Origin of the sequence: Bradyrhizobium ottawaense, from assembly GCF_002278135.3 — a bacterium.
In the GTDB taxonomy this organism is placed as follows: domain Bacteria; phylum Pseudomonadota; class Alphaproteobacteria; order Rhizobiales; family Xanthobacteraceae; genus Bradyrhizobium; species Bradyrhizobium ottawaense.
Map to the genome: position 1 here is coordinate 1,451,243 of NZ_CP029425.2, position 57,020 is coordinate 1,508,262.

Consider the following 57,020-nt stretch of genomic DNA (forward strand, 5'->3'; position numbering starts at 1 on the left):
ATTATGTCGGCATGGATTTCGTCGATCCGCCCGTCGATTTCGCCGGCGTCGCCAAGGCGCTCGGCTGCGAGGCGATCAAGGTCAGCGATCCCAGAGAGCTGAAGGCGACACTGGCGTCGGCGTTCAATCGGCCGGGGACGAAGTTGATCGAGGTGATGGTCGACGGGAAGGTGTAGATCCGCTGTCGTCCCGGCGAACGCCCTAGGGCATGCACATATCTCTGAGGCTCCATCCTGCTGCGACGGCGTTGAAGTATTCGAGGCCGTTTTTGAAGGTGATCGGGCCCGGCGGCTTGGACGATGGGTAGCCATCCCACCCGCCGAGACGGCCGATGATCCAGGCGGCCCAAGCGAGACTATCGGGCGGATGTGGGTTCTTTAGTCGCTTGCTCGCGGCTTCGAGTTGCCGGTTGAGGGCTGTGAGCGCGCCAATTTGGCCGTTGTCGAAGGCCGCGAGAATGGGCTGGCGACCACCATTGCGGGCCTGCAGAAGCTGGATGGTGATGACGGCCGCCTTGGCGGCGATCGCAACCAGCTTGAGAAGCCGATCGGCGGATCCGATCTGACTGTCTTCGAGCTTGAGGCCTTGTGTCTTCAGGATGCGGAAGAACTGCTCGATGATCCAGCGCTGCTTGTACCATTGGACGATGCGCCAGGCGTCCTCGATGCTGGTGACCTCGTGAGAGGTGAGAAGCCGCCAGTGCAGCGGCTCTATGCCGGTTTCGGCGTTAATCTCGCGCACATCGACCACCGCCAGCGGCAAGCTTTTCGGCAGATGGTGCAAGAACTTATTCTGCGGGCGGGCGAGCTCGATTGCGCCAAAGCGAAGTTCGAGGTGGGCCAGGCGAGCCGGCCGCGCGGCGCGCGCAGGCAGTTGGATCATACGCTGGTCCACCGCGGCCATGGCATCGCTGGCCTCATACAGGCTGCTGCGGTCGGCAAGCTTGCGATCATGCATGCTGCGCGCGATGACGTGGAAATGTTGCTTGGCCGAGCTGGCATAAAGGGCAAAAATATCGCTCTCGCGGTCACCCAGCACCGTCACCGCCGCGGCCTTGGTGAGCAGCGGCCTTGCCGCCACGGCAGTCGATATCCAGCGTTGCGATTCCTTGTCCGATAATTCCCGATCATCATGCGAGGTCGTGCGGCGACCTGCGCGCGTCCATATCTGCCCGCTCAAAAGCCCAAGACAGCTGCCGTCGTCGGCGTCCACAGCCAGCAGCGGGTGCAGCAGCACGCCGTGGTTATTGCCTTTGCCGATTTCTCCGAGCCCGCGCCGGCGTTGCGGCGTGGTGTTGAAGTGGATCTCGCTGGTGTCCTGGATGGCCAGCACGTGGCGGCCTTCCACGGCAGGGCCCGTGCTATTGCTCCAGCTTTCGATGATCCGATCCACCGTCACCTTGTCATGGCCAAGAAAGCGGTTGAACCGCACTTCCAGCGCGCGGTTCCCCCTGGAGAGCTGCCGAAGGCAGACAGTTTTGCCCGCAACCATGCGTTCAGCGAGCGCCGCCCCCCTTTATCGAGACGACGATCCCCGAACCGGCCCAGCGTCCAGTCAATCCGTGACAACATCGCAGCACCCCCGTCCAAACCATGGAGTGCCGCAATAGGAATCACATAGATCTCCGATTCTGGAACCCCCAGGGCGAACCCGAGTCAATCCGCCGCACCAGATATGTGCATGCCCTAGGGCGAACGCCGGGACCCATACCGCGTGATCTATCGATCGCGGCTGCTCCCAATCCCGAACGACCAATCTTCGCCAAAACTACTCCCTGGGGTTATGGGTCCCGGCGTTCGCCGGGACGACACGGCGGGTGTGGCAACTACCCCTTCCTCCCCACCCGATATCCCGCCGCCGGATGCGGCGCATCCAGCCTTGCGCGGCCGTTGCCGAACAGTTTTTCCCGCAGCGTGCCCTTTGCGTATTCCGACTTGTACCGTCCGCGCCGCGTCAGCTCCGGCACCAGCATGTCGGCAATGTCCTCGAAGTCGCCGGGCGAGACCGCAAACGCGACGTTGAGGCCGTCGACGTCGGTCTTCTCGAACCAATCCTCGATCTTGTCCGCGACCATCTCCGGCGTGCCGACCACGACAGGGCCGGCGCCGCCGATGCCGACATGCTCGATGACGTCGCGCACGGTCCAGACGCGGTCCGGGTCGCCCCGGGTGACGTTGTCGAGCGCGCTGCGACCGGCGTCGTTCTGGACGTGACGCACTTGCTGGTCGAGCTCGTAGCCGGAGAAGTCGATGCCGGTCCATCCCGACATCAACGCCAGCGCGCCTTCCGGATTGATATGCGACCGGTAGTCGGCATATTTCGCCGCAGCTTCCGCTTCCGTGTTGCCGAGGATGATTGTCATCATGTTGAACATCAGGATCTCAGCCGGATTGCGGCCGACCGCGGCGGCCTCCTGGCGGATCGCCGACACGCGCGGCCCGATGATCTTGGCCGACGGTCCCGACATGAACACGCATTCGGCGTGACGTGCCGCGAATTGCCGGCCGCGCGGCGAGGTGCCGGCCTGGTAGAGCACGGGCGTCCGCTGGGGCGACGGCTCGCTGAGGTGAATGGTGTTGTTGATGCGATAGTTTGCGCCCTCATGGTTGACGCGATGGACTTTGGCGGGATCGGTGAAGATGCCGCGCTTGCGGTCGCGCAGCACGGCGTCGTCTTCCCAGCTCCCTTCCCATAATTTGTAGACCACCTCCATGTATTCGTCCGCGATGTCGTAGCGGTCGTCATGCCCGGTCTGCTTGTCCTTGCCGGCGCCACGCGCGGCACTGTCGAGATAGCCGGTGACGACGTTCCAGCCGATCCGCCCTTCAGTGAGATGATCGAGCGTCGACATCCGCCGCGCGAACGGGTAGGGCGGCTCGAACGACAGATTGCTGGTGACGCCGAAGCCGAGATTTTGCGTTACCGCGGCCATCGCCGAGAGCAGCAGCAGCGGCTCGTTCGACGGCGTCTGCGCAGCGTTGCGCAAGGCCGCGTCAGGGCTGTTGCCGTAGACGTCGTAGACGCCGAGCACGTCGGCGAGGAACAATCCGTCGAAACGGCCACGCTCCAGCGTCCTGGCAAGATCGATCCAGTAGGGCAGGCGGTTATACTCGGCGGTGCGGTCGCGCGGATGGGTCCACAGGCCTGGCGACTGGTGCGCGACGCAATTCATCGCAAAGGCATTGAGCCTGATCTGCTTGGCCATGATCGTTCCCCGGCGCTCTATACTGAGCGCTCTTCGAATGGTAGATGTGCACCCGAACTTGGCGAAGTTCTTGCATATAACCTGCGCTTGGCAAGGCCAAAATCAGCGGGCTGCCGCCTTTGGCAAGCCAATCTCAAGAGAGCAAGAACGAAATCCCAAGAGAACTACAAGAGAAGTACAAGAGCTATCCAAGTCCCTGCCACTTTCGAAGGCCACCCTGTCTCGGGTAGGGTCCTTCGCCTCGAAGTCCGAAAAGAAAATCATGACCAGAGCCGACGCCATCGCCCGCGCCCGTGAGGATTTCAAATCCGGTGCGTTCCTCGCTGAACTCGACCGCCGCGTCGCCTTCAAGACCGAAAGCCAAAATCCCGCGCGCGGCCCCGAGCTGCGCGCCTATCTGGAACAGGAGATGGTGCCGGCCTTCGCGGCGCTCGATTTCACCAGCCGCATCGTCGAGTCCCCGAGTGGCAAGTCGCCGTTCCTGTTCGCCGAGCATCACGAAAGCGCCTCCGCGCCGACCGTGCTGATCTACGGCCATGGCGACGTCGTCGACGGCATGGAGGGCGAGTGGCGCGAGGGCCGCGATCCCTGGCGCACGACGGTTGCCGGCACGCGGCTCTATGGCCGCGGCACCGCTGACAACAAGGGCCAGCACAGCATCAACATGGCGGCACTCCGCGCGGTGCGCGACGCCCGTGGCGGCAAGCTCGGCTTCAACGCCAAGTTCATCGTCGAGATGGGCGAGGAGATCGGCTCGCCCGATCTTGGCAAGGTCTGCGACCTCAATCGCGATGCGCTCAAGGCCGACCTGTTCATGGCCTCCGACGGGCCCCGTTTGTCCGCCGACCGCCCGACGCTGTTCCTGGGATGCCGCGGCGGCATCCGCATTCATCTGGATGTGAACCTGCGCGATGGCGGCCACCATTCCGGCAATTGGGGCGGCGTGCTCGCCAACCCCGCGACCATCCTGGTCAACGCGATCTCGACGCTGGTCGACGGCCATGGCCGCCTGCAGCTCGACGCGCTGAAGCCGCCGCGCCTCAGCAACCAGATCCGCAGCTATCTCGCCGACGTGCAGGTGGTGCCGACCGAGGACGAGCCGGCGCTTGCCGAGAACTGGGGCGAGGAGGGGCTGTCGGCCGCCGAGCGGCTTTACGCCTGGAACACGCTGGAAGTGCTGGCGATGTCATCGGGCAATATCGAGAAGCCGGCCAACGCCATTCCGGGCCATGCCAACGCCGTGCTGCAACTGCGTTTCGTGGTCGGCACCGAGGTCGGCGGCCTGATCGAGGCGGTCCGCGCGCATCTTGTCCAAAAGGGCTTTCCGATGGTCGAGGTGCGGGCGGCGCAGAGCTTTGCTGCGTCGCGGACCGATTTCGACAGCCCCTGGATCAAATGGGCGGCGGATTCGGTGAAAGAGACCACGGGGAAACCGCCGGCGGTGCTGCCGAACTTCGGCGGCTCGCTGCCCAACGACGTATTCTCTGAGATCCTGGGTCTGCCGACGATCTGGGTCCCGCACTCCTATCCCGGCTGCTCCCAGCATGCGCCCAATGAGCACATCCTGCTGCCATTGACGGAAGAAGCCTTGACGGTGATGGCCGGCCTGTTCTGGGATCTCGGGGAATTGCCCAAGCCGCTGACCTGAGCCCATTAACCTCTGCCGCAAGCCAGCCGAAAGTCACATTCTAATCCGGCCCAATCTGTGCTTGCATCCGGGCCGCATCATCCTGAAAGGGGACCAAAAAAGTGAAACATTTCCGTAGCATTGGGCTCGCGCTCGCCGCGACCTTCGCCGTCAGCCAGGCCGGGGCCCAGGAGCTGACAGGCACGCTGAAGAACATCAAGGACACCGGCGCCATCACGCTGGGCTTCCGCGACTCCTCGATCCCCTTCTCCTATCTCGACGACAATCAGAAGCCCGTCGGATTCGCGATGGACATCTGCTACAAGATCGTCGACGCCGTGAAGAAGGAGCTCAAGCTCGACAAGCTCGAGGTCAAGCTCAATCCGGTGACGTCGGCGACCCGTATCCCGCTGATGGCCAACGGCACCATCGACCTCGAATGCGGCTCGACCACCAACAATGCCGAGCGCCAGAAGCAGGTCGCCTTCACCAACACCCACTTCCTGACCGCCAGCCGCTACGTCTTCAAGAAGTCGAGCGGCCTGAAGTCGATCGACGACCTCAAGGGCAAGACGGTGGTCTCGACCGCGGGAACCACCAACATCAAGCAGCTCACCGAGGCCAACGTCGCGAAAAGCCTCGGCGCAAACATCATCCCCGCCAAGGACCACGCCGAAGCCTTCCTGATGGTCGAGACCGACCGCGCGGTCGCCTTCGTCATGGACGACATCCTGCTCGCGAGCCTCGTCGCCGGCTCGAAGTCGCCGGATGACTACGCCGTCTCCAAGGACGCGTTCTCCAAGCCCGAACCCTACGGCATCATGCTGCGCAAGGACGACGCCGCCTTCAAGAAGGTGGTCGATGCGGCGACCGCTGCGCTCTATACGTCAGGCGAGGCCCAGAAGATCTACGACAAATGGTTCACGGCCAAGATCCCGCCGAAGGGCCTCAACCTCAATACGCCGATCTCGGCCGAGCTGAAGAACGAGTTCGCGAAGCCTTCGGACTCGCCGAACCCGGACGACTATAAGTAAGATAACCTCGATCTTTCGATCGGGATCATGTCCGGCCACTCTTGACACAGGGGTGGCCGGACATTTGCATAGGCGGCCAGGATATCTCTGACTGGCGCGTTCGCGCGGGGGACACGTGAACTATAACTGGAACTGGGGAATCTTTTTCCAGCCGAACCCGATGGGGACGGGCACCTATCTCGACATGCTGCTGTCGGGCCTGGTGCTGACCCTGAAGACCGCGGCGTTGGCCTGGGTCATCGCGCTGATCACCGGCTCGCTCGTCGGCGTCATGCGCACGCTGCCGTCGAAGGGTGCGAACTGGTTCGGCTTCGCTTATGTCGAATTCTTCCGCAACATGCCGCTGCTGGTGCAGCTGTTCCTGTGGTTCTTCGTGCTGCCGGAACTGCTGCCGAAAGGCGCCGGCACCTGGCTGAAGCAGCTGCCGAACGCGCCGTTCTGGACGGCGGCGATCGGCGTTGGTTTCTTCATGTCGGCGCGCGTCGCCGTGCAATTGCAGGCCGGCATCGGCTCACTGCCGCGCGGGCAGAAGATGGCGGCGACCGCGCTGGGTCTGACCACCGCGCAGGGTTATCGCTATGTGCTGCTGCCGATGGCGTTCCGTATCATCCTGCCGCCGCTGACGTCGGAGTTCCTCAACACCATCAAGAACACGGCGGTCGCTATCACCATCGGCCTGCTCGAGTTGACTGGACAGGCGCGCTCGATGCAGGAGTTCTCGTTCCAGGTGTTCGAGGCCTTCACCGCCGCGACGCTTCTCTACCTCCTCGTCAACGCCGTCGTCGTGACCGCGATGCGCTTCCTCGAGCGCTGGGTCGCAATCCCCGGCTACATCACGGGGAAATAGCGCCATGTTCGGCAATCTCGATTTCGACGTCATCCGCCGCGCGCTGCCCTATTTGTTCTACGAGGGCATGACGTTCACCCTGACGCTGACGGGGCTCGCAGCTCTCGGCGGCCTGGTCTTCGGCACGGCGCTCGCGCTGATGCGGTTGTCCGGCTTCAAGATCCTCGGCCGCATCGCCGGCGTCTATGTCGACTTCATGCGCTCGCTGCCGCTGGTGCTGGTCATCTTCTGGTTCTACTTCCTGGTGCCCTATATCGGGCAATGGCTGACCGGCGCCTCGCGCCCCATCAGCGTCGGCGCGTTCGCATCCTCGCTCATCACCTTCATCATGTTCGAGGCGGCGTACTTCTCCGAGATCATGCGCGCCGGTATCCAGTCGATCTCGCGCGGCCAGCCGGCCGCGGCCAGCGCGCTGGGGCTGACCTACGCCCAGACCATGCGCTACGTCGTGTTGCCGCAAGCCTTCCGCAACATGCTGCCGGTCCTGATCACGCAGACCATCGTGCTGTTCCAGGACACCTCGCTGGTCTACGTCCTCTCGATCACGGACTTCCTGGGAGCGGCGAGCAAGGTCGCGCAGCGCGACGGGCGCCTCGTCGAAATGTACCTGTTCGCAGCTGTCGTCTACTTCACCATTTCCTGTATCGCGTCCTTCGGCGTCCGTCGCCTCCAGGCGCGCATCGCCATCATTCGATAGAGCGTGTCGGTCATGATCGAAATCAGCCACGTCAACAAATGGTACACTCCGAGCTTCCAGGTGCTGACCGATTGCACCACCAACGTCACCAAGGGCGAGGTGGTCGTGGTCTGCGGCCCCTCGGGCTCGGGCAAGTCGACGCTGATCAAATGCGTCAATGCGCTGGAGCCGTTCCAGAGCGGCGACATCAGCGTCGACGGCACCAAGGTCAACGATCCCAAGACCAATCTGCCCAAGCTGCGCTCGCGCGTCGGCATGGTGTTCCAGCACTTCGAGCTGTTCCCGCATCTCAAGATCATCGACAATCTCTGCCTCGCGCAGCAGAAGGTGCTGGGCAGGTCGTCTGACAAGGCGGTGACGAAGGGCATGATGCTGCTGGATCGCGTCGGCCTGAAGGAACAGGCGCAGAAATTTCCCGCGCAGCTTTCCGGCGGCCAGCAGCAGCGCGTGGCGATCGCGCGCGCGCTCGCCATGGACCCGATCGTGATGCTGTTCGACGAGCCGACCTCGGCACTCGATCCCGAAATGGTCAGTGAAGTGCTCGACGTCATGGTCGATCTCGCCCATGAGGGCATGACCATGATGGTCGTCACCCACGAGATGGGGTTTGCCCGCAAGGTGGCGAATCGCGTGATCTTCATGGACCGCGGCGAGATCGTCGAGGACGCGGCGAAGGACGATTTCTTCGGCCAGCCGCGCAGCGACCGCGCGCAGAAGTTCTTGTCGAAGATCTTGTCGCATTAGCCGGTCGTCATCCCGGGGCGCGCGTAGCGCGAGCCCGGGATCCATACCCCGATGGTGGTTATGGATTCCGGGCTCATTCGCTGCGCGAATGCCCCGGAATGACGGATGAAGGGTTTATCGGGCGCGCCAAATCTCCTATACCGAGAGCCAAATCCCCCTTTCTCCCCAGGAGACCTGCCTTGGACCCGATCGCCTACGTCAACGGCTCATTCGTCCCGCTCTCGGACGCCAAGATCTCGGTCCTCGATCGCGGTTTTCTGTTCGCCGACGGCATCTATGAGGTCTCGGCCGTGCTCGACGGCAAGCTGGTCGACAACGCCTCGCATCTGGCGCGGCTGGAGCGCTCGGTCGGCGAGATCAGCTTGAGGCTGCCGGAGACGCTCGAACGCATCACCGAGCTGCAGAAGGAACTGATCGCGCGCAACAAGGTCACAAGCGGCCTCGTCTATCTCCAGGTGACGCGCGGCGCCGACAAGGGCCGCGACTTCCCCTTCCCCAAGGGCGACGTCAAGTCGAGCCTGGTGATGTTCACCTCGGAAAAGGACATCATCAACGCCGCCTCCGCAAAGACCGGCATCAATGTCATCACGGTGCCGGATATCCGCTGGGAGCGGCGCGACATCAAGAGCGTGGCCCTGCTGGCGCAGGTCTTGGCAAAGCAGGCGGCGGCCGAAGCCGGCGCCGGCGAAGCCTGGATGCTGGAAGACGGATACGTCACCGAGGGCGGCTCATCCTCGGCGTTCATCCTGACCAAGGACGACGTCATCGTGACCCGCAAGAACTCCAACGCGATCCTGCCGGGCTGCACCCGCAAGGCCGTGGTGGCGCTCGCCGAGGAACGTCAGCTTCGCGTCGAGGAGCGCTCGTTCACGGTGGCCGAGGCGCTGGCTGCAAAGGAAGCTTTTGCCACCTCGGCGTCACTGTTTGTCCAGCCCGTGGTTGCGATCGACGGCAAGAGGATCGGCGACGGCAAGCCCGGCCCGATGGCGACGAGATTGCGCGAAATCTACGTGGAGTTCGCCAAGGCGACGGCGGTCTGAGCCGCGTACCGCTGCCGTAGGGTGGGCAAAGGCGCACTTGCGCCGTGCCCACGTCTCTCTCGCTCTAGCTGACAGAAGGTGGGCACGCTTCCGCCTTCGCTCTACGAGCTACGGCGGACAAGTCGCTTTGCCCACCCTACGAGACCTGCCTCGGGGCGCGCCCCTTCACGCCGCCGACGCCTTCACCTTCACCGGATGAACCGCGCGGAACGCGATCGCGATCCTGTTCCAGGCGTTGATGGCGCCGATCAGCATGGTCAGGTTCACCGTCTCTTCCTCGGAGAACTGCGCGCGGACCTGCCCGTAGACGTCATCAGGCGCATGCGTCTGCGCGATCAGCGTGACCGATTCCGTCCAGGCCAGCGCGGCGCGCTCGCGATCCGTGTAGAGCGGGGATTCGCGCCAGGCATCGAGCAGGTAGATGCGCTGCTCGGTCTCGCCGCGCTTGCGCGCGTCCTCGGTGTGCATGTTGATGCAAAAGGCGCAGCCGTTGATCTGTGACGCCCGGATCTTGACGAGCTCGATCAGCGATTTCTCGAGCCCCGTGGACTGGATCTGCGTCTCCAGCGCCATCAGCGCTTTGATCGTGTCCGGCGCGGCCTGATAGTAGTTCATGCGGGGTTTCATGGTCGTTCTCCTTGCGGCTGGGTTGAGTCAGTGGGCACCACCGGCTGAGGTCTGGCCGGGCTTCTTCAGGAACAGGACCGCGGCGAGCGCGACGATCAGCGCCATGCCGAGCAGATAAAACGTGTCGCTGAAGGCGAAGATATAGGCCTGCTTCTGCACGATATGGCCAATCGCGACATAGGCGCGATGCGCCGCATCCGCACGGTCGAGGATGCCATGATTGACGAAATATTGCGTGAGCTGTTCCAGCCGTGTGCGGGTGGCCTGCTCGAACACCGAGACCGACTGCATCAGCACGTTGGAGTGATACTGCTCGCGCTTGGTCAGCACGGTCTGGAGCAGTGCGATGCCGACGGCGCCGCCGAGATTGCGCATCATGTTGAACAGGCCCGAGGCCGAGCCCGCGTTCTCCGGCTCGATGCCTGATGTGGCGACCGCCGACAGCGGCGCCATCACCAGCGCCTGGCCGATGGCGCGGACGATGTTGGGCCACAGCAGCTGGTCGGCGGCGTAATCATTGGTCATATAGATGTTCATGAAGTTGGAAGCCGCGAACAGCACGAAGCCGATGCCGATGATGATCCGCGCATCGAACTTCTGCATCAGGCGCGGCACCAGCGGAATCAGCAGGAGTTGCGGCAATCCAGTCCATGCCAGCACCATGCCGATCTGCTCGGAATTGTAGCCCTGGATGCGCGACAGATATTGCGGCAGGATGAAGACCGAGCCGTACAGCGCGATGCCGAGCAGGAAATTCGCGAGCATGCCGAAGCCGAAATTGCGGCGGACGAGCAGGCGCAGGTTGAGGAGCGGCTTCTTCACCGTGAGCTCGATGATCAGGAAGGCGGTCAGCGCGACGGCCGCGATCACTGACAGCCTGACGATGAAGGTCGAGCCGAACCAGTCGTCCTTGTTGCCTTCCTCCAGCACGGTCTGGAGCGCCGATAGCCCGATCGCCATGGTGACGATGCCGGCCCAGTCGCCGTCGCGCAGCAGCGCCAGCTTCATCGGCTTGGGCTCGAGAGCGTACCAGAGCATGCCGACCATCACCGCGCCGGGGACGAGGTTGACGTAGAAGATGTACTCCCAGCCGAAATTCTCGGTGAGATAGCCGCCGATGGTCGGGCCGATCGCCGGCGCGAACGTCGCCGACAGCGCGAACAGCGCAAGGCCGACCGGCTGTTTTGCGCGCGGCAGCAGCGTGATGATCAGCGTGAACGCCATGGGAATCAGGACACCGCCGGTAAATCCCTGCACGGCGCGCAGCACGATCATCTGCGGCAAATATCCTGCGCCAGTGCGCAAGCCGCCGAGAGAACCAGGAACAGGACCGCGTTGGTCAGAAGGTAAATCCGGATCGAGAACACCTGCGCCAGCCAGCCGGAGAGCGGGATCACCACGATTTCGGCGATCAGGTAGGAGGTCGAGATCCAGCCGCCGTCGTCGATGCCGGCGCCGATCGCGCCCTGGATGTCGGCGAGCGAGGCGTTGACGATCTGGATGTTCAGCACCGCCATGAAGGCGCCGAGCGTCGCGCCGATCACCGCGACCCAGGTTTTTGCGGATACGGCCGGCGTGGTCGGAGCTGCGGGGGCGGTGAGATTGGCGGCGGCGTCGACGGTCGGTTGCAGCGTGCTCATGGAAGCCTCGTCTCGGGTACGGAGACAGGATGCGTTCGGCGAATGGTTTCGATCATCGATGAAGTTGTGGAAGGATCGTCCGGCAGGATTTGATAATCCCGCCGACGCCTTCCGGCTTCAGCCGCCGTTCGGGCGGGACGTGTTGTCGGCGAGGCGCTTCGCCGTCTCGCGCTCGGCCAGCACCGCCTGCTTGGTGTCGACCGTCGGCACCGCCGACATGCCGGGGCGCAGCAGGCCGGTGAGGCTGTGGTCGTCGAGCACGATCTTCACCGGGACCCGCTGCACGATCTTGGTGAAATTGCCGGTGGCGTTGTCGGGCGGCAGCAGCGCGAATTCGAGCCCGCTTGCCGGCGACAGGCTGTCGACATGGCCGTGCAGGGTTCGATTGCGAAAACTGTCGACATGCAACTCGACCGGCTGACCCGGCCGCACATGCGTGAGCTGGGTCTCCTTGAAGTTGGCGACCACGTACACCGCATCGAGCGGCACCACCGCCATCAATTGCGTGCCGGCTTGCACGTACTGGCCGACGCGCAGCGAGCGGGCGCCGACGGTGCCCTCGACCGGCGCGGTGATCTCGGTATAGGACAGGTTCAAGGCCGCCTGCTGCGCGACAGCGCGGGCCCGTTCGAGCTGGGCCGCCGCCTGGGCGCGCTGGGTGGTGAGCACGTCGATCTTGCGCTGCGCGGCCAGCAGGCCGAATTTCGCGTGCTGCAATTGCGCGCTGCTCGCGCGTAGCGCCGCGTCGGTCTGCTGCGCGCGCTGGATCGTGCCGGAGCCGGTCTTCATGAGGTCGTCGTAACGGGCGCGCTCTTCCTGCGCGAATTTCAGGTTGGCGTCGGCAGCGGTGACATCCGCCGTGCTCTGCTCGATGATCGGCTGTTGCAGTTCGAGCTGGGCATCGATGTTGCGCACCGAGGCTTCGCCCGCGGCGACGTCGGCTTTGGCCTGGTCGAGCGCCGCCTTGAAGTCACGATCGTCGATCTTGGCCAGCGCCTGGCCGGCCTTCACCTTTTCGTTGTCACTGACCAGCACCTTGGCGATGTAGCCGGAGATTTTTGGCGCGATGATCGTGGAGTCGGCCTTCACATAGGCGTCGTCGGTTGTCTCGAGGTAGCGGCCGTTGGTCCAGTAGTCGTGCCCGTAATAGACAGCGGTTGCCGTGCCCGCGAGGAGCGCGAGCGCCAGCGCCGCGCGCCGCACCCTGTTCCGGAGCGGGATAGTCGGCGGCGGCTTGGTGCTATCGGGGGTGATTTCAGTTGCCTGCTGAAAAATCTCGGCGCGGGGCATCTCGGACATGGACGTCTCCTATCGGCGTACCGAGACTATTGGTCTTTCTGGGCCGGGTGATAATCGGCGAAATGCTGGAAGGATTATCCATCGGGGCTGGATAATCCGGCTGGTTGTAATGTCTAGCGGGCCAGACCCGCGCCTGCCCCAGAGCGATTGCCGCGCCCGTCGAGCGATTTGCGCTAACGTATGCGTCCTGCTGGACCCGAGCCTCCAAGCCGGACGAACTCCAAGTTTTTGATAGATAATCGGGGTGAATTCATTGCGATTATCCATCAAAGGCGGATAATCCGCTGCCATGGATCGATTGACCAGCCTCGAAGTCTTCAGCCGGGTCGTAGAGACCGGCGGCTTCTCTGCAGCCGCCCGCAAGCTCAACATGTCGACCACCATGGTGAGCAATCACGTTCAGGCGCTGGAAGACCGGCTCGGGGTGAGGCTGCTTCAGCGGACCACGCGCAAGGTCAACCTCACCGAGATCGGCAAGGCCTATTACGACCGCTGCGTCCAGATCCTCGCCGACATCGAACAGGCCGACGATATCGCCGGCGAATTGCAGTCGGTGCCCCGCGGCACGCTGCGCATCCACGTCGCCACGCATATGGTGCAGTTCGTCGCGCCTGTGGTGGCAAAGCTTCTGTCGACCTATTCGGAGCTCAAGATCGATCTGCGCATGGGCGAAGGTGACGTCGATCTCATCGAGGAAGGCTACGACGTCGCCTTGCGCATGACCTCGCCGCCGGATTCAAGCCTGATCGTCCGCAGCCTCGCCACCTGGCGTCACGTGCTGTGCTGCTCGCACGATTATCTCGAGAAGCACGGCCGGGTGCAGAAGCTCGACGAGCTCGCCGCGCATAATTGTGGCCGGCACCTGAACTATCCGTTTGGCGATGAATGGCGCTTCCTGGATCGCAAAGGCGCACCGGCCTCCGTACGCATCTCGGGCAGCTTCGTCACCAATAGCGGGGAAGCGCTGCGCAAGGTCGCACTGGAGGGGGCCGCAATCTGTCTGATGGCGGGATTTCTCATTCAGGACGACCTCGAAGCCGGTCGCCTCGTGCGCCTCTTGCCGGAATATCGGACGATCGAGCTGTCCATGAACGCGGTCTATCCGCATCGTCATCATCTGTCGGCGAAGGTCAGGACCTTCATCGACCTGCTCGCGCACCACAGCGCCGAGCAGCAAAAGCTGATCAATCCGTATTCATGAGCGACGTCGGCAGTGCCGTAGGGTGGGCAAAGGCGCAACGCGCCGTGCCCACCATCTCCATGAATTCGAAAAGAGGTGGGCACGCTTCGCTTTGCCCACCCTACGATTCCATCAGCGTGGCGGCGGCAATCGTCTGAACGCGTTGTCCAGAACCATGCCGATTGGGAGCAGCCGGCGTCAACCGGTGGCGTGCATCCTCGCCGGCGACGGTGTGTCGAGTTCGGTGAGCAGTCGCTCGACGTCGGCCTTCACCTTCCCGATCGCGGCGTCCTTGACCGGGCCGTAGCCGCGGATTTCCATCGGCGCTGTTGCGATTGCGACGAGACCTGGCAGATGCGCCGCATCGAGCCCGCCGAGCATCCGCTCGATCAAGCCTTCGTACCAGGCGATCAGTTCGCGCTCGGTGCGCCTTTCCCAGGTGTAGCCGAATGGATCGAACGGCGTGCCGCGTAGTCCCTTCAAGCGCGCGAGCATGGCCAGCGGCATCTGGATCCATTGGCCGAAGGCGCGCTTGCGCGGACGCCCACGTGCGTCGCGCCGCGACGGCAGGAAGGGCGGGGCGAGGTGATATTGGACTCTGAAGCCATCCTCGAATTCGCGCTTCAGCTCATCGAGGAATCCGCCCTGCATGTGCAGGCGCGCCACCTCATACTCGTCCTTGTAGGCCATCAGCTTGAACAGGGCCCGGGCGACGGCCTCGGTCAGGGCCTCGCTGTTCAGGACAGCTTCGGCGCGGCGGACCCTTGCGACGGTCGCCCGGTAGCGCGCCGCATGGGCGTCGTCCTGATAGGCGGTGAGGAAATCGGCGCGACGCTCGATCATCTGGTCGAGCGTCTCGGCCCTGGGCGCATCGTCCACCCTCGGCAAGAAGTCCGAATCGGCGGCCGCAATCCGGCCCCAGGCAAAGGCCTGCTTGTTGCGTTCGACGGCGACGCCGTTGAGCTCGATTGCGCGCAGCAGCGCTTGCAGCGAAATCGGCACCAGTCCGCGCTGCCAGGCAAAGCCCAGCATGATGATGTTGGCATAGACGGCATCGCCAAGCAGCCGTTCCGCCAGTGCGTTGGCGTTGATGGTACTGAGATCGCTCTCGCCGATGACTTGGCCAATGGCACGCAGGCGCGCGGGGGAGGCGAGATCGGCGTCGCGAAAGCGGACCACGTCACCGGTCGGCATCTCCGCGGTGTTGACCGCGGCGCGCGTGCCGCGGTGGTAGGTGCCTGAGGCTTTTGGCGAGGAGCTCACCACGAGGTCGCAGCCGATCAGCGCATCGGCTGCGCCCTGGTCGATACGGACCTGATGCAGAGCCGCGGGGCTCGCGGCGAGGCGGATGTAGCTCAGCACGGGCCCGAACTTCTGCGCAAAGCCGGTGAAGTCCAGCACCGAGACGCCGCGGCGTTCGAGGTGCGCGGCCATGCCGATCAGCGCGCCGACAGTAATCACGCCGGTGCCGCCGACGCCGGTGATGAGCAGATCGTAGGGACGGTCGAGCGTTGCCGTCGCGGGCAACGGAAGTGTGGCGGCCCGACCAACCGCGTCGATCTGGCTCGCGCCCTTCTTCCGGCGCGTCGCGCCTTCGACGGTCACAAAACTCGGGCAGAAACCGTTGAGGCAGGAAAAATCCTTGTTGCAGGCTGACAGATTGATCTGGCGCTTGCGGCCGAACGGCGTCTCCTTCGGCTCGACGCTGAGGCAGTTGGATTCCACCGAGCAGTCGCCGCAGCCCTCGCAGACGAGATCGTTGATATAGGCGAAACGCTTGGGGTCGGCCATCTGCCCGCGCTTGCGCCGGCGTCGCTTCTCCGTGGCGCAGGTCTGTTGATAGATCAGGACCGAGACGCCGGAGATATTGCGCAGCTCGCGCTGCACGGCATCCATCTCCTCGCGCGGATGAAGGGTGACGCCGGCCGGCAGGTCGGCAGGCGAGAACTGTGCGGGATCATCCGACACCAGCGCGATGCGCGCCACACCTTCGGCGCGGACGCTGTGGGCAATGGCATGAACGCTGATGGGACCGTCGACCGGCTGGCCGCCGGTCATTGCGACGGCATCGTTGAACAGGATCTTGTAGGTGATATTGGCCTTGGCGGCGATCGCCTGCCGGATCGCCATCGAGCCGGAGTGGTAATAGGTGCCTTCGCCGAGGTTCTGAAAGATGTGCTTGTGGCCAGTGAAGCGTGACGAAGCCGCCCAGTTAACGCCTTCACCGCCCATCTGGATCAGCGACGAGGTCTCGCGGTCCATCCAGCTTGCCATGAAGTGACAACCGATGCCGGCCAGCGCCTTGGAGCCTTCAGGTACCTTTGTTGATGTGTTGTGCGGGCAACCCGAGCAGAAATACGGCGTGCGCGTTGCGCCAGCGACGTTGATGGTGCGTGCGGCCTCTGGCATCAGGGCGGCCGCGCGTGCGGCGAGATTGAGGCCTGGAAACATCGGATCGAGCCGGCGCGCCAGCACGCCTGCGAGCGCGCGAGGCGACAATTCGCCGATCCAGGAGATCAGCCTTGCCCCGGTTTCATCGTGCTTGCCGACCATGCGCTCCGGCTTGCTGCCAGGATAGTCGTAAAAATATTCCTTGAACTGGCTCTCGATGATGCCGCGCTTCTCCTCGACCACGAGGATCTCGCGCTTGCCTTTCACGAAGTCCATGGCGTCATGCAGCGCCAGCGGCCAGACCATGCCGACCTTGTAGACGTCGATGCCGATGCTGCGGCAGGCGGCCTCATTGAGCCCCATTAGCCGCAGCGCCTCCATCAGGTCGAGATGGGCCTTGCCCGTGGTGACGATGCCGTAGGTGGCGCTGGGGATGTCGTAGATGTGACGGTCGATCGGATTGGCCTTGGCGAAGGCGTAGACCGCGTGCTTCTTCGCCTCCAGCCGCTCCTCGATCTGCGGGCCCGGCAAATCGGGCCAGCGGTAGTGCAATCCATCAGGCGGCGGCGTGAAGTCGGGCGTGCGGAAGTGGCGGGGCGGCTGTAGCGCGACGGACGCACCCGACTCGACGATCTCCGAGATCGCCTTGAAGCCGACCCACATGCCGGAGAAGCGACTCAGCGCATAGCCATATTCGCCGAACGCGAGGTATTCGCTGACGCTCGCGGGATGCAGCGTCGGCATGAACCAGCTCATGAAGGCGACGTCGGACTGGTGCGGCATCGAGGAGGAGACGCAGCCATGGTCGTCGCCGGCGACCACCAGCACGCCGCCATGCGGCGAGGAGCCGTAGGCGTTGCCGTGCTTCAGCGCATCGCCGGAGCGATCGACGCCCGGGCCCTTGCCGTACCAGAGGCCGAACACGCCATCGACCTCGCGATCTCCTTGCGTCTCGACCTGCTGCGAGCCGAGCACCGCGGTCGCGGCGAGGTCCTCGTTGACGGCGGGGAGGAATTCGACACGGTCCCGCTTCAACCGCTCCTGGATGCGCCAGAGCTCGAGGTCGATGCCGCCGAGCGGCGAGCCGCGATAGCCCGAGATGAAGCCGGCCGTGTTGAGGCCGCTGGCCCGATCGCGCCTGACTTGATCGAGCGCGATGCGGACGATGGCCTGTGTGCCCGTGAGGAAGACGCGGCCGTGTTCGCGATCGTAGCGATCGGAGAGTTCGTAGGGGTCGAGTGACGGAAAGGCGTCCATGCGGACCTCCCGCGGCATCCTTGCCGAATGAGCGGAGGGTAGGCCCTGATGGTTGGTAGGTCTTACCTATCTTTCCCAGCTGCAACCAGATTCTGGTAAGTTATCCCGAACTAGGCTATCATGCGGTAGAATAAACCGAATTGGGTCGATCGATGATCGAAGACCAGGACGCGCGGATTCTCGCTCATCTCCAGAAGGATGGCCGTGCCACCAACCAGCAACTGGCGGACGAGGTCGGCATGTCCACGTCGGCCTGCTGGCGCCGGGTGCGCGCGCTGGAGGAGGCCGGCATCATCCAGGGTTACGCGGCGCTGGTCGCGCGCGAGCTGGCGGGCTTTGCGATGTCGGCCATTCTCCACGTCTCGCTGGAACGGCACGACGCGAAGTTCGTCGACGAGTTCGTCGCGCGGGTAACCAAACGCCGCGAGGTGCTGGAGTGCTTTGCGACCACGGGCGATGCCGATTATCATTTGCGCGTCGTCGTGCAGGACATGGCCGCCTACAACAGATTCCTCGACGAGTTCATGTTCCGCATTCCCGGCATCCGCTATGTCCGCAGCAACGTGGTGTTGAAGGAGATCAAGTCGAGCGTGGCGCTGCCGTTTTGACATGCGGGAGGTGCCGGAGGGTGGGCAAAGGCGCATAGCGCCGTGCCCACGATCCCTCCATGATCGAGAGAGGTGGTGGGCACGCTTCCGCCGTCGCTCTTCGAGCTATGGCGGACGAGTCGCTTTGCCCACCCTACGGCACCGGTGCTACGGGGCTGCTATTGCCCCTCCCGCACAAACCTGTTCCGCAACGTCCCGACACCGGTGATGTCGATCTCCACGACGTCGCCGTGCTTGATGTCGGGCGAGGCACCGTCCGTGCCCATCCAGATCACGTCGCCGGGCCACAAGGTAAAATACTTGGTCAGTTCGACCAGGAACGGCACCACGCCAAAGATCATGTCGCCGGTAGCGAAGCGGTTGGTCTCCTTGCCGTTGACCCGGACGATCGTTTCCATCTGTTCGAGATCGGCCTCGGTCTCGATCCACGGCCCCATCGGCTTGAACGTGTCGGCGTTCTTCGAGCGCCACAGGCTGCGGTCGGCCTTCTGCCAGCTGCGCTCGCTGACGTCGTTGCCGATGGTGTAGCCGAACACGCAATCCATCGCGGTGTCTTCGGTGAGATGTTTCACTTTCTTGCCGATGACGACGACGAGCTCGCCCTCGTAATGGATTTTCTCCGTCGCGAAAGACGGGATCACGACCTCCTCGTCATGTGCGATCAGCGCGTTCTGCGCGCGATAACCGATCTCGGGGCGATCAGGCACGGCCGGCACTTCGCCACGCTTGTCGGCGGCCTCCTTCAGATGCTTCAGATAGTTGAGGCCGACGCAATAAAAGGTGCGCGGGATCAGCGGCAGCTCGATCTTGACCTGCGGCAGCGAATGCGTGCGCGAGGTGCGCTGCCATTCACCGAAGGGATCGCCGTCGACTGTGATGACCTTGTCGCCCTCGATGATTCCCCACGATGTCTTGCCTGTCTCAGTGAACTTCAGCCAGCGCATGTTGTGTACCCGCCATCATTCCGCGGCATCGCGCGGCGGCACCTTCCAGGCGCCGGCGGCGGGCCGCTTCAGCCCGAGATTTTCGCGCAGCGTCTTGCCGCGATAGTCTTTCTGGAACAGGCCCCGGCGTTGCAGCTCCGGGACGACATGCTGCACGAAATCGGCGTAGGAGCCGGGCACATAGGTCGCCGCGATGACAAAGCCGTCGCAGCCGCGCTCGACGAACATTTCCTCGAGCCTGTCCGCGATCTCCTTGGGGCCGCCGACCATGGCGTCCTGCACCTGGCCGCGGCCGGAGAAGGTGACGAAGTCGCGCGCGCTCGGATTGCTCTTGCCGGAATTCTTCAGCACGCCGTCGCGGATGCCCAGAATGCCCTGCATGCTCTTCAGCTCGTCAGTGGTCAGCGGCTCATCGAGATCCTTGGAGGCGAAGTCGTAGTTGAGTGCTTCGGCAAGCAGCGACAGCGCGTCGATCTGGAGCGGCAGCTTGTTGATCAGCGCCATCTTGTCCTCGGCCTCGGCCTTGGTCGCCGCGCAGACCGGCGTCGTCAGATTGCAGAGGAACATCTGGTCGGGATCGCGGCCGGCCTTGGCGGCCTCGTTGCGCACGGCTGCGTAGCCGTCCTTGGCGCCCTGAAGATTGCGCGCGGCGGTGAAGATCACCTCGCCCCATCGCCCGGCAAAGCGCTGGCCACGGCCGGATGCGCCGGCCTGGATGATCACGGGGTGGCCCTGCTGCGAGCGCGGCACGGTGAACGGCCCGCGTGACCTGAACGCCGCGCCCTTGTGGTCGAGCCGCTTCACCTTGGTCGGATCGGCAAAGCGGCCGGTCTTCTTGTCCATGATCAGCGCGCCGTCTTCCCATGTGTCCCAATGGCCAAGCACCACCTCCATGAATTCGTCGGCCTTGTCGTAGCGGGAATCATGTTCGGGATGGGAGTCGCGCCCCATGTTGAGGGCCTCGCCGTCATTGAGCGAGGTCACGACGTTCCAGCCGGCGCGTCCGCCCGACATGAGGTCGAGCGTTGCGAAGCGGCGGGCGACGTCGAACGGCTCGTAATAGGTGGTCGAGCAGGTTGCTCCCAGCCCGAGCCTCTCAGTGACCATGCCCATCGTGGTCAGCACGATCAGCGGATCCATCTTCACGCAGCGGATGCCGTATTCGACGGTATGGGCGTGGTCGTTGCCGTAGCGGTCCGGCATCGCCAGGCGGTCGTCGAAGAAGGCCATGTGGAACTTGCCGGCTTCGAGAATCCTGCCGATCTCCTGATAGTAGTCCGCCGACATCGAATCGTCGCGCGAATCCGGATGCCGCCAGGAGCTCGGCAGGTTGGTGCAGTTCTGCGCCTGGAGGAAGCCGACCAGGACCATCTGTCGATTCATGCTGCTGTTCTCCTGATGCCGTCAGGCCAGATCGAGGACGGTGTCGAGCCGGTATTCCCGCGCCAGCGCGCGCAGCTTTTCCCAGGTGGCATCCTCGATCTCGATGCCGTCGCGCAGACGCTGCTGCTCGCGCAGGCCCTCGATCTCGCCGGGATAGTAGACGCCTTTGCTGCCCTCGGACGGCGGCGTCGATTTCAGATAGCGCGCGAACTCGGCGACCTCGCGTTTGAACTCCTGCAGCGGGCGGAATGCGGCGACATTGAACACCGCCATGAAGCATCCGTCATTGTGCCGCCCCGTAGGCTCGACGCCGAAGCCGAGGCCGGTGAGCAGGCCGCACAGCACCTCGACCATGGCGGCGAGGCCGCTGCCTTTGTAGCCCTCGGTGCCGCCGAGCGGCAGCAGCGCGCCGCCCTTGCGGTATTGGGTCGGATCGGTGGTGTGCCGTCCCTCGGCATCGATGATCCAGCCCGTCGGAATCTCCTCGCCGCGGGCGACCGCGAGCTGGATCTTGCCGGCTGCGACAGCTGAAGTCGCCATATCCAGATAGAACGGCGCATCGAGATCGGACGGCACCGCGATCGAGATCGGGTTGGTTCCGAGCCGCGCCTCCTTGCCTCCAAACGGGGCGACGTGCTTCGGCGAGCGGCCGGAATCCGCCGTGGCAATCCCGATCATGCCTGCGCGCATCGCCATCAAGGGGTAGGCGGCGAGGCGGCCGACATGGCTTTGCCGGAACACGGTGCAGGCAGCGACATTCGCCGTCCTTGCCTTCTCGATCGTCAGCGCCATCGCCTTGGCGTTGACGTGGAAACCAAAGCCCCAATGGCCGTCGATCACGGTCGTGGTCGGCGATTCCTGGATGACGGTCCATTTGGCGCCGGGAACGATGTGGCCGGCCTTGATGCGGTCGATATAGGTGGGAACGGCGATCACGCCGTGGGAATCATGGCCGGCGAGATTGGCGTTGACGCAGCCGATCGCGACGGCGTCGGCTTCTTCCTCGGAGGCTCCGGCGGCGCGGAGCAGGGCAGCGCTGACGCGCGTGAGGCGATCGGCCGTGACGATCGGCATGGCGTTTCCCCGGGGTCTTTGCCCTTGGCGGGCACTGATTGTTGGGGGCCATCGTCTCAAAGCGCGGCTGTGATATCAATCTCCCGTAAACCAATACAGGGCTGCAAATTCGTAAAGAGATCGCGCCTCCTGCTGAGGATTCGTCCCGTGCGGCGGTATTTTCGATAGTTTACCCCGGGTCGTTCGCAGCTCGTTCACTTTGATCGATTGTTTGCAGCGCGCAATAACGACCACTTAGGCGATGGCCCCTCATAAAGGCACCCGGGAGAAATAGGCAGAAATGCCCGGGAGCTGAGATCGTGCCGACGACACTCGCGCGCACCTTTGCGGCGTTGAGCGCCATCAACGAAGCGATGCTCTATGCGAAGTCGCCGGACGAGCTGTACCAGAAGGTCTGCGACGCCGGGTTTTCGAGCGGGGATTTCTTGGCTGTCGCCGTGTTTCTGGTCGGACCGGACGACCGGCGACTCCATTTTGCGGCCGGCTGTGGCGACGACGTTGCGCGGCTGCGCTCGATCGAGATCACGACGGTTGCCGGCACACCCGAAGGCTCGGGCGTCGGCGGCGAGGCATTTCGAGATCAGAAGCTGTGCGTCAGCAACGATTATCTGAACGACCCCCGTTCGCTGGCGTGGCGCGCGGGTGCCGCTTCGGCCGCCATTGGCGCGGCTGCGGCGCTGCCGCTGCTCTGCAACGGCAAGAGTGTCGGCGTGCTCTACGTGACCCGCCGCGAAGCCGGCTCGCTGAACGAGCAGATGGTGTCGCTGTTCGGGCGCATGTCGGCCAACATTTCCTATGTGCTGGACAATTTCGCGCGCGAAACCGCGCGGCAGACCAGCGAACGGGCGACGCGGCGGCTCAACCGCATGTTCGGCGCCATCAGCGCCACCAACGAAGCCATCCTGCGCGCCAAAACCGAGCAGGAGCTCTATCAGCTCGTGTGTGACGCCTCCGTTCACGGGGGCAAATCGCTGGCGACGATCGTGTTGCTCCGCGAAACGGATTCGCATTGGATGAGTCCGGTCGCGTCCACCGGCCAGAACCTCGCACTGATCACCCAGGCGCGCTATTCGATCGATCCGGAGAATCCCTACGGCAAGGGAATATCCGGCGAGGTGTTCCGGACGCAGAAGGCCATCGTCGAGGACGATCTCGCCAGCCGCACCAGAGGCTCGCCGTGGGAGCAGGCCAACGTCAACACTGGCGTTGCCGCCTGCGTGGTCGCGCCGCTGATCAGGCACGGTGAAAGTGTCGGCGTGCTCTTGTTCTTCATCAGCCGCTCCTGGGCCAAGGACGAGGAGATCGTCGCGCTCCTGCTGCGTATGGCGGAGAACGTCTCGTTCGCGATCGATAATTTTGGCCGCGAGTCCGAGAAGGCCAAAATCGCCGCCGAAGAGGAACGGCTCGCACGCATGTATGCGGCGCTAAGCGCCACCAACGAGGCGATCCTGCGGGCGCGGTCGCGCGCCGATCTGTTCGACCTCGTTTGCGAGGCGACGGCGAAGGGCGCCAAGTTCACTTCGGCCAACATCGCACTGGTCGACCCTCACGCCGGGCTGCTGCGCGTCGTCGCCTGTTACGGACCTAACGCCGATCAGGTTCGCAACTTCAAATTCTCGATCTCCGAGGAGGTGCCGGAAGGGCGCGGATTGACCGGCATCGCGTTCCGCACGCGCCAGCCCGCCGTCAGCAACGACGTGCTCGCCGACGAGCGCATCGCGCCGTGGCACGCCAGCGCCCGCCGCAACGGGATCGCGTCCTCCGCGGCGTTGCCGCTCTTCAACGGCGACCGTGTCGAAGGCGTGTTCCTGTTCAACTCTCCGGAGTGCGGCACGTTCACACCCGAATTCGTCGAATTGCTGCGCAAGCTCCAGGCCAACGTCGCCTTCGCACTGGAAGGCTTCGATCGCGCCGAGGAGAAGGCGCAGGTGGACAAGCAGCGCAATCGCCTGAGCGGAATGTTCGAAGCGCTCAGCGCAACCAATGAAGCGATCATGCGCGCCAAGACGCGCGAGGACCTGTTCGAGGCCGCGTGCCAGGCAGCTATTCTCGGCGACGTGTTCGCGTCGGCAACGATCGGGATCATCGACGCGGAAAACGAGCTCGTTCGCGTCGTCGCGGTGAAGGGGCGACTGCAGCAGCAAATGGTTGGACGGACCTGCAGCATTTCCGTCGACCATCCCGAAGGCGAGGGGATCATCGGCACCTCGCTCCGGACCCGCCGGCCCAGCGTCATGAACGACTATCTGAACGAGCCGCGGTCGGCATACTGGCGGGCGAAGGCGATCGAGGACGGAACGCGGGCCGCCGCCAGCTTCCCGCTTCTAAAGGCGGGCCAGGAGCCGATCGGCATCCTGCTTTTCCTCGCGCCCGAGGAGGACACATTCACGCCCGATCTGGTCGAACTGCTCGGGCGCCTTGCCGAGAACGTCTCCTTCGCGCTCGACAATTTCGACCGCGCCGAGGAGAAGGTCCGGACCGATGCCCAGAAGGAGCGCCTGACGCGCATGTTCGCGGCTCTGAGCGCGACCAACGAAGCGATCATGCGGGCGAAGTCGCGCGCCGAGCTGTTCGAGCTCGTCTGCCTTGCCGCATCGAACGGCGCCAAGTTCACCTCGACCACGATCGCGCTGGCCAGGGCCGACAGCGACCAGCTGGAGATCGTGGCGAGCGCCGGGCCATCTTCCGACACCACGCGCAACGTTCGCCTCTCCATCGACCCCGAGCGTCCCGAAGGACGCGGGATGAGCGGCACGGCGTTCCGCACGCGCCAGCCCTGCATCAGCAACGATTATCTCAACGACGATCGCGTCAGCGCATTCCACGCCGTTGTCCGCGGCGACGGGGCGCGGTCGGGCGCGGCATTTCCGCTCATCGTGCACGACCAGGCCGTCGGCGTCATGATCTACATGTCGACCGAGCCGGCTACCTTCACGGTCGAGTTCGTCGAGCTGTTGCAGCGTCTGGCCGACAACGTGTCCTTTGCGATGGAGAATTTCGATCGCGCCGACGAGAAGAACGAGGCGGACGAGCGGATCGAGTACCTCGCCTCGCATGACAGCCTGACCGACCTTCCGAATCGCGAGACCTTCAACGGGCTCTTGCGCGAGGCGATCGAAACGGCGGAGCGCCACGATCACCGTTTCGCGGTGCTGTTCATCGATCTCGACCGCTTCAAGGTCATCAACGATTCGCTCGGCCATGAAGCCGGCGACCTGCTCCTGCTCGAAGTGGCAAATCGCTTGCGCGGTGCGCTGCGGGAAAGCGACGTCGTGGCGCGCCTCGGCGGCTACGAGTTCGTGGTGATCCTCGACCAGTGCGGCGAGATCGACGACGTCCAGCGCATCGCGACCGGGCTGCTCGCTGCACTCGCCGAGCCCATGGAACTGGCCGGACACGAGTGCCACACCACGGCCTCGATCGGTATCGCGATGTATCCGGCCAACGGCTCCGATGCGCAGACCCTGACCAAGAACGCCGACATGGCGATGTATCTCGCCAAGGAGGACGGCAAGAACGGCTACCGCTTCTTCTCCAAGGAAGTGACGACGCAGTCGATCGAGCGGCTGTCGCTGGAGAGCGCGCTGCGCCGCGCGCTGGAGCGCGAGCAGTTCTCGCTGAACTACCAGCCCAAGGTCGACATGGCGACCGGCCAGATCACCGGCGTGGAAGCGCTGCTGCGCTGGGCGCATCCCGATCTCGGCAACATCTCGCCGGCTCAGTTCATCCCGCTTGCGGAGGAGACCGGCCTGATCGTGCCGATCGGCCGCTGGGTGCTGAGGGAAGCCTGCGCGCAGGCCATGGCCTGGCAGCGCCGCGGCCTGTTGCCGTTGTCGATGGCGGTCAACCTGTCGCCGCGGCAGTTCGCCGACGAGCATCTGTTGCAGGACGTCGACGAGGCGCTGGCAGCCAGCGGCATGTCGCCGGTGCTGCTCCAGCTCGAGGTCACCGAGAGCATGATGATGCGCAATGTCGGCCGCGCGCTCAAGGTGCTCGATGCCATCCAGAGCCGCGGCATCCGCCTCGCCATCGACGATTTCGGCACCGGCTATTCGTCGATGTCGCTGATGAAGCATTTCCCGATCGACACGATCAAGATTGACCGCTCCTTCGTACGGGACCTGCCGCAGGATTCGGAAGACCAGGCGATCGCACAGGCCATCATCAGCATGGGCAAGGCGCTCGGCATGACCGTCGTCGCCGAAGGCGTCGAGAATGCCGAGCAGGAGGCGTTCCTGCGCACCCATGGCTGCGACGAGATGCAGGGCTTCCTGATCTCGAAGCCGCTGCCAGCCAAGCAGATGGCCGCGCTGTTGCGGCCGATGGTCCTGCCTATCGCCCCGCCGCTCCAGCCGGAGCCGGACGTTGCGGCCATGGAAGCTGCAGCGTCACGGCTGAAACGCGCTGTCGTCTGACGGCTGCGGGTGCAACGCGCGGGCGTCGTGTTCCCCGCCCTCGGCCTTGCTCGGAAAATCCTGCGGTCCCGTCAGCGATGTCTGTTCGACGAACAGCGCGAGAATCGTGTGCGCGCCATCGGCGAAGCTCGCGCCCTCGTTCAAACCGAGTTCGGCGCACCATGCGCAGCTCATCGGCTCCCGGTCATCGAACACTGCCATCGCGGGTCCCCACCACCAGGCGGGCGCAGGCGAGCGCTCGTCCGCGGGCACAATGTGCCAGCGGGCAAACTCCTCCATCACGCGCTCGAACTCCAGGCGTGCGGCCTGATGCATTCGTTCCATGCTCCCAGGAATCCGCGACCGATGACGGGCCTTCGCGCCGAAATGATCGTGACCTGACGCTCGGAAAAATCGGCTCGCGCATTCGGACGAGCCAGGCATGCCGGCATCGTCGCCGGCAGCGAAGGCCCAGTCTAGCCGTTCACGCCACCGCTGAGCAAGGCGCGGGCGCCCCGATTGCCTAACGCTGTCTGAACGGATGCGCCTTCTGGTGCCAGGCCCAGGCGGTGCGGATGACCGTAGCCAGGTCGGAATGGCCAGGCACAAAGTTCAGCACCTTTCGCGCAGCGGAGGGATCCGCAACCAGATAGGTCGGATCGCCGGCGCGGCGCGGCTTGATGGTATGCGGCACCTCGCGGCCGGTCTCCTGCCTGATCGCGTTCAGGATCTCGCGCACGGAAAAGCCGGAGCCGGTGCCGAGATTGAAGCTGCCGCCGGCATGCCCCTCTTCCAGGAGCTTCAGGGCCGCGACATGCGCCGCGGCGAGGTCGGTGACGTGGATGTAGTCGCGGATCGCGGTTCCGTCGGGCGTGTCGTAGTCGTCGCCGAACACCGCGAAGTCGACATGGCCCTGCAGCGCCATCATGGCACGGGGAATGAGGTGGGTTTCATTGTCGCGCAGTTCGCCGATGCCACCGGCCGGATCGGCGCCGCTGGCGTTGAAATAGCGCAGGCAGAACGCGCCGAAGCCGTAAGCCGAGCGGTAATCGGCGAGCATCCGCTCGATCATCCATTTCGACGCGCCATAGGGGTTGATCGGTACGCAGGGAAAGTCTTCCGGCAGCTCCTTGGAATCGGCATTGCCGTAGACGGCGCCGGTCGAGGAGAACACGATGCGATGGCAGCCTGCGTTGCGCATCGCCTGCAGCAGCGACAGCGTGCCCTGAACGTTGTTGATGTAGTATTTCTGCGGATCGGTCATGGACTCGCCGACCAGGCTGGCCGCCGCGAAATGCATCACCGCCGTGATCTTGTGGTCGGCGAAGGCGCGTGCCAGCGCCGTGCCATCGAGCAGATCGCCCGTCACCAGGGGGCCGGCAACGAAGCTGCGATGACCTGTCGAGAGATTGTCATAAACGACGGGCTGGTAGCCGGCGGCGGTCAATGCGCGGCAGGCATGCGAGCCAATATAGCCCGCGCCCCCAGTGACGAGGACAGTCGGTCGGTCGGTCATATCGTCTTATGCTCTTCTCTTAGCGGAGTGGTCGGTTGCGGCTGAAGAGAAGATAGAGCGCGCGGGGGTTGGTGGTCAAATAGCGCCAGAACAGGCGGCGCGGCTCGAGCAAGGTGCGCCACGCCCATTCGAGTCCGACCTTCTGCATCCATTGCGGCGCGCGGGAACGGCTGCCCGACAAAAAGTTGAAGAGGCCGCCCGATGTCTTGATAACGCCAACATTGGTGAGGTACGGCGTGAACTCTTCCACGAATGCCTGCTCATTGGGCACGCCGAGCGCGACCCACAGATAGTCCGGCGCAAGCGCATTGATCTCCTCGACCTTGGCGCGCAGCGCCTCGCCTCGCAGATAGCCATGGCTGCGCCCGATGATCTTGAGGTCCGGATACAGCTTCTGGACGTTCTCGACGGCCACGATGTTTTCGGCCTCGCTGGCGCCGAACATGTAGAAGGTGCGGCCGACCGCCTGCGCCTTGCGCGCGACGACGTGGAACAGGTCCGTGGTCGCGACGCGCTCGGGCAGGGGAAACCAGGATTGCAGCCTCGAGGCCGCCACCAGCGGCTGGCCGTCGGCATTGATCAGGTCGGCGGCGCGGAACAGGCGCTCGGTCTGCGGTTCCGTCGAGCAGCGCGCCAGCACCTCGCCATTGGCCGAGGTCAGGAATAACGGGCGGCCGATGCGATTGTCGGGATCGGTCGCCTCGATCATGAAATCGGCGGTCGCTTCCAGATCGATCGCGGCCATGCGGAGCCCGCCGACGGTGATTCGCGGCACGTCGGCCGTTGCTGCCCGTCCGTCGAGGTTGACGCGACGCTCAAGCATATTGTCTGCCTCGCTGGCGCGTTTGGATTGCAGGGGTGAGCTCGTCCAGCACGACGCCGACGAGCTTGCGCTCGACGCGGCCCAGCGCGGTCAGGATCTCTTCCAGGCTGTCGTTGATGTCGAGGCTGGTTGGCAGCACCGCCACCAGCGCGTCGGTGTCGTCGAGCAGCTTGCGGCCGCCGGCCGAGAGCGGCATCGCGGGGCCGTCGAGGATCACGAGGTCATAGCCGCCTGCGGCGCGCGCCTGCGCAATCGCCTTGCGGATCGCGTCGGCAGCCTTGCCGGCATCACCCTCGCCGGCCGGCAGCACCGAAATGCCGTTGACCGTCTTGATCTCGCGTGCGGCCTTGCTGCCGATCGAGAGCCAGCCGAGCCTGCTCGGCTCGCTCTTGCCGGGGCGGCTGACCTTGTTCGAGAGCGCGCGGGCCTGATGGTCGGCATCGATCATCAGCACGCGGGCGCCGTCGCGCGCCGCCGCGAGCGCGAAATTCAGCGCGATCACGCTGCGTCCGGTGGTGTCGCCGGCGCCGACCAGCGCGATGACCGGCATCGTCTTGTCGCCGGCGCGCCGGGCCACGGCAGCTCGCATATCGCGCCAGGCGTTGAGCAGTTTCGTCAGGGGAAAGCCGGGCCGCAACGTCGGCCAGCCCAGCCGGGTGAGGTCGACGCCGCCGCCGGTGGCGAGAATGGCTCCGAGCGTGTGGATGACGTCGGCCTCCTGGAGGCGCGCGATCAGCGGCTTTTCGATCAGGGGCTTTTCGACCATCGCAGGCTGCAGCGATGGCGCGGCAAGTTCGGGCAGGGCCTGCGCCACTTCCTGAGGTCGCGAGACCTGCGCAGGCTGCGGAGCTTCCGGAGCCGGCAAAGCCTCGGGAGTGCGCGTTCTCTCCGGTGCCGGCTTGCGCTCCCGGCGGGCAGGTGCGGGCGCCGGTGCGCCGACGAGCAGGAGTTCGACCGCGGCGAACCAGCTTGACGCCGCGAGCGCGCCGAAGACGAAGCCGATCATGGCGAACAGGCTCATGGCGGGCGGGAACGAGCGCCGCTGCGGCACCGTCGCTTCGCCGATGACGCGGGCCGCCGAGGTGTTCAGCGTCTCCTGCTCCTCGGTCTCGCGCGAGCGCTTGAGGAAGGATTGATAGACGTCGCGGCTGGCATCGGCCTCGCGCTCGAGTTCGCGCAGGCGGACGGCGGCCTGGCTGAGCTGCACGCTCTGCCGCTTCTGCGCTTCCATCGCCCGGTTCAGCGAAGCCTCATAGTCGCGAGCGCGCGTCAGATCGTTCTTGGCTGACTGGGCGAAGCGATCGATCTCCTCGCTGATGGTGCGCTTGAGATCCTCGACCTGCTTCTCGGTCTGGCGCAGCGCCGGATGCCGCGGCCCGAGCTCGCCGGCCTGCTCAGCATATTTCTTGCGGGCATCGGCATATTGCGCGCGCAAATTCGCGATCGTCGGCGATTGCAGCGCTTCCGGAATCGCGCCGGCATCGGCAGCGGTACGGCGGCTCGCCTCGATCTGGTCGAGCCGCGCCTGCGCATCCATCGTCGCCGCGCGGGCCGCGGAAAGCCGCTGGTTGCTGGCGGAAAGCTGCTGATCGCTGATCAGTGCATCCTGAGTGCCGACGAAATTGTTCTGGGCCTTGTAGGTCGCGAGCGCGGTCTCGGCGTTGCGCAGCCGCTCGCGCAGCTCCTTGAGGCGGCCGGAGAGATCGTTGGTGGCGCGCCGTGCGGCCGAAGCCTGTGAGTTGCGGGATTCGGTGAGGTAGGCATTGGTCAGCGTGTTGGCGAGCATCGCCGCTTTCGCCGGATCCGTCGACCAGACCTCGATGTCGACGATGAAGCTCTTCTCGGTCTTGCGGATCGTGATGTGCCGGTTCAGCGCCTCGAGCGCCGCAAGCTGCACTTCCTTGTTGTCCGCCGCGGAGGGAGCGCGGGGCTGCAGGCCGATCAGGCCGAGCAGTGACGACATCAGGCTCTGGCCGTCGCTGCCGCCGCCGAATTCCGCGTCCTTGTCGAGACCCGCCTGCTGGATCACCTTGAGCAGCACGCTGTTGGAGGTGATCAGCCGCGCCTGGCTCTCCACCACCATGGACATGCCGGAGACGTCCTGCGCGCGCGGCGTGAGCTCACGATCGACGAGCTGAAGCTCGCGCGGATCGACATAGAGCTGGGCGGTGGCGGTGTAGCGGGGCGTCAGGCTCTTGCCCACGGTAACGGCAAAAGTTGCGCCGAGCAGGGCAGCCGCGGCAATCGCGACCTTGCGCCGCCAGAGCAGATTGGCGAGCTCCAGCACGTTGAAGCCGGCCTGGGGCCGTTGTTGCGGCGACTCCGGTCCGGCCCGATCTATCGGCTGGTTATAGTCAAGCATGATCCCCAGCTTTCATTCCAACTGCCGCAGGCTGAGGGGCTACTCTTCGCTCTACGCCATGCACCCGGGATATAGGTGCCCAATCAACGCAACAGGGAAAATTAACCATACTCATTGAGGGACTATTCACCGAAATGGCAAACAAAGCGTTTAAGCGCATGCCACTCCGCAGTGCGTCCTCGTGACGCCAGCGATGCCGGGGCTCCCTTGAGATTAACAGTTCGTTACCGCGCACGGCTTGGCCGCGAGGCTCGGCTTGTTCTGCAATGAGCCGCGCGCGCGCCATGACCGTCAGCTCTTCCGCAGGATGACGTGATAGTCGCCGCGACGGACGTCGGTCCCACGCGAGAGCATGGTATTCAGCACGGCCGCGCCGGCGTCCACGAGCGCCGCGAACAGCGGCTTGCGCCGGCGCATCTCGGGATAGCGCGGACTTTCGACCTCGCGGCGGTAGATCATCTCAAGGCCGTTGGCAGCCGCGAAGGCTTCGAGCCGGGGCAGCGTCACCAGCGGATGGAAGAAGGTCGGGAATGGCGGCTCACCGGGCATGCCGGCATCCTTGATGCCGCGGATGTGCCGGTAGAACCAGACGTGAAACCAGTGCGGCGAGTATTTGGTGACGATTCCGGAGAGCGAGCGGGGATTGGGCGCGCCGATCAGGATCAGCCCGCCGCGCTTGAGCGCATCGCGGAAGTTCAGGAGCGCGGCGTCGACATGGGGCAGATGCTCGATCACGTTGTAGCAGATCACGAGATCGAAGGTCTCGCGTCCGAAGCGATAGGTCTGCACGTCGCCGAGGATCGCCTCATCCGCGTAGGTGTTGTTGCGGACCTGGTCCTCGTCGATGTCGACGACGGTGACCTTGCTGCGTCCAGGCAATTCCGGCGGCAGGACGCTGCACGAGCCGCCGCCGGCTTCATAGATGGCGAGCTGGCCTTGCGGCAGTTCACGGCGCAGCACGTCGTGAACTGCGAGCAGGCTGTCGCGGGCTTCGCCGGGGACGAGATCGTGAAGTGCCTGGACGGGGGCCGCGGCCGCAGGAATCTGGATCGCCGTGGCTCGCGCAAAATCGATCGTGGCTGGCTTGTTCATATTTTCTGACCGCGCTTGTTCTATTCAAACTTACAGGAAAAATATCGCGAGCCCGAAGAGCAAATCCGATGCCGCGCCGTCTCACCGGTCGCAGTGCTTACGGTCGGGTTAATGCCCATGCGCATTAACTACGGCATTGTTCATGTTGGGTCTTCGCCGGCGCATGGACCGCGAATTGCAGTACCACGTGCTCATGATTTCGCGGGAGAAACAGACGAAAGCAGTTAAACGCATGATGTTGTCTTGGGACCGCCGGGAGACCCGCGTGAGGCGCCATGAACTGGCCGTTCGTTTTGGGACGCATCTGTCCCGCGACGATGTGCCGTCGCGGGACGTACGAATGAAGCAGGGCTTTTTCAATATATCTCGGACATCTAGAACGTCATGACATTGATCCCGACAGACCTGTCTGCCACGCGTATCTCGGATGCCGTGCGCGATCCCAACCGGGAGATCGCGGCGAGCTCCGGGGTCATCGACCTGTCGGTCGGTATCGTCGTCTGCATTCCCTGCTTTCGCCGTCCGCAGCACCTGCGGCTGACGCTGGAGTCGCTGGCGAGCCAGCGGACCCCGCGGTCCTTTGCCGTCGTTATGGTCGAGAACGATGCCACGCAGCGCGAGAGCGCGCCGGTTGCCGCGGAGTTTCTGGCCGCCGGCAGGCTGCAGGGCGTCTGCCTCGTCGAGAAGCGGCAGGGCAATTGCCAGGCCATCAATGCTGCGTTCGAGACGGCGCAGGCACTGTTTCCTGCCGCAACCCGCTTCCTGATGATCGATGACGACGAGATCGCATCAAGCGACTGGCTCGAGCTGATGGTCCGTACCGCGGAGGCGACCGGCGCCGACGTGGTCGGCGGGCCGGTGCTGCCGATGTTCGACGATGACAGCAAGCCGTGGCTTTCGCGTCATCCCGCCTTTTGTCCCGCCTACGACTATTCCGGCGCTGTGCCGCTGATCTATGGCTGCGGCAATTGTCTGATCACGCGCGCCGCCTTCGAGCGGTTCGACCGTCCCGCGTTCGACCTGCGCTTCAATTTCCTCGGCGGCGGCGATTGTGATTTCTTCGTGCGGTGCCGTGATGCCGGCATGATCTTCCACTGGACGGCGGAGGCCGTCATCACCGAGACCGTGCCGCAAAGCCGCACCAGCCTCGGCTGGATCGCCAAGCGTGGCCTGCGCATCGGCGCGATCAATTACCGCGTGCAGTACAAGGCCGCGCAGGGCGCGGCGGCGCGAGCGCGGGTGTTCGCGCAGATGCTCGGGCGATTGCCGCTCTCGCTGGTTCGGTCCGCAGGTCTGTTGACGTCGTCGAAGGCCGTCGTCGCGATGCATCCGGTGATGGTCGCGCTCGGCTCGATGCTCGCGGCATTCGGGATCGAGCCGAAGCCCTATGAGGCCTCGAAGATCGTGTCGTGACGATTAGATGCCGAAGCGGGCGAGGGCGGTCCTGGCCGCGGCGCGCGGCAACGCCTTGAGCGAGCGCCGGCCGACCATTCCGAGATAGCCAAAAGCCTGGCGATATCGGCCGAAGCGAACCGCCTGCATCGCCGAGTAGGTGATGAGATGAAGTTCGGCGGCGAGGCGCAGTCCGGTCGCCATGCCCTCGGGCAGGCGTGCCAGGATCAGTCCGTCGTCGAATACCCTCGCGATGGCAGGGAAGAAGTCCTTCGGCGTCCGCACCGCCGCGTTCATGGTGTTGGCGGTGTGCAGGCGATAATCGAGCAGCAGTTTTGGCGCGAACTCGAACTCGCCGATTGCGGCGAGGCGACACCAGCAGTGCCAGTCCTCACAATAGCGCAGCGATGTGTCGAAACCGCCGATGGCCCGGAAAGCTTCCGCGCGTGCCAGCGCAATACCGCCATTGACGATGAAATTGCCGGCGGCGAGCCGCGTCAGCACGTCGCCGGACGGCTTCCGGCGCCCTTTCAGCAGGCCGCGCCGGCCGATCTGGTGTCCCTCGCTGTCGATCGTGTTGTAATCGCCATAGACGAGCACCGCCCGCGGAGCCCCGCGTGCCGCCTCCAGCAGTGCCGCCACTGCGCCGGGGCGAAGGCGGTCGTCGGCATCGAGGAACAGCAGCCATTCGCCGCGGGCATATCGCGCACCGAGATTGCGCGCTGCCGACACGCCGGCGGAATCATTCGTCATCAGGCGCAGCCGCGGATCGCGAATGCCGCGGACGATGGCGGTGGTGTCGTCGGTCGAGCCGTCGTCCACGACGATCACTTCGCCCACCTCGCCCTGCGCCAGTGCGCTGGCCAGGGTTTCGCCGACATAGGCCGCAACGTTCTTGGCGGGAATGACGACGGACACCGACGAGGTCGAGCTCGACGGCAGGGGCTGGCGTCCCGCCGGAACGAGGCGCGTGGTGGCCGGCAAATCGAGAACGTCTTCGGCGGTGATCTGAGCCACGGCTCGCCTTTAAGAGTCTGTTAACCAGGACGCATGCGCTGAATGGATGATGCGATCGATCGCAGCATGGGCAGGCCCAGCGAATGATACTCGCATTACAGCCTGATCGTTGCCGGGAAGGCCTGCGCGGCGCCGGTTTCGTCAATTAGCGTTAAGCCGCTGGCATTAAGCCTGTGGCAAATTTGGAAGAGAGTGACAGCCGGTCCCATGCGAGAATGCGCATCCGGTTGCCGCGGATGGAATCCAGTGCCCGCAAAGACATTCGAACACGACCCAGATGCGATGATCCTCAACCTCTTCTATGAGGACAAGGACGATCGCTGGTTTCCCGGCGACCGGCATCTGCGGCGCATGGCGCGCCGCTTGCTGCTCGGCGAGCCGCGCATGAGCGGCCAGCTTCGCGTGTTCCTCAATCTCTGTGCGGGGCTCGACCGGCTCGGCATCCGCTACCGCGTCAACGACTACGGCTACATCGCGCGGCATCCCGACGAGCTGGCCTGCATCGTCGGCCGCACCTTCCTGCTCGACAAGTTCGCGTGGAAGAACCCGATCCTGCTCGGCGTCGCCGCCCACAATCATCCGCTCGACGATCCTGATTTGTTCAAGCGGCTGCCGGTGAAGAAAGTCGTGGTACCCGGCCCCTGGTACGTGGACATGTACCGGCCGTACTGGCCCGAGACGGAGGCCTGGCCGGTCGGTATCGACACCGATCTATGGGCGCCGTCGCAGGCCTCGCAGAAGGCCGTCGACGTGCTGATCTACGACAAGGTCCACTGGGATCGCGAGCGTTTTGCGCCGGAGTTGATCGGACCCGTCCGCGCCCGCCTGCGAAAAGAGGGGCGCTCCTTCGCGGAGCTGCGCTATGGCAGCTACAAGGAGGAAGATTATCAGGCGGCGCTGGCGGCCTCGCGCGCGATGATCTTCCTGTGTCAGAACGAGAGCCAGGGCATCGCCTATCAGCAGGCCTTGTCTTGCGGCGTGCCGGTATTCGCCTGGGATCCGGGCGGCCCGTGGCGAGACCCCGATTACTATCCGCACCGCGTGCAGTTCGCGCCGGTGTCGTCGGTGCCGTATTGGGATGAGCGCTGCGGGGCCAAATTCGTCGACGTCGCCGGGTTCGAGGCCGGGTGGGACGACTTCTGGGAAGGGTGCGCTGCGGGCGTGTTCGATCCGCGCGGCTATGTCCTGGACAGCCTCACGCTGGAGCAACGGGCGCTGCAATACTACGAGATCGCGCGGAGCATCGTGCGGCAGCCGGCGGCGTCGCTGGCCCCCGCTAACCCGGTCGATGGACGCTCGATGGGATTGAGCCCGGACCTGGAGCTTCCCCGGCGTCACCAGGTGTCCTGAACCATGGACCGCAGCGCCGCCGACATCACCCTCGATGCCCGATCGTTGGGCCGCGCCTTCCGCGACGGCCTGGCGGAGCTGAATGCCGTGCAGGCCGCGCGTTGCATCGTAGCCGTCGCGTCGCTGCTGCTGGTGCTGGTGACGCTCGATCCGTTCCCGGACCTGCGCAATCCCGATGTCACCACCGTCGTCGGCGGACGAATGGCGCTGGCCTATGTTTCCTGGGGACTGCTCGCTGCGGTCGCGGTGCTGCTCGTCGCCACCACGGATGCGCCCGCGCTGAAGACCCTGGTGACACCGCTTCATCTCTGCCTCGTGGGCTGGCTGGTGATCAACATCGTCCTCTCTGAGAGCCGCGGCGTTTCGATCCAGCGCTTCGTGCTCGCCGCCAGCGTGACGTCGCTCGCCGTCCTGCTGCCCTTGCTGCCGCCGACGCAGCGCAGCTTCAATCTGTGCCTGGGTACGGCCGCGCTGGTGCTGCTCGCGCTCTGCTATCTCGGTGTCTTCCTCGCGCCGCACTATTCGATCCATACCGCGTTCGATATCGGCGAGCCGCAGCTTGCCGGCGACTGGCGCGGCAGTTTTGGCCATAAGAACATCGCCTCGCCCGTGATGACCATCCTGGTCTATGTCGGCATCTACCTGACCGCCGTCGGCTCGTTCGTGATGGGACCGGCGATCGCCGCGCTGGCCGGCATCTTCCTGATCTTCACCGGCGGCAAGACCTCGACGGTGCTGTGCCTTGCGATCTACGCGCTCGCGTCGCTGGTCTACGTGACGCCAAGCCTGTGGCTGAAGCGGATCATCTGCTTCGTGCCGCTGATCGTGATGAACCTGCTGACGGTCGGCAGTGTCTTGAGCCCGGCGTTGGGAGCGATGACGCGCTTGCTGCCGCTCGATCCGACCTTCACCGGCCGCTCCGCGATCTGGGAGTTCGCGCTCGCGGCCGTCGCCGAGAAGCCGATCATCGGTCACGGCTATGCGGCCTTCTGGGATGATGTCACCGCACGGCAGACCGCCCAGGGCGCCGAATGGGCGACGTCGGCGGCGCACAGCCACAACAGCTATCTCGACCTCGCGGTCACCATCGGTCTGCCGGGGCTGCTGCTCGTGATTCTCGTGTTCGTGCTCGCACCGCTCGGCAATTTCCAGTCAGCCCAGGCTCACAGCCGCAGTGGGGCGCTGGCAAAGCTGTTCCTGACCGTGTGGCTGTTCGGCCTGTACTACGGCGCGACGGAGACCTTCCTGCTCGAACGGCAAAATCCGATCTGGTTCATGTTCGCGCTCGCGGTGGCGGGCCTGCATTTCCTCGCCAGGTTCCAATGCGTCGAGCCGATGGAACCGGAGCGCTGACAGCTTGTCGCAGCCGGGGCGATGGTGGCATCGGCTTAACGATTGAGCGGCTACGTCTCTTGTGATGTGCGACAAACATAATCTATCTCGAAACATTCAGTAATCGTATGCCCCGCAGATGACGTTCCTCAGCGTCGAGCAACCAGATGGCCTCGTGTCCAGCACGTCGAACGTCGCTGTCGATTTCGTGCGTGACTGGCGGCAGGCCGCGTCGCGTCTGAACGCCGGGCATCGCACCGCATTCCAGCATGGTTACTGGCTCGATGCATGGTATGAGGCGTTTCACGATTTTGCGCCGCTGATCGCGATGATCTCGGATGCCGCCACCGGCAAGGATATCGCGGTCGTGCCGATGGTCAGCCACATCAGGCGCGGCATCCGCATCGTCGAATTCGCAGATCTCGGCGTCTCCGACAACAACGCGCCGATCCTGGCGCTCGATGCCGCGTTGGACGCGGCGGCGATGGATGCGATCGGCGGGGCACTGGTCGAGGCGATGCGCGCCTTGCCGGATCGCTTCGACTTGCTTCGCCTGAGGAAGATGCCGGCCCAGGTCGGCGGCAAGCCGAATCCGCTGGTGTCGCTCGGGCGGATCGGATCCTCATCGCTCAACGGCAATGTCGTGCTGCTGGGCGACGACTATGAGGACTACCAGGCCTCGATCAAGCGCATGCAGATGCCGCGTTGCTGGCGCGTCTTCAGCCGGCACGAAGGAGCGCGGTTCGAGATCGCCGCGGACGTTGCGCGCGCGCATGAGCTCCTTGACGTGACGGATGTCCAGCAGCAGGCGCGCATGCGTCAGCTCGGCTCGCGGTTCGTCCTCAACGACGACGCCCATGCGCGGTTTTACCGCGAGGTCGCCCGCCAGGGCGTCGCGGAAGGTTATGCGGTCGTCACAGCGCTCGTCTGCGATAAGGGTATTGTCGCCACCGCGTTCGGCGTCAGATCCGGCGCGACCTACTACCTCTTGCGCATCAGCCACGCCGGCAATTCATGGTCGAGCTGCTCGCCGGGGCTGCTCGTCGCCGAGCGCACGATGGCGGCGCTGCATGCAGAGGGCGTGCGCCGTTTCGACCTCAGCATCGGCAACCAGGATTACAAGCGGCGCTTCGGTGCCGAGAGGGTGCCGCTGACCGACGTCAGCATCGCGCTGTCCTGGCGCGGCGTTCCTTTCGCATGGCGCGACCATGCCGCGCAGGGCCTGCGCCGCCATCCCGCGGCGGCCGCCCTTGCGGCGCGCGCCATGGGCAAGGGAACACGCTGAAGCGGCACTCCCGACGGGAATGCCGCGACGCATCGGCGCTACCGATCAGCCATGGAGCTCAGCCGTGGAGCTTCCTGGCGGTCTCCGCGATCTGGCGTCCCTGATAGCGCGCGCCGGCGAGCTCGTTGGCGCTGGGCTGGCGACTGCCGTCGCCGCCGGTGATCGTGGTGGCGCCGTAGGGTGCGCCGCCGGTGACCTCGTCGAGCTTCATCTGGCCGGCGAAGCCGTAGTTCATGCCGACCACGACCATGCCGAAATGCAGGAGGTTGGTGATGATCGAGAACAGCGTCGTCTCCTGGCCGCCATGCTGGGTCGCGGTGGACGTGAAGGCGCCGCCGACCTTGCCGTGCAGCGCGCCCTTGGCCCAGAGCCCGCCGGCCTGATCGAGGAAGTTCGCCATCTGCGAGGCCATGCGGCCGAAGCGGGTGCCGGTGCCGACGATGATCGCATCGTAATTGGCGAGATCCTCAATCTTGGCGACGGGGGCGGCCTGATCGACCTTGTAATAGGAGGCTTTCGCGACCTCGGCCGGCACCAGCTCCGGCACGCGCTTGACGTCGACGGTGGCGCCGGCCTCGCGCGCGCCTTCGGCGACGGCGTTGGCCATCGCTTCGATATGGCCATAGGCGGAATAATAGAGGACGAGAACTTTGGTCATGGTGGTCTCCGTTGGGGGGAAGAGTTGGATGATTGTTGGGATCGTCGAAGCCGTGGATGGCCGGGACATAGGCTGGCGGAAGCGACGCCGTCCTTCAGACGGCTATGCCCGGCCATGACGGCGAGAGCGTTTACGCCGCGTCGACGAGCACGAGCTCGGTGTCCTCGAGCGCGGTGATCTTCAGCCGGTCCTCGTCGCGGATCGCGGCGCCGTCGCGGGCGTTGACGCGCACGCCGTTGATCTCGACTGAACCTGCCGCAGGCACCAGGTAGAGATGCCGCGCCTTCTGCGGCGCGTACTCCGCGCTCTCGCCGGCCTTCAGCGTAGTTGCGAGCACCCGCGCATCGGCGCGGATCGGCAGCGCGTCTGCATCGTCATCGAAGCCGCTCGCGATGGTGACGAGCTTGCCGGAACGATCCGCTTTCGGAAACGGCTTCGAGCCCCAGGTCGGCTGTCCGCCGCGCGTCGTCGGCTCGATCCAGATCTGGAAGATCCGCGTCTGGGTCGGCTCCAGATTGTACTCGGAGTGGCGGATGCCGCTGCCCGCGCTCATCACCTGCACGTCGCCCGCTTCAGTGCGGCCTTCGTTGCCGAGGCTGTCCTGGTGCGTGATCGCGCCCTCGCGCACATAGGTGATGATCTCCATGTTGGCGTGGGGATGAGCGGGAAAGCCGGTGTTGGGCGCGATCTCGTCGTCGTTCCACACCCGCAATGCGCCGTGACCCATGTTGTTCGGGTCGTAATGGCCAGCGAAGGAGAAGTGATGCTTGGCCTTGAGCCAGCCGTGATCGGCGCCGCCGAGCTTATTGAAAGGTCTGAGTTCGATCATTTGCGTAATTCCTGTGTGGGTGGTTGGCGCCTCGATCAGGCGCCGAACCCGCCGTCGACGTTGAGCACCGTGCCGGTGACGAAGGAGGCGTCCGGGCTTGCGAGGAAGACGATGCCGGCGGCGACTTCCTCCGGACGGCCGAAGCGTTGCAATGCGTGCTGCTTGCGCTGGGTCTCGGCGAACTCGCCGCCATCCTTCGGGTTCATGTCGGTGTCGATCGAGCCGGGCTGCACCACGTTCACGGTGATGCCGCGCGGACCGAGGTCGCGTGCCGCGCCCTTGGTGTAACCAACCACGGCGGCTTTGGTGGCGACGTAGTCGGCAAGCCCAGGGAACGAGGCGCGGTCGGCGAGCATGGAGCCGACGGTGACGATGCGGCCGCCTTCACCCATCAGCTGCGAGGCGGCGCGGATCGCCGCGATCACGCCGTGCACGTTGACTTGATCCTGGCGGGCGAGGGCATCCGTGTCGGCATTGGCCTCGTCGATGGCACCGCCAGTGGCAACGCCGGCATTGTTGACGAGGATGTCGAGATGGCCGAATTCCTTGGCGACGTCGTTGACGAGCTGCGTGACGTCCTTGGCGGAAGCCTGGTCCGCCCTGAAAGCGCGGGCCCTGACGCCCTTGGCCTTCAACTCGGTGACGACGGCTTCCGCCTTGTCCGGCGAGGCCACGTAGCTGATGGCGACATCCGCGCCTTGGTCTGCGAGAGCGCGGGCAGAGGCCGCGCCGATGCCGCGCGAACCGCCGGTGACGAGGGCGACCTTGCCTGAGAGCTTCTTGGTCATTGGATTTCTCCATTGCGTAGGTTTGCGATTGACCCTTGGATAAGCCTCCGCTTGTGGTATAGAAATAGAAACTGTTGAAACGCATTGTTTCCATAGATGCCCCGATTGGATGGCCCTGATGGCAAAACTCCCTGATTTCGAGGCGCTCGCGATCTTTGCGAAAGTTGTGGAGTTACGGTCGTTTGCGGGGGCCGCGAGCGAGCTCGTCATGTCCAAGGCCACGGTGTCCAAGGCGGTGACACGGCTGGAGGAGCGGCTCGGCGCCCGGCTGTTCAACCGCACCTCACGCCGGCTTGCGCTGACCGATGCCGGGCACAAGCTCGCCGAGCGTGCGACGCGGCTGCTGACCGACGGCGAAGCGGCGGAGAACGAGGCGCTGGCGCAATCGGTGGCGCCGCGAGGCCTGGTGCGGCTCGCCGTGCCCATGACGTTCGGCATCAAGGCGGTGGCGCCGCTGCTGCCTGAGTTCTTCGAGGCCTATCCGGAAGTCTCGGTCGATCTGCATTTGAGCGATGCGACCGTCGACCTGATCGGCGAGGGTTTTGACATGGCGGTGCGGATCGCGCGGCTGCCGGACTCCTCGCTGATCGCGCGGCGGCTCTTCACCATGCCGCGCTTCACCGTGGCCGCGCCGTCCTATCTGAAGAAGCACGGCCGGCCGACGCATCCGATGCATCTGGCCGAGCACAAATGCTTCAGCTACGCCTATATGTCGACGCCCAACATCTGGCACTACACCAATTCCGCCGGCGAGCAGGCCAGCGTGCGCCCGGGTGGACAGCTCCGCGTCAACAACGGCGAAGCCGTGATGCCGGCGCTGATTGCGGGCCTCGGCATCGCCGAGCTGCCCGAGTTCATCGTTGGCGAAGCGATCTCATCGGGCGCCGTCGAAGTGATCCTGAAGGATTGGAAGCAGGCCGAAGGCGCCGTGCACCTGGTGACGCCGCCCGGCGGCCCGCGTCCCGCCCGCGTCGAAGCCCTCGGCGATTTCCTCGCGGCCAAGTTGCCGGGCACCTGCAAGCGGCGGACGCGTGGGAAGGTCAAGGCGTCGTAGGAAAGCGAGCGGCATCAATGACGGTGTTCGCCTACGCCACCTTCACGCCGTCGATCGCGACGATACGCAGGCTTGGCTTCAGCGTTTCTTCCAGCTGCGACTTCAATACGTGAACGCGAGGGTCTCTCGAACGCTTCGCACAAACCGCATATTGATGGACCGATTGCGCCAATGCGCGGCGCGCTTCCGGCGTACGCGTCACTTCGGGCCTTGCAAGCCGCAGAACGATCGCGGCGAGATTCACCAGCATCTCGTCCAGGGCGACATCGATGGTTCCAATGTTTGGCATCACGAACTCCCTCAAGAGGGCAACAGCGGCTCCAGGCATGCGTTCCGGGCTCGGCCGAACATGGCTAACGCTTCGTAAAAATCTTGTTCTTGCCGATCGCGGCGCTAGGCTGGGTGCGAAACAAGAAAATTCGGGGAGAGGGACCTGCCATGGATCGACGCGACGTCCTGCGCGCCGCTGCTGCACTGCCGTTGCTGCGCGCTGCGTTACCCGGACCGGCCTCTGCGCAAACCTACCCCGCCCGCAACATCACCATGATCGTGCCGTTTCCCGCGGGCGGACAGGCCGATCTCGCCGCGCGGCCGGTGGCGATGGCGCTGGAGCGGATCCTCGGCAAGGCCGTCATCGTCGACAACCGTGCCGGAGGCGGCGGCGGCTCGGTCGGCAATGCCGCGGCGGCACGCGCCGAGCCCGATGGCTACACGCTGCTGATGACGCTGTCCTCGCTCGCGGTGCTCCCCGAGGCCGACCGGCTGTTCGACCGTCCCGCCGCCTACGAGGTCTCGCAGTTCATGCCGATCGCGCGCGTGCTCGCCGATCCCACGCTGCTGGCGGTGCCGGCCTCCGCGCCATGGAAAACGGCGCAGGATTTCGTCGAGGACGCGAAGAAGCGGCCGGGTCAGATCACCTACGGCTCGTCAGGCCCTTACGGGACGCTGCATGTGGCGATGGAGATGTTCGCCAACAGTGCCGGCATCAAGCTGCTGCACGTGCCGTTCCGTGGCGCGGGTCCCGCGCTCACCGCAATCCTCGGTGGGACCGTGCAGGCGATCGCCGCCGCGCCGGGGACGCTGAAGCCGCAGGTCGACGACGGCAAGCTCCGCGTGCTCGGCAATTGCGGCGCCCAGCGCATCGCGAGCTTTCCCGATGTGCCGACCTTCCAGGAGCTCGGCTACAAGGACGTCGAGATGTATATCTGGGCCGGGCTGTTCGCACAGAGCTCTCTTCCCGCGCCGATCGCGACCCGCCTGCGCGAGGCGATGGCACAGGTGATGGCGAGTCCCGAGGTGCTCAAGGCCTTTCGAAACCTCGGGCAGCCTCGTCGCCTATCAGGATGCGCCGGCCTTCGCCGAATTCGTCGCGACCGACAGCAAGCGGCTGATCGCGGCGGTGAAGAAGATCGGCAAGGTGGAGTAGGGCTTCGCTTCAAGTTGTCTGTTTAAGCATGATCTTTCGGAAAACCGCTGCGCACTTTCCGGATCATGCTTTAGAATTCGCTGCGGACAACGCCCCGAAGGGTATGCCGGTCATATCCCGGCGCGAACGCGCCCTCGTAGGATGCCTTGAACGATGTCGCGGCCGTGAGGTCCCATCGGATCTCGGCACCGGTGAGCGCCACCGTGCGCGCGCGCTCGACGCCGGTGATCGCGAACGGAATGCCGGGCGCGCCTTCGAGCGCAGCGGTAATGGTTGCTGCGTTGCCGGAAAACTCATGGCGTACGGCAAGGGTCGCGCCGAACTGCGCCGCGTGACCGTTCGGCATCATCATGCGGTGATGGGTGCGCAAGCCGGCCGTGCCGTAGCCGACGTCGAAGCTGCCGGCGCGCACCAGCTGATTGACGCCGGGCGCGCCGGTCTCGGAGAAGCTGCCCTGGCGCGTTGAATACCAGTCGGCCTTGGCGAACGGCTCGGCCGCAAAACCCCATCCGGTCTCGAAGGGACGTGCGATGCCGAACGACGCGGCAAAGGTATTCGCCCGCGAGGAAGCCGTTGCAGTCTGTCCCAGGAACGAGATCGTGCGGGAGGATTCCAGCGCCGCGAAGGAATAGCTGATGGCGGATGCGAGATTGAATCCTCCCGCTTCACCGCGTGCGTAGAAGCCGGCATGACCGGCATTGGCGTCGATGCGGTCGGCCCGGCCCGCCATGCGCAACTGACCGGTCGATGCGCCGATCGCAAGGCCGGCCGTGAAGCCCGGCAGGTTCCAGAGATCGGCGCCGAGGGCCGCGCCGCCAACGGCCGTGCTGGTCCCGAAAGCAATGTTGCTCGCCGCCACCTTGTCCCAATTTCCGTAGCCGCCGAACCAGATGCTCTGCACCGGTGCAGCGCGGCGACCCCGCAGCGCCTTGCCGATCGGGTCCACCGGCGCCTCGGCGTAGGCTGTGGCTGACATCCGCACGCTCTCGCCGCGCGACTGCGTGCCGGCGTTCCACATGAAGCTCTGGAACATGTCGGCCTGGTCCGCGGTGAAGCGGCGACCGTCGGCGTGAATCTGCCCGGCGAGATCGTCGAGGCCGGCCTTGATGCCTGATGTATTGAGCGCGGCGAGCGTATTGATCGCGGTGCCGAGCGGACCGGATGCGCCGCCGGACTGCGCCTGATCCAGCGCGCCGGCCACCGCCGTCTGGTTCGGGGTCAGGCCCGACAGCGTTCCGAAGCCGCCGATCTGTTGCAGAAGGAAGTAGACATTGTTGGCATCGTAGCTGAGTTGCCCCGAGACCAGCGGGCTGCCCGAGGTCGTGAGCGTCGCGAACGTGCCGGTGACGCCGCCGGTCGCGGTCAGGATCGTATATTGGGTGTTGGCGAGGAAGCCCGCGCCGAGCGGCACGATCTGCACCGTGCCGCCATTGAGCGTCGCCGTCCCGGTCGCCGCGATCTTGTCGGACTGGCCGCCGGGATTGATCTCGACCTGAAAGGTCGAGCCGGCGTTGAAGGTCAGATTGCCGCTGACATTGAGGGTCCCGATCGAATTGCCTGAAACGACCATGCCGCCATTGTTGACGACGATGCCGCCGACCGTGCCGGTGCCGCCGAGATAGCCGCCGTTGACGGTGACGACCGATGGCAACGTGCCGTTCACGATCAGGCCGCCCGCGTCCACCGTGGTGGCTCCGTTGAAGGCGGTGGTGCCGGTCAGCGTCCAGACCGAGGTGCCGGTCTTTGTCAGTTGCTCGAACTCGTCGAATTGAAGGCCGGCTCCGAGATTGCCGAGATCGAACGAGGCGCTGCCGCTGCTGCCAAGGTTCAGCGTGTCGGTGCCGGTCCCGCCGCGAACATTTCCGGTGATCGTCGAGCCCGGGGCGAGGCCCAGCAGGTCATCGCCTCCGGACAGGTCGATCGCTCCGCTGCCGCCGCCGGAGATGGTTCCGGCATTGAGGACAGTGTCGGTGCCGGAAGAGCCCTGGATGGCGATGAAGAAGCCGCCCGAAATCGTGCCGCCATTGATGAGGGTATTGCCGCCGGCAATGAGCTGCACGCCGGTATGGCCGCCGCCGATCGATCCACCCTGATAGACAAGGACGACATTGTCGCTGGACGTGCCGCTAATCCGCAGTCCCGTCGTGTTTCCTCCGGTGCCGACGACCGTCCCGCGAATGTTGACGAGATTGCTGTTCGAATTGTCGATGACGATGGCCGCTTCGGCGTTGCCCGTACCTTCCGCGATCCCGCCAGCCGCGATCGTCACATTGTTGTGGCTTGATCCGTTGGAGAGCAGCACGGCTCCGCTGTAGGTCGAAGCTGTCGCCTGATCGTTGACGGTGACATGCGAAGCGATGGTGCCGTCGAACACGATCGCGGGAATCCCGGCGCCCGGCAGGAGCGACGTCAAGGTACCGTCGCCGACGTTGACCGTGACGTTGCTGCCGCCGGTGGCGTTGATGTGGTCGGTGTTGCCGAGGCCGGTGCAGGTCGCGACATCGCCCGAATTGAGCGCGCCAATCGTGCCGGTGCCGGCCACAGTGCAGGCCGCGAGCGCCGGGACGGCTGTAAGGACGGGCAGCGCGGCAAGCACCAGCGGCGCCAGCGCCGCAGTCACGAGCAGCCTGTTACGCAGGATGGCGGCCGTTGTGGTGTTTTGCGCACAGGCCGGTATTGCAGTCGGCATCGACGGATTCCCTCATTCCAGCGCAATTGCTAGCGGGGCCGTCGCCGCGGTTCTTGGCGTTATGCGAAATGCCCTATGGCCAAAGGCGCAAGCCCGCCGGTTTGCGCTGGCCCTGTTGCGGCGGTGCCACGGACCGTGGCGCCGCATGTCGCCCGGGCAAGTGGACAACAGCGCAGGGGATGACGTTGCGGGCAACCCGAATATTTAGGGTGAATTGGGTTCCGAAGCCATTTTCACATTTTGTTGTTGGTTCAGAACCGGGTCCTGCCTCATTGATTGATGAAAATCGACGGGAATCGAGAAGGATCGGGACATGCGAACAGAGCGGATTGCGCTGGGTGTGGCGCTCGCGGTCGGCGGCATCGTCGCGCAGGGCGCTGCATGCGCCCAGGAATATCGCGGCACCATGGAACAGCAGATGGCATGTACGCCGGACGTCTGGCGTCTGTGCAGCGACCAGATTCCGGACGTGAGCCGGATCACCGCCTGCCTGCAGCAGAACACGCCGCAGCTGTCGAGCGGCTGCCGCGCCGTGTTCCAGTCCAACAACCAGATGCCGCCGCAGCAGCAGGTCCCGCGCAATCGCGCCGCACCGCCGCCGCGCTATAACAATGCGCCGCCGCCACCTCCGCAGCGTCCCTATGACGATTACGACGATTAGGCTCTGAAGAGAGCAGGATCCGGAAAATTGCGCAGCGCCAGGCGCGACGATGCGGTCGTGCCGCCGGGTCAGCGCTCGGTCTGGCTGTCCGATTCAGGTTGTCCAAGCACCATCCGCAGGACGACACCGAAGAGAATGGCTGCGACCGGCCAATGGAACCAGATCTTGTTGCCAGTGAAAAGATTGATCAGAATCAGGAAGGCCGACACCGTGAGGGCCGCTGCCAGCGGGCGGGGCAGCTTTGCGAGCCAATCCGAGACGACATTCGTCGCCGAAGACAGCTCGCGCCTGTTGTCCATTCGCGGAGCACGCGCTCGCTCTGAGGGCGCTGCGCTTGCCTCGATCGGGACGCTTCCCGGCACCGCCGTTTGGCTACCCAGGGTCAGCCGATAGCTGGTCAGGGGCGCGATGTTCTTCAGGGGACGCTGGCCGAGACAGTCGAAGCCAACCGACAATTTGTTGTGCACCTGGTCGTAGACGGAGCTCGAGATCACGACGCCGCCGGGCTCAGCGAGCTCTTGCAGCCGCGATGCGATATTGACCCCGTCGCCATAGATGTCGGAGCCGTCCACCATGACGTCGCCGAGGTTGATGCCGATGCGAAACTGCATCGGGCTCGCCTGCGGCGCGTCCGCGGCCTGACTGGAGATTTCCTGCTGAATCTCGACCGCGCATTGCACGGCCTCGACGACGCTGGCGAACTCGGCGATCACGGCATCGCCCCAGGTATTCACGATGCGGCCGTCATGGCGCTCGACCAATCGCGCGATGGCGGTGCGGTAGCGGCGGAGCGTCTCCAGCGTTCCGGTCTCGTCTGCTTCCATGAGACGAGAATAGCCGTACACGTCAGCGCACAGCACGGTGGTCAGTCGTCGTTTCACCTTGTCGTCGGTCATCGGCGCCATGCTAGCCTCCCTGATCGGCAAATGCATCAGGGATCGTATCCGGTGCCGCCTTACGGCCTGACCTCGCAGACATCGACCCATTCGGCGGCGGTCAGCTCGGCCATCCGGTCGGGCGTGATGCGCACCGCGCTGTGGGTCGAGCCGGCGGCCGGGACCACGACGTCGAAAGCCTTCAGGGAGACGTCGCAATAGATCGGCAGCGGCGACTTCAGCCCGAACGGGCAGACGCCGCCGACCTCATGGCCGGTGATGTCGGCGACCTCCTCCAGCCCCAGCATCTTCGGCTTGCCGCCGAACTGCGCCTTGACCTTCTTGTTGTCCATGCGCGAGGTGCCGGCGGCGACGATCAGGATCACGCGTTCGCCGACGCGCAAGCTCAGCGTCTTGGCAATCATTCCGGGCTCGACCCCGTAGGCTTCGGCCGCCAGCGGCACCGTGGCCGAGCTGATCGGCGATTCCATCACTGTGATGTCGGGGGCTTTCTCGGCGAAAAAGGCGCGAACGGATTCCAGGCTCATTCCGGGCAGCTCATTTCAGACTTTGCGGGCGGCGATGCCTAAGCAATCATTGGCAGCTCGGAGAGCGCCCGGACACGATGATCCGGTGCGAAACCAAGCTCGTCCATCTGGGTGCGGATCGCCCTAAACATCGTCAGCGGTGCCATGAGTTCGTTCTCGACGCAAGCCAGCGCCATGGCTTCCGGTGTCACCCGCTCGATCCAGGCGACGTTCAGCCCGAACGCTTTCGCGCCCGCCACGTCCCAGGGGTTGGAGGACACGAACAGAGTCTCGCTCGGTGCGGTGCCGAGCACTTCCCCGATCAGCAAGTAGGCCTCCGGGCTCGGCTTGAAGATCTTCTTGGCATCGACGCTGATGGTGGCATCGAGCAGACGATCGAGGCCGGAATTGCGCACCAGTGCATTCAGCATGTCCGGGCTGCCGTTGGAGAGGATAGCGAGCTTACGCGGCTTGAGCGCTGCAAGCGCGCTTGTCGCGTCCGGATAGAGGTCGAGATGCAGATATTTCTCGATGACGCGCTCGAACGCCTCGCTCTCATAGGCCAGCCCGAGCACGCGCAGCGTATAGGCCAGCGAGTCGCGGGTGACCGCGGTGAAATCCTGGTAGCGCTGCATCAGCGAGCGCAACCAGGTGTATTCGAGCTGCTTGATGCGCCAGACCTGCGTGATGATCTCGCCATAGCCGGGAAACGCATCCTCGGTGACCTCGGCCACCGACTGGATGTCGTAGAGCGTTCCGTAGGCGTCGAAGACGACGGCTTTGATGGTCATCGGCTGTCCTTCCAGGATCGTTGTGGGCACAAGAACTCCGCTTGGGGGAGTACGCGTTGTCGTCAGCTTACCAAGGCACAGCGGAAGTTTGCCAAACTGCAGGCACGGCATCGAAGTGTGATCAGCATCACAGAGCCAATGCTTGCCTTTCATCAGGCTCGACGTAGGCTGCGCACACTTTGATCGGGGCCTACGATGGGCGCTCTTCGCTGGTTTTCATTATTCTTTTTCATCTGGCTGACCTGCGGTTCGGCGCAGGCCGAGCGTCGCGTGGCGCTGGTGATCGGTAACTCGGCTTATGAAAAGGTCGCCCGGCTCGGCAATCCCTCCAGCGACGCTGCGCTCGTGGCGGAAACCTTGAAGGCTGCCGGCTTCGATCTTGTCGACCTGCGTCATGACCTGAAAGTAGCCGATATGAGGCGGGCGCTGCGGGACTTTATCGAACAGTCCCGCGATGCCGAGGTTGCGGTCGTTTACTATGCAGGTCACGGCATCGAGGTTGATGGGGTCAATTATCTCGTCCCGATCGATGCTGTCCTCGAACGTGACACTGACATTTATGACGAGGCAATGTCGCTGGATCGGGTGTTGGTCGCTATCGAGCCTGCGAAAAAGCTGCGGCTGGTGGTTCTTGACGCATGCCGTGACAGCCCGTTCTCGAAGGTGATGAAGCGGACCCTCGCTTCCAGGGCGATTGGGCGCGGCCTCGCAAAGGTAGAACCGTCAGGCCCCAACACCCTGATTGCCTTCGCATCGAAGGCAGGTTCAACAGCGCTGGATGGTGACGGCAAGAATAGTCCGTTCACGGCGGCGATGGTTCACCACGTCACCAAGCCGGGCCTGGATCTGCGAAAGGCTTTTGGTTACGTCCGCGACGAAGTTTTGAAGTCTACCGCCAACAGGCAAGAGCCATACCTCTACGGCTCACTTGGAGGCGATGATCTATCGCTTGTCCCGGCAGTGGCGGCGCCGTCACCAACAGGACCGCAGGCGGATCCGCAGACGGCAATCCGAAGGGACTACGAACTGGCGCTGCAACTCGGCACCCGCGATGGCTGGGAAGCCTTTCTGTCTCAATATCCGGATGGTTTCTATGCCAACCTTGCGAGAGCGCACGCGAAAAAAATCGCTGCAGAAGAGGCGCGGGCAGCTGCCGCTGAAAAGGCGAGGCTAGCGGAGCAGGAGAGGGTTCGACTTGCCGCAGAAGGTGCAAGACAGTTCGAGATAGAAAAAGCAGCTGCGGCTGCCAAGGCAGCTGAAGAGGCCCGCATCGCTGCCGAGAAGGTCAAGCAGGTCGAGCAGGACAAGGCTGCTGCGGCTGAAAGAGCTCGTCTGACAGCCCAGGAGAACGCGGCGCGGGAACTCGCAACTCGAGAGAATGCCTCGCGAGAAAAGAACCAGCAAGTCGCTGCTCTACCACCTCCCGTCGAGACGGAGCAGATCAGTGCCGACACAGCTCGCGCGCTGCAAGCCGAGCTACGTCGCGTGGGATGCAATGTGGGCGTTGTCGACGGCGTTTGGGGTGAGCCCTCGCAGAAAGCCCTCGACCTCTTCAACAAGCACGCTGGCATGAAACTGAATGTGAGCGTCGCCACTACCGACGCGCTGGACGCCGTCAGAAACAAGGGCGGGCGAATCTGTCCGCTGACTTGCGAGAACGGCTACCGCGCAGAGGGGGACCGCTGCACGAAAATCACCTGCCGCAAGGGCTACGTCCTGAACGACGAGAATGAGTGCGAGAAGAAGGGAGCGTTGCCTGAAGCAAAGAAAAAGCCAGAGCTGCAGCACCGCGAAGCAAGACCCTCTTCGTCCTCCGCCGTCACGCGCGCTGATGCGGCTCTATCTAACGGCACCTACCAGAAATGCATGGGCCCCATCACGGGATGCTATGCAAGGGCCATTCAGCAGATGGACCCGCAGAGAGCCAAGATCTGGTGCAGTCGGCAGCCGACGTGCTGAATCACCAAGGCGGAGAAAAATGAAATTTGCTTGTGTTTGGGCTGTTGTCGGCGCAGTCGCGTTTTGAACTCGCATCGGCTCAAATGGATGGAGTCGTTCAACGGTCGAGGCGCAAGGCGCATGCTCTCAATGATCGATTTGCTTTCTTTCTCAGTCAAATTCTTGGGTAAAGTCTGACTTGACACTGAAACGAGGGGCCGGGTGATGTCGAGGATTCTTGCAGTTCTTTTTGTTGTAATGTTTCCGCTGGTGTTTGCGGTCGAAGCGAGGGCTCAGGTGCACAGTCCAGCAGCCAAGATGAGCTCTGACAACGGACAATGCCCCACCGGCAGTTGCGCCATGGACGGTTCGGCTTTTGCAAAACACCGCAAATATTGTTCGCCAGCCAACTGTCTGAACAACCGTTTTAAGAGGAAGCAGACGCAGAGGTAGAGGTTGCATGGCGTTCGATGCAACCATTCAAGCTAGCCAGTCGGCTGACGTCCTCGCCGCGTCCAGGTCGCGCGCTCGGCGAAGACCTGGCTGACCTCCGCCATGTGCTCGGTGCCCCACGTGCAGAGCGGCACGAGAGCCTGGGCCAGGCTGTGACCCAAGGGAGTGAGGCTGTAGTCGACCCGCGGGGGCACTTCCCTGTAGTCGGTCCGCTTCACGAGACCGTCAGCCTCCAGCTCCTTCAACTGCTGGATCAGTACCTTGTCGCTGACGTCGCGGATGGCGCGGCGGAGCTCGCCGTAGCGGGTCGGGCCGTCCTGGGCGACGAAGTACAGGATCAGCGGCTTCCACTTGCCGGCGACGACCCGCAAGGTTGCATCTAAGCCGCAGGTGAAGCCGGGCAGAGTCGGCGTGCAGCTCTGGACCGGTGTTGGAGACTGCGCAGGCGGGAAAGTCGTGTCTGACATTTTTTTGGGTACTTACCAAAAGGTGCATACTTGTCGATAGGTGGGTATGCCGCCAGCTCAGTGCAACCTCAGTGAAGGAGCACATCATGAGCAGACTACAAGGCAAGACGGCAGTGGTGACCGGCGGCGGCACCGGCATCGGATTTGGAGCGGCGAAACGGTTCATCGACGAAGGCGCGTTCGTCTACATCTTCGGGCGGCGGCAGGAGCAACTCGACGCCGCCGTGGCGAAGCTCGGATCCTCGGCGCGCGCCGTCAGGGGCTCGGTGACGGATCTGGCCGACCTCGACCGGCTCTATGAGACGGTGAAGAAAGAACGCGGCGGGCTCGACATTCTGTTCGCCAATGCCGGCACCGGACTATTCGCCCCGCTCGGCGAGATCACGGTCGAGCATTACGATCACATCTTCGACGTCAATGTGAAGGGACTGGTTTTCACGGTGCAGAAGGCCCTGCCCCTGATGACGAAGGGATCGTCGATCATCCTGACCGGTTCGAGCACGGGCGTGATGGGGACGCCGCAGTTCAGCATCTACAGCGCGACCAAGGCCGCGGTTCGCAATCTGGCGCGGAGTTGGGCGCAGGATCTGCGCGGCACCGGCATCCGCGTCAATGTGCTGTCGCCGGGGCCGACCAAGACGGAGCTGGCACTGGAGATCGTCGGAGAGGAAGCCTTCGACGCGCTTGGAAGCACGACGCCGCTCGGTCGCGTGGCAGCCCCGTCGGAGACGGGCGCGGTCGCCGCGTTCCTGGCTTCGTCGGACAGCAGCTTCATGACCGGCAGCGAAGTGTTCGTCGACGGAGGCCTCGCTCAGATCTGAGAGATTTGAGCATGAGGGCTTCGGTTACCCGAAGCCCTCATGCGCGGCGCTGACGAGAAGCGCTTCAGATCCCCAGCAGTTTTCGCGCGTTGGCCTTGAGCACCTTCGGCCGGATCTCGTCGCGGATCTCGATCTTGGCGAAGTCCGACAGCCAGCGGTCGGGCGTGATGACCGGCCAGTCCGAGCCGAACAGCATCTTGTCCTGCAGAATCGAGTTGATGTAGCGCACCAGGATCGGCGGGAAGTACTTCGGCGACCAGCCGGAGAGGTCGATATAGACGTTCGGCTTGTGGGTCGCGACCGACAGCGCCTCTTCCTGCCAGGGGAAGGAGGGGTGGGCGAGGATGATCTTGAGGTCGGGGAAATCAGCCGCGACGTCGTCCATGTACATCGGGTTGGAATATTTCAGCCGCATCCCCATGCCGCCGGGCATGCCCGAGCCGACGCCGGTCTGGCCGGTGTGGAACAGCGCGACCGCGCCGCCATTGTTGATCTCTTCGTAGAGCGGATAGGCCATGCGGTCGTTGGCGTAGAAGCCCTGCATGGTCGGGTGGAATTTGAAGCCGCGCACCCCGTATTCCTCGATCAGCTTGCGCGCCTCGCGCGCGCCGAGCTTGCCCTTGTGCGGGTCGATCGAGACGAAGGGGATGAGGACGTCGAGATGGTCCGAAGCGGCCTCGATCATCTCGTAATTGTTGTAGCGGCGGAAGCCGGTCTCGCGCTCGGCATCAACCGGGAAGATCACCGCGGCGATGTTCTTGGAGCGGTAATAGGCCGCGGTCTCCGGCACCGTCGGCGGATGCTTGTTCGGCGACTTGAAGTATTCCGCCATCTGCGCCTGGAAATCGTCATAGCCGTCGTCGGGGTGGCAGCCGCAGGGCTCCTCGGCGTGGGTGTGGATGTCGATGGCGACGACATCGTCGATGTTGGGCAGCTTCAGCTTCGGCATGGGTTTCCTCCCGACGGGTTGCCGAATTGGTTATATCATATAACGAATTTGGCAAGGCGTCGTCGACAAGGGCGTCGTCGAAAGGTCTGATTCCCCAAGCGATGAATCGGGCCGATTCGGCCGCTTCGACTGTGCATGGGGTTGTTTTCGCGAATTTGCCGGTTCGGAACCGGGCAGTTAACATTGACATCACCTCCCGCCATGCCTTAAGAACCGCCCCGTCCCGGGCGGTCGTCCGCCGGCGGGAAAAATCTCATTTTGCCACATTCGCGCGTGCCGAAACGGTAGTGCCGAACACGGCCTTTCGAACGTTCAGGATTCCGCCATGAAGGTCCGTAACTCGCTGAAATCGCTGCGCGGTCGCCATCGCGCCAACCGCCTGGTCCGCCGCAAGGGCCGGGTCTATGTGATCAACAAGGTGCAGCGCCGCTTCAAGGCTCGTCAGGGCTGATATTGCCCTGCCGGACGCCCGCGCGCGCCCCGCAAGACCACGGTCTCACACGAGTTTGACGCCGCCTTTGCTTTGCAAGGGCGGCTTTGCGCGTTTAGACTTCGACCATGGCAGTGAGATTCCTCTTCGCGCGCACCTTGTGTCTGGCCCTTGTGCTGGGAACCTCCGGCCTTGCTCCGGCCCTGGCACAGCAGGTTGATCCACCCGGCAAGCAGAAGAAGCTCCCGGAAGCGCCGGCCAAGCTGCCCAAGGTCGATCGCAACAAGAATCTCGAATTCCTGTTCGGCGCGTTGAAGGCGGCGCCCGACGAGGCCAGCGCCAAGCATGTCGAGGCGCGGATCTGGGCAATCTGGCTGCAGACCCCGAGCGACACCGCCGCGCTGTTGATGGCCCGCGCCAAGACCGCGGTCGACGCCAAGAGGATCGAGGTCGCGATCAAGCTGCTGGATTCGGTCATCAAGCTGAGGCCCGACTACATCGAGGCCTGGAACCGGCGCGCCACGCTCTACTACATGCAGAATGACTATGGCCGTTCGCTCGCGGATATCCAGCAGGTGCTGATCCGGGAGCCGCGCCATTTCGGCGCGCTCGCGGGCCTCGGCATGATCATGCAGGAGGTCGGCGACGAGAAGCGCGCGCTCGAGGCCTATCGCAAGGCGCTCGCCGTCAATCCGCACCTCGAAAAGATTCCCGACCAGGTCAAGGCGCTGACCGAGAAGGTCGAAGGCCGCGATATCTAGAGCACGATCCGGAATAGTTCGGGAGGATCGTGCTCGCGCAATAGCGGATAGTTTGATCATCTTCCGAGCGATGGCGCCTTACGTGGATTAACCACGATTGGAAGCGCGGCATCGTGAGGACTATTGCCGGCGCCGCCAGGGGCCTACCTGCATGGCAGGAGCAAAAGCCATGAAGCGTTTGATCTTTGCGGGTAGCTTGCTGCTCGCGTCGGGGACGGTGAGCTTCGCCGACGGACTTTTCTGGGTGGTCGGCAACCGCGCCACCGGAAAATGCAACATCGTGACCAGCAATCCGGTCATCATCGGCGATATCTGGTTCGGCGACGGTCCCTACAAGTCGAGGGCCGATGCCAAGCTTGCCCGTTCGACGATCCGCGCCTGTCCCGCACTTACCCCGGACGAGGAAAAGGACGAGGACGAAGCGAACTAGTCTGCGTGCCAAGCATGATCCGGACCCGAAGGGCCGCGTTCGCGAAAAGTGTGCAGCGGTTTTCCGACGAGATCATGCTCGATAGAGAGCCTAAAGTGCGGTCCACCGCACTTTAGTGCAGAGCGTTGCCGCCGCGCTCGACCAGGCCGCGATCGGCGGCTGCGGCGTAAGCCTTTGCAAGCTCCGATTCCAGGTGCTCGTTGATCAGCAGCAGCGCCCGCACGGCACCGCGCAGATCGCCGTTGGAGCTCGCCACGATCTCGTCGATCGCAGTGTCGTTCGATCTGAAGCTCATCGAAAATCCTCCGGTTCAAATCAGGACAAATCCTGCCGGTCTTTCCCGCATCCCCTGAGTTTGCCCTGGGGCCTGCGAGGAGGATCGGCGCCCACCCGCGCCTAGATGGCGGAACCGACCATGGCGATTATAAGGAAGCCGCGATGACGGCTGCATGAAGCTGTTCCGAGGCTTGCGCGCCCTCCTGGAATGTTGTTGATTCCATTGAGTTTTCACGTTCTTCAATTATGCACATATCCACAGCCCCGGCAGTTTCGGCGTAAATCCGGAAAGCCGGCGGAGCGAAACCGCCACCCGTAACGCCCGTAACTGCCCTGTGCCCAGGATCACCCGGATTGTCTCCATGATCGTGATGTCAGTCGTGACGGCGCTGGTTCTGCTGGCGCTGGTCACGCAGGCTGGAATCGTCGCCGTGCAGCGCGCCTTTCCGCCGCAGGGCGGGATGGTCGAGGTCGACGGCGCGACGCTTCACGTCGTCGATATCGGTCCGCGCGATGCAGGCCTGCCGATCGTGATGCTGCACGGCGCCAGCTCCAATCTCGAAGCGATGCGGCGCCCGCTCGGGGACCTGCTCGCCAAAGATCATCGCGTCATCCTGGTCGACCGTCCCGGCCATGGCTGGAGCACGCGCGCGCGGCGCCAGGATTCCACGCCGCAGATCCAGGCCCGGATGATCGACGAGGCGCTTGGCAAGCTCGGGATCGATCGCGCGATCTTCGTCGTGCATTCCTGGAGCGGCGCGCTCGGCGCGCGGATTGCGCTCGATCATCCCGGCCGCGTCGCCGGCCTGGTCATGCTCGCCCCCGTCACCCATCCCTGGCGCGGCGGTGTCGGCCGTTACAATGAGTTCATCGCAACGCCGGTGATCGGTCCGCTGCTCGCCTACACGATCACCCTGCCGCTCGGCTATTTCGTCGCTGAGGCCGGCGCGCGCAACGTGTTCCTGCCGCAAATGATGCCGGATGGATTCGTGCAGGACTCCGCGACGCCGCTGCTGCTGCGCCCGCGCGAGTTCATCGCCAATGCCTATGATCTGGTGACGCTGAAGGAGGCGGTGACTGCGCAAGCCGCGCGCTATGGCGAGATATCGGCGCCAGTCACGATCATTGCCGGCGAGCCCGACAAGACGGTGAAGACCAACATTCACGCGCGCCCGTTCGCAGCCATGGTGCCGAATGCGAAGCTGATCGTGCTGCCCGATCTCGGCCACATGGTGCAGAACGCCGTGCCGGAGCTCGTGAAGACGGAAATCGAAACGATGATCGGGAAAATCGCCCCGGCGCAGGCGGCCGCCGATTAGGGCGTCTTCGAGCGAAGTGGCTGCTCCCGTAGAGCTCTCGTAGGGTGGGCAAGGCGCACTTGCGCCGTGCCCACGATCTGCGTGTGACTGGGGAGGATTCGTGGGCACGTCGCGCAAGAGCGCGCCTTTGCCCACCCTACGGGACCGGGCCTGTGTCGGCCCCTGTCAATCCGCTCCGCTAAAAATATTCCACTTTACCGAAATTCGGTTTCGGCGTATGTGTCGCTCATCCCGGCTTGACCTTGAGGGGCGATCGCGCGTCGTCACGTTTCGCGAGCCGGGTTGCGGTGGACGCGGCAGCGTCGGCACGAGATGGTAGCGGGCAGGGCGGGTCGTCCCTGTGAGCCCGAAACCGCGTGCGGACGAGCGACGCTGAACGCGTACGGCAAAACCGTGTGGTCCTGGCCGTCGTTGCTACGGTCAAGTCTTGCGAAGGTGCGAGCGAGCCCAACCGGGCGGACTGCATCATCCAATTCGCGGGGCGAGGGAGGCCAGAGGGAACTCGGCTCCCGGGAGAGCACGGCATAAGCCGTCCGACCACCGCGCAGGGAAGGCCGAGTGATCGGCACCACCTGTATGCTGCTGTGCGGTTCTTCCTGCGTGCGCTTTTCGCGCAGCGGACCGCGGGTGCGAGCCGGCACCCGGCCTTCCCTGCGCCCTCTTGGCTATGAGGGTGGCGAGATCAAGCAAAGCTCGGGCGAAATCCGCCGCGAGGACG

General features: G+C 64.3%; 48 protein-coding genes and 2 pseudogenes (2 of these 50 running past the window's edge). 24 read left to right on the plus strand and 26 right to left on the minus strand.

What is annotated here, in order from left to right; translation table 11 throughout:
* A protein-coding gene (locus CIT37_RS06910) for a thiamine pyrophosphate-binding protein (RefSeq protein ID WP_095425196.1) crosses the window boundary here: on the plus strand, window positions 1-176 show its final stretch. 1,486 nt of this gene lie to the left of the window's left edge; the window shows 176 of its 1,662 coding nt (coding positions 1,487-1,662); its start codon lies beyond the left edge, outside the window; the stop codon is at window positions 174-176.
* A gap of 25 nt (window positions 177-201) precedes the next feature.
* On the opposite strand, the gene CIT37_RS06915 is transcribed toward CIT37_RS06910, so the two are convergent.
* Both CIT37_RS06915 and CIT37_RS06920 read right to left on the minus strand, forming a co-directional pair.
* A complete protein-coding gene (locus CIT37_RS06915; RefSeq protein WP_038951373.1) occupies window positions 202-1,491 on the minus strand; it encodes an IS4 family transposase in 1,290 nt (429 codons plus the stop codon).
* A 334-nt stretch (window positions 1,492-1,825) separates the two neighbouring features.
* Window positions 1,826-3,205 (minus strand): LLM class flavin-dependent oxidoreductase, encoded by a 1,380-nt coding sequence (locus CIT37_RS06920; protein WP_038972852.1) that lies wholly within the window; start codon window positions 3,203-3,205, stop codon window positions 1,826-1,828.
* Window positions 3,206-3,467: 262 nt separating this feature from the next.
* Here CIT37_RS06920 and CIT37_RS06925 point away from each other — a divergent pair, with 262 nt between their 5' ends.
* The 6 genes from CIT37_RS06925 (at window position 3,468) to CIT37_RS06950 (ending at window position 9,194) form a co-directional block, all read left to right on the plus strand.
* Window positions 3,468-4,853, plus strand: coding sequence for a M20 family metallopeptidase (locus tag CIT37_RS06925; protein ID WP_038947550.1), 1,386 nt, complete (start codon window positions 3,468-3,470; stop codon window positions 4,851-4,853).
* Between the two features lie 101 nt (window positions 4,854-4,954).
* Window positions 4,955-5,866 (plus strand): amino acid ABC transporter substrate-binding protein, encoded by a 912-nt coding sequence (locus CIT37_RS06930; RefSeq protein WP_028140042.1) that lies wholly within the window; start codon window positions 4,955-4,957, stop codon window positions 5,864-5,866.
* A 115-nt stretch (window positions 5,867-5,981) separates the two neighbouring features.
* The gene (locus CIT37_RS06935; RefSeq protein ID WP_038947549.1) at window positions 5,982-6,713 is read left to right on the plus strand and encodes an amino acid ABC transporter permease; all 732 of its coding nucleotides are present in this window, start codon (window positions 5,982-5,984) and stop codon (window positions 6,711-6,713) included.
* 4 nt (window positions 6,714-6,717) lie between these two features.
* Window positions 6,718-7,410, plus strand: a complete 693-nt coding sequence (locus CIT37_RS06940; RefSeq protein WP_028140044.1) for an amino acid ABC transporter permease — start codon at window positions 6,718-6,720, stop codon at window positions 7,408-7,410.
* A 12-nt stretch (window positions 7,411-7,422) separates the two neighbouring features.
* Entirely contained in the window at window positions 7,423-8,154 is a 732-nt protein-coding gene (locus tag CIT37_RS06945; protein ID WP_028140045.1) for an amino acid ABC transporter ATP-binding protein, read from the plus strand.
* Between the two features lie 179 nt (window positions 8,155-8,333).
* Entirely contained in the window at window positions 8,334-9,194 is an 861-nt protein-coding gene (locus tag CIT37_RS06950; protein WP_028140046.1) for a D-amino-acid transaminase, read from the plus strand.
* 165 nt (window positions 9,195-9,359) lie between these two features.
* Here the strand turns inward: CIT37_RS06950 and CIT37_RS06955 are convergent, their stop codons facing one another.
* The 3 genes and pseudogenes from CIT37_RS06955 to CIT37_RS06965 form a co-directional block, all read right to left on the minus strand.
* Entirely contained in the window at window positions 9,360-9,821 is a 462-nt protein-coding gene (locus CIT37_RS06955; RefSeq protein ID WP_028140047.1) for a carboxymuconolactone decarboxylase family protein, read from the minus strand.
* Between the two features lie 27 nt (window positions 9,822-9,848).
* A pseudogene (locus CIT37_RS06960) lies at window positions 9,849-11,461 on the minus strand (MDR family MFS transporter).
* 117 nt (window positions 11,462-11,578) lie between these two features.
* The gene (locus CIT37_RS06965) at window positions 11,579-12,760 is read right to left on the minus strand and encodes an HlyD family secretion protein (RefSeq protein WP_038972850.1); all 1,182 of its coding nucleotides are present in this window, start codon (window positions 12,758-12,760) and stop codon (window positions 11,579-11,581) included.
* 289 nt (window positions 12,761-13,049) lie between these two features.
* Between CIT37_RS06965 and CIT37_RS06970 the strand changes: the two genes are divergently transcribed.
* On the plus strand, window positions 13,050-13,961 hold the full coding sequence (locus CIT37_RS06970; RefSeq protein ID WP_028140050.1) for a LysR family transcriptional regulator: 912 nt from the start codon (window positions 13,050-13,052) through the stop codon (window positions 13,959-13,961).
* A 177-nt stretch (window positions 13,962-14,138) separates the two neighbouring features.
* Here CIT37_RS06970 and CIT37_RS06975 read toward each other — a convergent pair whose 3' ends face one another.
* Window positions 14,139-17,588 carry an indolepyruvate ferredoxin oxidoreductase family protein gene (locus CIT37_RS06975; protein WP_095424764.1) on the minus strand — a complete coding sequence of 1,150 codons (3,450 nt, stop codon included), beginning with the start codon at window positions 17,586-17,588 and terminating at the stop codon, window positions 14,139-14,141.
* A 152-nt stretch (window positions 17,589-17,740) separates the two neighbouring features.
* Here CIT37_RS06975 and CIT37_RS06980 point away from each other — a divergent pair, with 152 nt between their 5' ends.
* Window positions 17,741-18,196 carry an Lrp/AsnC family transcriptional regulator gene (locus CIT37_RS06980; protein WP_095424765.1) on the plus strand — a complete coding sequence of 152 codons (456 nt, stop codon included), beginning with the start codon at window positions 17,741-17,743 and terminating at the stop codon, window positions 18,194-18,196.
* Between the two features lie 158 nt (window positions 18,197-18,354).
* Here the strand turns inward: CIT37_RS06980 and CIT37_RS06985 are convergent, their stop codons facing one another.
* Genes CIT37_RS06985 through CIT37_RS06995 form a run of 3 tightly spaced genes read right to left on the minus strand, consistent with a single transcriptional unit; the run spans window position 18,355 to window position 21,597 of the window.
* A complete protein-coding gene (locus CIT37_RS06985; RefSeq protein WP_038947539.1) occupies window positions 18,355-19,140 on the minus strand; it encodes a fumarylacetoacetate hydrolase family protein in 786 nt (261 codons plus the stop codon).
* Window positions 19,141-19,155: 15 nt separating this feature from the next.
* Window positions 19,156-20,523 carry an LLM class flavin-dependent oxidoreductase gene (locus CIT37_RS06990; protein WP_095424766.1) on the minus strand — a complete coding sequence of 456 codons (1,368 nt, stop codon included), beginning with the start codon at window positions 20,521-20,523 and terminating at the stop codon, window positions 19,156-19,158.
* 21 nt (window positions 20,524-20,544) lie between these two features.
* The gene (locus tag CIT37_RS06995; RefSeq protein ID WP_095424767.1) at window positions 20,545-21,597 is read right to left on the minus strand and encodes an Ldh family oxidoreductase; all 1,053 of its coding nucleotides are present in this window, start codon (window positions 21,595-21,597) and stop codon (window positions 20,545-20,547) included.
* Window positions 21,598-21,896: 299 nt separating this feature from the next.
* On the opposite strand from CIT37_RS06995, the gene CIT37_RS07000 reads away from it, so the two are divergent.
* Entirely contained in the window at window positions 21,897-26,012 is a 4,116-nt protein-coding gene (locus CIT37_RS07000; RefSeq protein ID WP_095424768.1) for a bifunctional diguanylate cyclase/phosphodiesterase, read from the plus strand.
* Here CIT37_RS07000 and CIT37_RS07005 read toward each other — a convergent pair.
* The 5 genes from CIT37_RS07005 to CIT37_RS07025 form a co-directional block, all read right to left on the minus strand.
* Entirely contained in the window at window positions 25,986-26,327 is a 342-nt protein-coding gene (locus tag CIT37_RS07005; RefSeq protein WP_028140057.1) for a hypothetical protein, read from the minus strand. The two genes, CIT37_RS07000 and CIT37_RS07005, sit on opposite strands and share 27 nt — an antisense overlap.
* Before the next feature lie 187 nt (window positions 26,328-26,514).
* Window positions 26,515-27,507 carry a UDP-glucose 4-epimerase GalE gene (gene galE / locus CIT37_RS07010; protein ID WP_095424769.1) on the minus strand — a complete coding sequence of 331 codons (993 nt, stop codon included), beginning with the start codon at window positions 27,505-27,507 and terminating at the stop codon, window positions 26,515-26,517.
* A 19-nt stretch (window positions 27,508-27,526) separates the two neighbouring features.
* Window positions 27,527-28,330, minus strand: a complete 804-nt coding sequence (locus CIT37_RS07015; protein WP_095424770.1) for a WecB/TagA/CpsF family glycosyltransferase — start codon at window positions 28,328-28,330, stop codon at window positions 27,527-27,529.
* Entirely contained in the window at window positions 28,323-30,692 is a 2,370-nt protein-coding gene (locus CIT37_RS07020; RefSeq protein ID WP_095424771.1) for an exopolysaccharide transport family protein, read from the minus strand. Before CIT37_RS07020 ends, CIT37_RS07015 begins: the two co-directional genes overlap by 8 nt.
* Window positions 30,693-30,983: 291 nt before the next feature.
* Window positions 30,984-31,784, minus strand: a complete 801-nt coding sequence (locus tag CIT37_RS07025) for a class I SAM-dependent methyltransferase (protein WP_095424772.1) — start codon at window positions 31,782-31,784, stop codon at window positions 30,984-30,986.
* A 384-nt stretch (window positions 31,785-32,168) separates the two neighbouring features.
* Here CIT37_RS07025 and CIT37_RS07030 point away from each other — a divergent pair, with 384 nt between their 5' ends.
* Entirely contained in the window at window positions 32,169-33,197 is a 1,029-nt protein-coding gene (locus CIT37_RS07030; protein ID WP_095424774.1) for a glycosyltransferase family 2 protein, read from the plus strand.
* Window positions 33,198-33,200: 3 nt separating this feature from the next.
* Here CIT37_RS07030 and CIT37_RS07035 read toward each other — a convergent pair whose 3' ends face one another.
* On the minus strand, window positions 33,201-34,193 hold the full coding sequence (locus CIT37_RS07035) for a glycosyltransferase (protein WP_161966342.1): 993 nt from the start codon (window positions 34,191-34,193) through the stop codon (window positions 33,201-33,203).
* A gap of 246 nt (window positions 34,194-34,439) precedes the next feature.
* On the opposite strand from CIT37_RS07035, the gene CIT37_RS07040 reads away from it, so the two are divergent.
* From CIT37_RS07040 to CIT37_RS07050, 3 genes are all read left to right on the plus strand, one after another.
* Window positions 34,440-35,543: a glycosyltransferase gene (locus tag CIT37_RS07040; protein ID WP_095424775.1), complete on the plus strand. Its 1,104-nt coding sequence runs from the start codon at window positions 34,440-34,442 to the stop codon at window positions 35,541-35,543.
* 3 nt (window positions 35,544-35,546) lie between these two features.
* A complete protein-coding gene (locus tag CIT37_RS07045) occupies window positions 35,547-36,896 on the plus strand; it encodes an O-antigen ligase family protein (protein ID WP_099421833.1) in 1,350 nt (449 codons plus the stop codon).
* 118 nt (window positions 36,897-37,014) lie between these two features.
* Window positions 37,015-38,160: a GNAT family N-acetyltransferase gene (locus tag CIT37_RS07050; RefSeq protein ID WP_028140066.1), complete on the plus strand. Its 1,146-nt coding sequence runs from the start codon at window positions 37,015-37,017 to the stop codon at window positions 38,158-38,160.
* A 58-nt stretch (window positions 38,161-38,218) separates the two neighbouring features.
* Here CIT37_RS07050 and wrbA read toward each other — a convergent pair whose 3' ends face one another.
* The 3 genes from wrbA to CIT37_RS07065 all read right to left on the minus strand — a co-directional run bounded on the left by wrbA (window position 38,219) and on the right by CIT37_RS07065 (window position 40,435).
* A complete protein-coding gene (gene wrbA / locus CIT37_RS07055) occupies window positions 38,219-38,818 on the minus strand; it encodes an NAD(P)H:quinone oxidoreductase (RefSeq protein ID WP_038947528.1) in 600 nt (199 codons plus the stop codon).
* Window positions 38,819-38,948: 130 nt separating this feature from the next.
* Window positions 38,949-39,647, minus strand: a complete 699-nt coding sequence (locus tag CIT37_RS07060) for a pirin family protein (protein ID WP_028140068.1) — start codon at window positions 39,645-39,647, stop codon at window positions 38,949-38,951.
* Between the two features lie 35 nt (window positions 39,648-39,682).
* The gene (locus CIT37_RS07065) at window positions 39,683-40,435 is read right to left on the minus strand and encodes an SDR family NAD(P)-dependent oxidoreductase (RefSeq protein ID WP_038947526.1); all 753 of its coding nucleotides are present in this window, start codon (window positions 40,433-40,435) and stop codon (window positions 39,683-39,685) included.
* A 118-nt stretch (window positions 40,436-40,553) separates the two neighbouring features.
* Between CIT37_RS07065 and CIT37_RS07070 the strand changes: the two genes are divergently transcribed.
* Window positions 40,554-41,489: a LysR family transcriptional regulator gene (locus CIT37_RS07070; protein ID WP_028140070.1), complete on the plus strand. Its 936-nt coding sequence runs from the start codon at window positions 40,554-40,556 to the stop codon at window positions 41,487-41,489.
* A 31-nt stretch (window positions 41,490-41,520) separates the two neighbouring features.
* On the opposite strand, the gene CIT37_RS07075 is transcribed toward CIT37_RS07070, so the two are convergent.
* A complete protein-coding gene (locus CIT37_RS07075) occupies window positions 41,521-41,778 on the minus strand; it encodes a hypothetical protein (protein WP_028140071.1) in 258 nt (85 codons plus the stop codon).
* A gap of 149 nt (window positions 41,779-41,927) precedes the next feature.
* Here CIT37_RS07075 and CIT37_RS07080 point away from each other — a divergent pair.
* Window positions 41,928-42,915: pseudogene (locus CIT37_RS07080) on the plus strand (tripartite tricarboxylate transporter substrate binding protein).
* Between the two features lie 70 nt (window positions 42,916-42,985).
* Here CIT37_RS07080 and CIT37_RS07085 read toward each other — a convergent pair.
* Window positions 42,986-45,604 (minus strand): autotransporter outer membrane beta-barrel domain-containing protein, encoded by a 2,619-nt coding sequence (locus tag CIT37_RS07085; RefSeq protein ID WP_095424776.1) that lies wholly within the window; start codon window positions 45,602-45,604, stop codon window positions 42,986-42,988.
* Between the two features lie 313 nt (window positions 45,605-45,917).
* On the opposite strand from CIT37_RS07085, the gene CIT37_RS07090 reads away from it, so the two are divergent.
* Window positions 45,918-46,265, plus strand: a complete 348-nt coding sequence (locus CIT37_RS07090; RefSeq protein ID WP_095424777.1) for a hypothetical protein — start codon at window positions 45,918-45,920, stop codon at window positions 46,263-46,265.
* Window positions 46,266-46,333: 68 nt separating this feature from the next.
* Here CIT37_RS07090 and CIT37_RS07095 read toward each other — a convergent pair whose 3' ends face one another.
* The 3 genes from CIT37_RS07095 to CIT37_RS07105 are packed head-to-tail and all read right to left on the minus strand — an operon-like array spanning window position 46,334 to window position 48,458.
* A complete protein-coding gene (locus CIT37_RS07095) occupies window positions 46,334-47,161 on the minus strand; it encodes an adenylate/guanylate cyclase domain-containing protein (protein ID WP_095424847.1) in 828 nt (275 codons plus the stop codon).
* Window positions 47,162-47,220: 59 nt separating this feature from the next.
* Entirely contained in the window at window positions 47,221-47,688 is a 468-nt protein-coding gene (locus CIT37_RS07100) for a YbaK/EbsC family protein (protein WP_028140075.1), read from the minus strand.
* Window positions 47,689-47,726: 38 nt separating this feature from the next.
* On the minus strand, window positions 47,727-48,458 hold the full coding sequence (locus tag CIT37_RS07105; protein WP_095424778.1) for a haloacid dehalogenase type II: 732 nt from the start codon (window positions 48,456-48,458) through the stop codon (window positions 47,727-47,729).
* A 195-nt stretch (window positions 48,459-48,653) separates the two neighbouring features.
* Here CIT37_RS07105 and CIT37_RS07110 point away from each other — a divergent pair, with 195 nt between their 5' ends.
* The gene (locus tag CIT37_RS07110) at window positions 48,654-50,417 is read left to right on the plus strand and encodes a caspase family protein (protein WP_095424779.1); all 1,764 of its coding nucleotides are present in this window, start codon (window positions 48,654-48,656) and stop codon (window positions 50,415-50,417) included.
* 464 nt (window positions 50,418-50,881) lie between these two features.
* Here the strand turns inward: CIT37_RS07110 and CIT37_RS07115 are convergent, their stop codons facing one another.
* Window positions 50,882-51,253 (minus strand): winged helix-turn-helix transcriptional regulator, encoded by a 372-nt coding sequence (locus CIT37_RS07115; protein ID WP_028140077.1) that lies wholly within the window; start codon window positions 51,251-51,253, stop codon window positions 50,882-50,884.
* 149 nt (window positions 51,254-51,402) lie between these two features.
* On the opposite strand from CIT37_RS07115, the gene CIT37_RS07120 reads away from it, so the two are divergent.
* A complete protein-coding gene (locus CIT37_RS07120) occupies window positions 51,403-52,137 on the plus strand; it encodes an SDR family NAD(P)-dependent oxidoreductase (protein ID WP_028140078.1) in 735 nt (244 codons plus the stop codon).
* Window positions 52,138-52,201: 64 nt separating this feature from the next.
* On the opposite strand, the gene CIT37_RS07125 is transcribed toward CIT37_RS07120, so the two are convergent.
* On the minus strand, window positions 52,202-53,086 hold the full coding sequence (locus CIT37_RS07125) for a 4-hydroxyphenyl-beta-ketoacyl-CoA hydrolase (RefSeq protein ID WP_018321552.1): 885 nt from the start codon (window positions 53,084-53,086) through the stop codon (window positions 52,202-52,204).
* 325 nt (window positions 53,087-53,411) lie between these two features.
* Between CIT37_RS07125 and ykgO the strand changes: the two genes are divergently transcribed.
* The 3 genes from ykgO (at window position 53,412) to CIT37_RS07140 (ending at window position 54,707) form a co-directional block, all read left to right on the plus strand.
* A complete protein-coding gene (gene ykgO / locus CIT37_RS07130; protein ID WP_006611362.1) occupies window positions 53,412-53,537 on the plus strand; it encodes a type B 50S ribosomal protein L36 in 126 nt (41 codons plus the stop codon).
* Between the two features lie 107 nt (window positions 53,538-53,644).
* Window positions 53,645-54,277 (plus strand): tetratricopeptide repeat protein, encoded by a 633-nt coding sequence (locus CIT37_RS07135; RefSeq protein WP_095424780.1) that lies wholly within the window; start codon window positions 53,645-53,647, stop codon window positions 54,275-54,277.
* A 169-nt stretch (window positions 54,278-54,446) separates the two neighbouring features.
* Window positions 54,447-54,707, plus strand: coding sequence for a hypothetical protein (locus CIT37_RS07140; protein WP_038972835.1), 261 nt, complete (start codon window positions 54,447-54,449; stop codon window positions 54,705-54,707).
* Window positions 54,708-54,819: 112 nt separating this feature from the next.
* On the opposite strand, the gene CIT37_RS07145 is transcribed toward CIT37_RS07140, so the two are convergent.
* Window positions 54,820-55,002, minus strand: coding sequence for a hypothetical protein (locus tag CIT37_RS07145; protein WP_095424781.1), 183 nt, complete (start codon window positions 55,000-55,002; stop codon window positions 54,820-54,822).
* Between the two features lie 343 nt (window positions 55,003-55,345).
* Between CIT37_RS07145 and CIT37_RS07150 the strand changes: the two genes are divergently transcribed.
* Together CIT37_RS07150 and CIT37_RS07155 are read left to right on the plus strand one after the other, a co-directional pair.
* Window positions 55,346-56,302 (plus strand): alpha/beta fold hydrolase, encoded by a 957-nt coding sequence (locus CIT37_RS07150; protein ID WP_038947515.1) that lies wholly within the window; start codon window positions 55,346-55,348, stop codon window positions 56,300-56,302.
* A gap of 558 nt (window positions 56,303-56,860) precedes the next feature.
* Window positions 56,861-57,020, plus strand: the 5' portion of a protein-coding gene (locus tag CIT37_RS07155) for a hypothetical protein (RefSeq protein WP_161966343.1). It continues 50 nt past the right edge of the window; 160 of the gene's 210 nt are visible here — the first part of the coding sequence; the start codon lies at window positions 56,861-56,863; its stop codon lies beyond the right edge, outside the window.

Coding starts and splice junctions, on each gene's coding strand:
- CIT37_RS06985 (WP_038947539.1), bottom strand. CDS start 19,140: ATGCGCTGGCTGAAGTTCACTGAGACAGGCAAGACATCGTGGGGAATC.
- CIT37_RS07085 (WP_095424776.1), bottom strand. CDS start 45,604: ATGCCGACTGCAATACCGGCCTGTGCGCAAAACACCACAACGGCCGCC.
- CIT37_RS07020 (WP_095424771.1), bottom strand. CDS start 30,692: ATGCTTGACTATAACCAGCCGATAGATCGGGCCGGACCGGAGTCGCCG.
- CIT37_RS07045 (WP_099421833.1), top strand. CDS start 35,547: ATGGACCGCAGCGCCGCCGACATCACCCTCGATGCCCGATCGTTGGGC.
- CIT37_RS07120 (WP_028140078.1), top strand. CDS start 51,403: ATGAGCAGACTACAAGGCAAGACGGCAGTGGTGACCGGCGGCGGCACC.
- galE (WP_095424769.1), bottom strand. CDS start 27,507: ATGACCGACCGACCGACTGTCCTCGTCACTGGGGGCGCGGGCTATATT.
- ykgO (WP_006611362.1), top strand. CDS start 53,412: ATGAAGGTCCGTAACTCGCTGAAATCGCTGCGCGGTCGCCATCGCGCC.
- CIT37_RS06920 (WP_038972852.1), bottom strand. CDS start 3,205: ATGGCCAAGCAGATCAGGCTCAATGCCTTTGCGATGAATTGCGTCGCG.
- CIT37_RS06990 (WP_095424766.1), bottom strand. CDS start 20,523: ATGAATCGACAGATGGTCCTGGTCGGCTTCCTCCAGGCGCAGAACTGC.
- CIT37_RS07030 (WP_095424774.1), top strand. CDS start 32,169: ATGACATTGATCCCGACAGACCTGTCTGCCACGCGTATCTCGGATGCC.
- CIT37_RS06980 (WP_095424765.1), top strand. CDS start 17,741: ATGATCGAAGACCAGGACGCGCGGATTCTCGCTCATCTCCAGAAGGAT.
- CIT37_RS07110 (WP_095424779.1), top strand. CDS start 48,654: ATGGGCGCTCTTCGCTGGTTTTCATTATTCTTTTTCATCTGGCTGACC.
- CIT37_RS07145 (WP_095424781.1), bottom strand. CDS start 55,002: ATGAGCTTCAGATCGAACGACACTGCGATCGACGAGATCGTGGCGAGC.
- CIT37_RS06945 (WP_028140045.1), top strand. CDS start 7,423: ATGATCGAAATCAGCCACGTCAACAAATGGTACACTCCGAGCTTCCAG.
- CIT37_RS07095 (WP_095424847.1), bottom strand. CDS start 47,161: ATGACCGACGACAAGGTGAAACGACGACTGACCACCGTGCTGTGCGCT.
- CIT37_RS06915 (WP_038951373.1), bottom strand. CDS start 1,491: ATGGTTGCGGGCAAAACTGTCTGCCTTCGGCAGCTCTCCAGGGGGAAC.
- CIT37_RS07065 (WP_038947526.1), bottom strand. CDS start 40,435: ATGACCAAGAAGCTCTCAGGCAAGGTCGCCCTCGTCACCGGCGGTTCG.
- CIT37_RS06955 (WP_028140047.1), bottom strand. CDS start 9,821: ATGAAACCCCGCATGAACTACTATCAGGCCGCGCCGGACACGATCAAA.
- wrbA (WP_038947528.1), bottom strand. CDS start 38,818: ATGACCAAAGTTCTCGTCCTCTATTATTCCGCCTATGGCCATATCGAA.
- CIT37_RS07025 (WP_095424772.1), bottom strand. CDS start 31,784: ATGAACAAGCCAGCCACGATCGATTTTGCGCGAGCCACGGCGATCCAG.
- CIT37_RS07005 (WP_028140057.1), bottom strand. CDS start 26,327: ATGCATCAGGCCGCACGCCTGGAGTTCGAGCGCGTGATGGAGGAGTTT.
- CIT37_RS07070 (WP_028140070.1), top strand. CDS start 40,554: ATGGCAAAACTCCCTGATTTCGAGGCGCTCGCGATCTTTGCGAAAGTT.
- CIT37_RS07060 (WP_028140068.1), bottom strand. CDS start 39,647: ATGATCGAACTCAGACCTTTCAATAAGCTCGGCGGCGCCGATCACGGC.
- CIT37_RS06995 (WP_095424767.1), bottom strand. CDS start 21,597: ATGCCGATCGTCACGGCCGATCGCCTCACGCGCGTCAGCGCTGCCCTG.
- CIT37_RS07125 (WP_018321552.1), bottom strand. CDS start 53,086: ATGCCGAAGCTGAAGCTGCCCAACATCGACGATGTCGTCGCCATCGAC.
- CIT37_RS06970 (WP_028140050.1), top strand. CDS start 13,050: ATGGATCGATTGACCAGCCTCGAAGTCTTCAGCCGGGTCGTAGAGACC.
- CIT37_RS06925 (WP_038947550.1), top strand. CDS start 3,468: ATGACCAGAGCCGACGCCATCGCCCGCGCCCGTGAGGATTTCAAATCC.
- CIT37_RS06965 (WP_038972850.1), bottom strand. CDS start 12,760: ATGTCCGAGATGCCCCGCGCCGAGATTTTTCAGCAGGCAACTGAAATC.
- CIT37_RS07075 (WP_028140071.1), bottom strand. CDS start 41,778: ATGCCAAACATTGGAACCATCGATGTCGCCCTGGACGAGATGCTGGTG.
- CIT37_RS07135 (WP_095424780.1), top strand. CDS start 53,645: ATGGCAGTGAGATTCCTCTTCGCGCGCACCTTGTGTCTGGCCCTTGTG.
- CIT37_RS07140 (WP_038972835.1), top strand. CDS start 54,447: ATGAAGCGTTTGATCTTTGCGGGTAGCTTGCTGCTCGCGTCGGGGACG.
- CIT37_RS07050 (WP_028140066.1), top strand. CDS start 37,015: ATGACGTTCCTCAGCGTCGAGCAACCAGATGGCCTCGTGTCCAGCACG.
- CIT37_RS06940 (WP_028140044.1), top strand. CDS start 6,718: ATGTTCGGCAATCTCGATTTCGACGTCATCCGCCGCGCGCTGCCCTAT.
- CIT37_RS07150 (WP_038947515.1), top strand. CDS start 55,346: ATGATCGTGATGTCAGTCGTGACGGCGCTGGTTCTGCTGGCGCTGGTC.
- CIT37_RS07090 (WP_095424777.1), top strand. CDS start 45,918: ATGCGAACAGAGCGGATTGCGCTGGGTGTGGCGCTCGCGGTCGGCGGC.
- CIT37_RS07105 (WP_095424778.1), bottom strand. CDS start 48,458: ATGACCATCAAAGCCGTCGTCTTCGACGCCTACGGAACGCTCTACGAC.
- CIT37_RS07015 (WP_095424770.1), bottom strand. CDS start 28,330: ATGCTTGAGCGTCGCGTCAACCTCGACGGACGGGCAGCAACGGCCGAC.
- CIT37_RS06975 (WP_095424764.1), bottom strand. CDS start 17,588: ATGGACGCCTTTCCGTCACTCGACCCCTACGAACTCTCCGATCGCTAC.
- CIT37_RS07100 (WP_028140075.1), bottom strand. CDS start 47,688: ATGAGCCTGGAATCCGTTCGCGCCTTTTTCGCCGAGAAAGCCCCCGAC.